The following is a 57,671-nucleotide window of genomic DNA, read 5'->3' on the forward strand; positions in this document are numbered from 1 at the left end:
CGCCTCTGGGCCTACCTTATGTGGCACAACTACTTAAAGCCCTACCGTATCCGCTGGCCGAAAGGCCGAAGACCCGCTACCCATGCCGAGGCGAGCGGCATCGATGCAACTGCGCTCGAGAATGTATATAGAAGCTTTTTCGAAGAACGGGCGTTTCTGACACGAAGCCCTTTGAGCCCGACCATGGCGAGAAGCTGGAAGAAGGAATGGCGGACACCGGGGAAGGAGAAGGCGGAGTATATTCCTAGGCTGGCGCTCGGTTGAACAGCGTGTGCTTGATTGCCGAGGTGCGTTCTTCTCTGTGCCCTCGTTTACACAAGGTTGAGAGCACTAATAATTCCTTCTATAAGCTCAAAATCCTCAAATATCGGCATTGCTATACATGTGTGTAGCTAAAAATACGCATTTTTCGTTTTCTGTCTATTCTTTTTTCTCAAGTTTCGTTGACAGCATGAAATTACGTCATAAAATGATAAGTGAGTGGGAAATAGTGGGAAATTGTAGGAAATAGTGGAAATGAAACTGCTGACTGGCGAGTTCAAGAACATGCTCGACGAGAAGGGACGGCTTTCCCTGCCTGCCCGCTTGCGCTCGGATCTGCCTTCGAGCCTGGTGCTCACGCAAGGAGTCGATACTTGTCTGTGGCTCTTTGCACCGGAAGAATGGGAAGAGCTTTCGCAGCGCATTCTCGCTTCCACCAGCTTATTCCAAGCGCGGTCGCGCCTTATCCAAAGAAGAATTATTGCACCGGCACAAGAAGTCGAGGTCGACAAGCTTGGCCGCATTTCGATTCCCCAGAGCCTGCGCGATTGGGCAGGGCTTTCCAAGGAATGCATCATACTTGGAATTTCGCGGTATGTGGAAATTTGGGACAGCCAGCGGTATCAAGCATATCTTGCGGAGAATCAATCAGAATTCCTGTCAGCGGCCGAAGAACTCGGCGGGCTGACATTGTCGTAAGGGGGACACATGCCTGAACAGATAGAGGGCAAGGCTGCAGAATTATTCCTCCACGTGCCGGTGATGCTCGAGGAAGTGCAGGGGCTTGCTGCAAAGATACAACCTCTGTCCCTGTATATCGATTGCACGCTGGGCGCGGGAGGCCATGCAGAGGCCCTTCTGTCCATGTATCCTGATCTGCGATGCGTCGGAATCGATGCAGATCCTGATGCGTGCGAGCGGGCATTTGGGCGGCTTTCCCGCTTTGCGGAGCGGCTTTCTATTATCAATGCATATTACGATGATGCGCTCGCGGATTTGTGTGTCTGTAGCTCTGCTGGCAAGGTTTTGGGCGCGAATCTTTCCGATCTTTGCAATAGCAGTCATGCTCCGCGTGCTTCATTCATTCTTTTCGACCTCGGACTATCTAGCTATCAACTGGGCGCTTCAGGCAGAGGTTTTTCATATTCAGCGGATGAACCGCTCGACATGCGCTTTTCGCCCGATGCCCCTGCTTCTGCAGAAGAGCTGATTCACCAGCTCTCGGAAGCAAAACTTGCAGATCTTATCTATGCCTATGGAGAAGAGCGTTATTCACGCCGTATTGCACATGCCATCGTCGCTGCGCGCAAAAAGGAAAGCATCCATAGTGCCGCACGCCTTGCGTCGATTATTGCAGATGCGGTTCCTGCACAATATCGCCATGGACGGATCCATCCAGCCACGCGTACTTTCCAGGCGCTACGCATTGCGGTGAATGATGAACTGGGCCGCATAGAGCGGGCGCTTGTAAGCGCGCTGGAATTACTGGCTCCTGGCGGAATATGCGCGGTGATCAGTTTTCACTCTCTTGAGGATCGCATCGTAAAGCACTTTTTTGCTGAAAAGGCAAAAACTGGCCGGTTTTCGCTTGAATGGAAAAAGCCAAGAGGACCTTCCCTTGAAGAGATAAAGGCAAACCCGCCTTCGCGCTCGGCAAAATTCCGCGCTATACGGGCTGTTGCCATGCGCTCGGAGCAAGCGCAAGGAGCATCAGCATGAATGCGAGGCGTTTCTGGATATTGGCAATTATCACCTGTTTATTCATCGGTTTGCTGGTATTTCAGACTAGTCGCTATGCTGCGCTGAAATCGAACGTAATTTCGCTCCAGCGGATGGAGATGGACTTGATAAAGACCGGCAAGGAGCTCGATGCGAATATTGCAAAACTTGTGAGCCTGGAGCGCATCGAAAAAGCGGCGCTGAAAAACGGCATGCAAATCGCTGCTCCCGAACAGCGAATAATTGTCACGGACATTCAGGCAGGAAACAAGCAGGAGGCAAGCACAAATGGCAAACCCTGACCTGCCGACCGCTGAACTTCCTGTACTGTTCCGCGCAGGAGAACTTGCCGGCCTTATTGGCGGTGCATGTAAAGGTTTTCTCGATGCTCCCATCCGATCGGTTGTTGCGGATTCGCGCGCGGCGAAACTTGACAGCATGTTCGTGGCGCTCAAAGGCGAACGCACCGACGGACATCTCTATATAAAACAAGCAATTGAAAATGGCGCGCGCGTTGTTATGGCTGAATTTTCCCGCCGCGACATGGCGCTCGATGCCATACACGCTTCAAATATGGGCGAAAAAATTTGCCTCATTCTGGTTGATTCGACGATGAAGGGTATTCAGCAGGCTGCGTGCGAATATCGGCGCAGAAACAGCCTTCTCAGAATCGGGGTCACTGGTTCGAGCGGGAAAACAACAACTAAGGAATGTATTGCTGCCATTCTCTCTGCATGCTATCCGCCCGAAAGCGTCGCCATGAGCCCGGGCAACTTGAATTCGGACATCGGACTTGCGCTCGCGCTCTTCGATCTGCGCCCGCAGCATACAATTGGCGTATTCGAAATGGGCATTAACCGCAAAGGCGAAATGGACGAGCTTGCCAGCATGTACGAGCCGGATATTGCAGTTATTACTAATATCGGCACCGCGCACATTGGCATGTTTGGCTCGCGCGATGAGATCGCCAAAGAAAAAGGCAAGATATTTTCGCATTTTGATGGCCACCAGAAAGCTCTTTTGTGGGAAGACGACCAGTATCGGCAGTTCCTGGCTTCCCTGGTGCGCGGAACAGTCCACTACTATGGGCTGAAAAGCACCGAAGGGATCGAAAAGATCGAAAATCTTGGCCTGAAAGGGTGGCGTATCGGATGGAAGCAGCAAACCATCGAATTTGGGTTTCCCGGACAGCACAATCTGCTCAATGCATGTGCAGCGTTGTCGATTGCGAATATGCTCGAGCTCGATCCTGCACAGGCGAGCCGTGGCCTTTCCTCAGTAAAGCCACTTTTTGGAAGATCTGAAATTCGGGAAGGCAGAATCACTGTTTTGCAGGATTGCTATAACGCCAATCCGGACAGCATTGCGGCTGCTATCGAGTTCTTTTCGGCGCTTCCTTCGGATAACAGAAAGATTCTCGTGCTTGGTTCGATGCTGGAGCTGGGCGAAGAAAGCGAACGAGCCCACGAAAATGTCGGCCTCATGGCCGGCAATTCAGGAGCAGAAGCGATTTTTCTGTTTGGCCAGGAAATGGCAGCGGCAGAGGCGGCGCTCAAGGGGCGCTCGTTCAAAGGCATGCTTATGCTCACTGACAGCATGAATGAACTTATCGAAGCGGTTTCAGGCTTTGTGCAGCCAGGAGATCTTCTTCTTGTCAAAGGCTCGCGAGGCATGGCGCTCGAGAGGCTGACAAAGGCATTGGAGGAAAAAGGATTTCTGTCTCCGTCTGGCAAGGCTTCAGGAGGTTCACATGCTTCGTGAGATTTTTCTTCCTCTTGTAAAATACTTTACTCCTTTCAATATATTCCGCTATCTCACCTTCCGTTCGGCGTATGCGGCAGTCACTGCATTGGTGATCTGCTATCTGATCGGACCCTGGATGATCGAAAAGCTGCGCGTGCTCAAATTTGGCCAATCGATACGGACCGACGGGCCGCAGACGCACCTCGCCAAGACCGGCACGCCTACGATGGGCGGAATTCTCATCATTCTGGCTGTTGTAGTTTCAGTGGTGCTCTGGATCGATGTAAAGAGCGGATATAGCTGGATAGCGCTTCTGTCGCTTGTGGGCTTTGGGCTGATAGGTGCTGCGGATGATTTGCTCAAGATCAAAAAGCATACATCTGACGGGCTGTCGCCAATCCAGAAGCTGGCTTTGCAGTTCGTAGTGTCCGGGGCGGCTGCATATGCGATTTACCGGATTACGGGTCCTACTGCCACAAAGCTCTATGTCCCCTTCTTCAAGGTGCATGTTATCGATCTCGGTGCATTCTGGCTGCCCATTGCGATGATCTACGTGACGGCCTGGTCCAATGCAGTGAATATCACGGATGGGTTGGACGGGCTGGCATCGGGACTCGTCATTTTTGCGATTCTGGCGTTTTCAATCCTGACATATATCACGGGTCGTGCTGACTGGTCGCAGTACCTGGGTATTCCCTACATCAAGCAGGCGAGCGAACTGACCGTGTTCAATTTTGCGCTGTTGGGAGCTTGCGTCGGTTTTCTGTGGTTCAATGCGCATCCAGCTGAGGTGTTCATGGGGGATGCGGGCTCTCTGTCCCTTGGAGGTGTGCTCGGTGTTCTTTCGCTGATGGTCAAGAAAGAGCTGCTGCTTCTGGTGATTGGCGGCGTATTCGTCATGGAGCTAGGGTCAGTGATGCTGCAGGTGCTCTATTTCAAGATGACAAAAGGAAAAAGATTGTTCCGGATGGCGCCCCTGCATCATCATTTTGAACTTTTGGGCCTGAAAGAAACCAAAGTTGTGGTCCGATTCTGGATTCTGGGCGGCATTTTTGCCTTGATTGCATTGTCTACATTGAAGATTCAATAGGGGTTCGGCGTTATGCAAAAAGAGAGCAGGACAGACAGACAAGATCTCCAGCAGCGACAGACAGACTGGCAAATGATCGCTGCCATTATTGTGCTGTCTATGATTGGCCTTTTTGCTCTCTGGTCGGGCTCTATCGGATTTGCGATACGCAATGGTGGCCCGAATTCCATCATAGGCAAGCAAGCGATATTGTATGCTGTTTCTCTCGTGTTCATGGCTTTGGTGGCAGTGCTCCCTGTAAGGTTTTTGCGGGGCGTTCTGCCTTTTGTTGTGGCGATAGGCATTGTAGGGCTTGCGCTCCCTGTGTTCAGTCCTCTAGGAGTGATGATCAACAATGCAAGGCGATGGATTCGCATCGGTTCATTTACCCTGCAGCCCTCGGAACTGTGGAAGCCTGTTCTTGTGCTGTATCTTGCATCGTTCCTCGAAAAACGAAAAGAACACATCGTCGAATCGGGAATGGCGACGTTCCCTGCACTCGTTCTCGTCGGCTTATCTGCTTTTTTGATCTATCTGCAGCAGGATTTTTCGACCTCTATTCTGGTTGTAGCCATTGCGCTTGCGATGCTCTACCTTGCCGGAACGCCGCTCGTATTTATAGCGAGCCTGGGGTTTTTCTCTCTTCTGTACGGTGGGCTTATGATTTTTTCTTCTCAGTATCGCATCGAGAGGCTGGTCGGATTTTTAATGCCGGATCATCATGCGCACACCGTGAATTACCAGATGTACAGCGCGCTTCGGGCAATCCGTGCCGGTGGCCTCTGGGGAAAGGGCATCGGACTTGGAAGTTTGAAAATCAGTTCTATTCCTGAGGTCCAATCGGATTTCATTTTTGCTGCATTTGTCGAGGAAGCTGGTTTTATCGGCGTGACCGTGGTTCTGGCGCTATGGGCTTTTATCATGGTGAGAGCCGGAAAGGGCCTTGCCAGAACAGATTATTTTTCGAAGCTTGCCGGTTTTGGTCTTATTACGCTTTTATCGTCGCAAATGCTCTTGAATCTGGCTGTTGTGACAGGAATTGTACCGACAACTGGGCTTGCCCTGCCATTTTTTTCATCAGGTGGATCGGCAGCCCTGATGACCTCTATCACCTGCGGCGTGCTTATCAATTTGTCGGGCAGCCACGAAAGAATTGCACATTCTGAAATGTCCTTTGTGATGAAGGGAGCAGCACATGACTGAGATCGAGATGCGGGAGAGGCAGCTTGCCGAAAAGCAAACAACGCAAACTGAGCGGACGCCGACACGGCAGCCGCAGGCTAAGCAGCCGCAGGCTAAGCAGCCGCAGGCCAGCCAATCGCAGAATGAGCGATCCCTTCTTTCTGTCTCGGACACCTATTCAGTCAATATCCTGCATTCAACGACGCGAAGGGAAACCTCGATGCCAGGAACAGCGGCATCGAAAGGTATTGCAAACAAGCTGGCTGCTGAACCAGCGAGAGGCGCATCAGGGCGCGCCGCTTTTCCCGCAGGGCGCGTAGCCCCCGAACCAGGCCCGGTTGCCCCCGCATCGGGACGCATTTCCTTCCCCTCGGGGCGCGTAGCCCCCGCATCGGTCAAATTGACCGAATCGGCAGACAGGTTGAGTGCAGCCTTAACGCGCGCCAAGAAAGCCAAAAAGCCTTCAGGCCTTCGCATTCTTGCAGCTTTAGCGCTTTTCTGTGTCCTAGCCGCCGTGGCCTCAGTCGCTTTGCCTCGCCTTACAAAAATAGAAAGCATCCGGATCAGCGGCCTGGAAACGCTCACCGAAAATGCAATTGTATCTGCGATCGGCGCGATTGGCGACGAAAGCCTTTTAACCTTGAATTTGAAGGAGATCAAAGCTCGCATCGAGCAAAATCCGAGAGTTGCGCAGGCACGTGTGTTTCGCATGCTGCCTTCTGCCCTCGGCGTGGATGTGCGTGAACGGTCCGCAGTTGCAGTGATCATGATCAGTTCTGATCAGGGATCAAAACTCGCGCTGATAGACGGAGAAGGTACTGCGTTTGCGCTCGTCGAAGCTGAAGATTCGAAAAGCCCGGATCTTCCGGTGATCTCCGGAGTCCATTTCGAGCAGTTCCAGCCAGGCCAGCGTTTGCCGGACATGCTGGGGCCCCTTTTTGCCGACCTTCAGAAAATTCGAAACGAATCACCTGAGCTGCTTTTAGCATTTTCAGAGATACGGATAGTACGGATCTCGGAATACAGCGCTGAATTGCTCATGTATCCCGTGCATATGAAAACAGCAGTGCGCATGCCGCTGAGACTCAGTGCCGATGCGCTCCGTAATTCTTTGGTTGTGCTGGACATTCTGCGTTCGAGAGGCTATGGAAACCAACCCAGCGAAATTGATTTTCAATCAGGCACTGTGGTGTATCAAACAAAGGAGGCCGTCTCTGGCTGATACAAGCATTGTCGCCCTCGATATCGGGACCTCCGTCACGAAGGCAATCGTAGGAGCTTTCGATGAGAATGGCGAATTTGAAATTATCGGTATTGGCACAGCACTATCGAATGGTTTGCGCCGTGGGGTAGTGCTCAATATCGAAGGAACTCTGAACAGCATCACTTCCGCGCTCGATGCGGCCGAACTCATGTCAGGGGCCGATATTCGTGCCGTATCGCTTGCTCTATCCGGCGCAAATGTGGAGAGCTTCAATACGAACGGCCAAGTCGCAATAACCGGGCGCGGAAGAGAGATAACCCAGGAAGATATTGTTCGCGTACATGAAGCGGCTCGCGCTGTGTCGATATCTATGGACAGGGAAATACTCCATGTGATTCCCCGTTCCTATACTGTCGATGAACAGAAAGGTGTCAGAAATCCGCTTCACATGACAGGCGTTCGGTTGGAATGCGGGGTGCACATCATCACGGGCTCTGTTTCGACTGTGCAAAACATGTTCAAGTGTGTCACGAGAGCCGGATACCGCGTGGAACAGAGCTACCTCGGTATCCTTGGCTCAGCCCGCTGTGTGCTCACTGACGATGAGCGCGATTTGGGATGTCTTCTTATCGATATTGGCGGTGGAACAACAGATTTTATGGTATTCGCGGATAGCGAGCCTGTGTTTACCTCAGCAATTCCTGCAGGGGGCAGCCAGATTACCGGCGATATTTCGATTATGCTCAGTATCCCGGTCGATGCGGCAGAACGGCTTAAAAAGGAATCGGGAGCTTCCTGGGCGGATGCGATAGATCCTGAGGAAACTGTGATTGTACCTGGCTTCGGCGCGCGGGAACCAGTTGAACTTGAGCGCAGAAAGCTTGTATCGATCGTGCAGCCGCGCGTGGAAGAAATCTTCGAGATGGTGAATGAACGCCTTGTGAAAAATGGGCTCAAAGAATACATAAAAGCGGGCGTTGTCCTGACGGGGGGCTCAGCGCTGCTGCCGCATATCGACGATTGCGCAAGAGCGGTGTTTGGAGTTCCTGTCAGGATTGGCACGCCACTTGCTATTCAGGGGCTCGATGCAGAATATCGTTCTCCGGCATTTTCAGCAGTTGTAGGAGTTGCCCTTCTTGAGGCGGAGAGGACAGGAGCGGTCTCCGAGTCTTCCGGTCGGAAAAAAGTGCGAAAAGGCAAGCAAGGCAGTTTCTCGCTGTTCAAATGGATTAAAGACAGGTTTTTTTGAATATAGCCAAGGAGGAATACGATGGCAATCGAACTAGTCGATGACAATGGAATAGGCAGCCCCACAGTGATCAAAGTAATCGGTACCGGAGGCGGCGGATCGAATGCGATAAATCGCATGATTATGGCCGGGCTCAAGAATGTGCAGTTTATTGCGGTGAATACTGACTTGCAGGATCTTGGTCGGTCAAAGGCAGAAATCCGCCTTGGCATCGGGTCGAAGATTACGAAAGGTCTTGGTGCGGGCGGTAAGCCGGAAATCGGCGAAAAAGCGGCCGTCGAAGATCGCGATAAAATCGAGCAGGCTCTTCGTGGTGCCGATATGGTTTTCGTCACTGCAGGATTGGGTGGCGGCACAGGTACCGGTTCTGCTCCTATCATCGCGCAGACTGCGAGAGATCTGGGCGCGCTTACGGTTGCTGTTGTGACGAAACCATTCACCTTCGAGGGCAGGATTGTAAACCGCATCGCCGAAGAAGGCTTTTCCAAACTCAAACAAGCAGCTGATACCGTCATCGTGATACCGAACCAGAACCTTCTCAAGATTGTGGACAAGAAAACGCCGCTGAAGGAAGCCTTCCGCATCGCCGACGAAGTGCTCAGGCAAGGAGTGCAGGGCATTTCCGACCTTATCACCCTGGCAGGGGATATCAACATCGACTTTGCTGATGTTCGTACGGTGATGGAAGGGCAGGGGGATGCAATTATGGGCATCGGCGTCGGAAATGGCGAAAACCGCGCCCAGGATGCGGCCGAAAAAGCGGTCAACAATCCGCTCCTCGACGATGCGCGCATCGAAGGCGCCCGGAACATCCTTGTCAATGTAACGTGCGGCGAAGACTTCTCGCTCACCGAGTATCAGGATGTCATAGACCTCATCACGTCCAAGGCAGCTGAAGATGCCCATATCATCGCAGGCGTCGTCAGCGATTCTTCGCTGAAGGATGAAGTCAGAGTGACGGTCATTGCGACCGGCTTCGGCGCGGCGCGACAAAAATTCAGCGACAAGACACCTTCGAAAAGCGGAATCAGTATGCCCCTCGGGTCAGCACGGCCCAGCGAGTTTTTAGGCCCCAACGAGTGGCCTCTCCGCGAAGACAGGCCGGGCCAGGACCGCGACAGACCAGCCGCGGACAGAGACCGGCCAGCACCCAAGGAAAACTTTGGCAAAATCAGTTTTGACCCGGAAAGCGACAATGACGAGTTGGACATTCCGACAGCACTTCGCAACAAGCGACTTATGTCAGAGGATTTTGGAGGCAGACGGTGAGCATTCTCGTGCGGCGTTTCCAAGCATACCTCCTCTCGACCCGCAGGCGTTCAATACTGACTGCCGACGTCTACATTCGGGAAATAGAGATGCTTGAAACCTTTCTCTTGAAGTACGGAAAAACGCCGCTCGATGCAAGCGGAGAAGATCTGCTTACGTACCTTGTCTATCGCTCGCAGTCAGGCTTACAACGGACGACTATGGCGCGTATAGTTGCGAGCATTCACTCGTTCTATCGATTCTGCCTTAACGAGAAGTTCAGGACCGACGATCCGTCGATCCAAATCCGGACTCCCCGGCAGGACAGAAATCTCCCCGATGTCCTCGCGCCGGAATCTGTCGAATATGTGCTCGACTCGATCGATATCAGCACGCCTAACGGCCTCAGGGACAGAGCATTGTTCGAACTCATCTACTCATGCGGGCTAAGGATTTCGGAAGCGGCAGGACTCACCTTTCAGCAGTTGTATCTTGAGGAAAAACTGCTGCGGGTGCTCGGCAAACGGCACAAAGAACGGCTTGTTCCCTTCGGGGATGAAGCGCTTTACTGGCTCAAGAAATATCTCGCGGAAGCCAGGCCGCTTCTCGAGAAGAACGGCAAATCCGATTTTGTTTTTCTGAACCAGGAAGGAAGGGGCATATCCCGCAAAGGAATTTGGAAACGTTTCAGCCAGATACGTGCCAAATCAGGAATAAAAGCAAAAGTCCATACATTCAGACACAGTTTTGCGACACATCTGCTCGCAGGCGGTGCAGATCTCAGAACGGTGCAGGAGCTTCTCGGACATACGGATATCGCGACAACGCAGATATATACCCATATCGATGAGGCATCGCTCGGGATGTATCACAAAGAATACTTCCCGAGGAAATAAGGCAAAAGGAAGCGGAAAAATGAAAGCGGCATGCGCAGAACTGCGCGTCAATCTTCACGGAGGAATCTCGAAAATGGCACACCGAAAGCCACGTGTCGAAATGCGCTCTTCTCTTGTCCATGCCGAGCTCGAACGAATTGCTGAAAACATTCCCTTGCTCGATGCGGTGGAACTGCCGCTCAAACTGGCTTTGCATAGATTGCATTTCCTGAGCTGGCAGGAGCGGCTTCTGATTCTGGAAAATATTCACTGTAAAGAAGATTTTCTTTCGTTAGGCCTTGCCGAAATCGAAAGCTTTTTGTACCGTTCAATACGTGCCCGAGAGCCGGACATGGCGCGCATATGGGAGCAGGCGGAAAGAGATGCTGAGCAACTTGTGCGCATGGGCGCGAAGTTTGTCTGTGTCACAGACAAAGAGTACCCTCCGCTGCTAAGGGAAATCCACAGAGCACCGTTTGGCCTGTTTGTGCGTGGCGACAGCCGATGCCTTGGACTGCAAGCGGTGACAATGGTCGGAACTCGAATGCCGACCTGGGCAGGGGTGCGCGCCGCGGTGCACTTGGCGAGAGAAGCAGCAGATGCGGGGCTTTGTGTGGTGTCGGGCTTGGCGCGAGGGATTGATGCGGCGGCACACCGCGGCGCGCTGCAAAGCGCAGGCAAAGCGACCATTGCCGTGCTTCCCTGCGGTCTCGACAGAGTCTATCCACCTTCGAACCGGCCTCTCGCTGCAGGGATTATCGCTGCCGGCGGCTGTTTGGTTACGGAATATCCTCCAGGCGTAAGCCTTGACCGATATCGTTTCCCGGAACGGAATCGCATCCTTGCAGGATTTTCGCGTCTCACCTTAGTGATTGAAGCCCCTGAGCATTCAGGCGCGCTGATAACCGCTGAGTTCGCTCTCAATGAAGGGCGAGATGTCGCGGTTGCTGCGGAATGCAGTGGGTCTTCACGGAATGCGGGAGCAGATGCGCTTTCGAAAGAGGGCGCATGCCAAGTTCGAAGCGGCGCTGAGATTATGGCAATAATGTCCGGAAGCGGTGCCTGGGATTGGGCAAATGGAAGAAGCGGTATCATCGGCCGCGATTGAAGGAGCATATAGATATGGCTGCAAGCAAAAAGGAAATGGCTGGTGTTTCAGCAAAGCCTGCAAAACAGAAAACCCTTGTAATTGTCGAATCGCCGGCCAAAGCGCGCACTATCGAGAAATATCTCGGCACGCATTACCGCGTCTTGGCATCGAACGGCCAGGTCATCGATTTGCCGAAATCGCGCATGGCTGTCGATGTCGAGCATGATTTTGAGCCAGAGTACATTACTGTCCGCGGGAAGGCAGCCAAGCTCAAAGAACTCACCGACGAAGCAAAGCGTTCCACCGCAATTATCCTTGCGTCAGACCCCGATCGCGAAGGAGAAGCGATTGCGTATCAAATAGGGAAATATCTCAAGGAAAAGACCAAAGATACACCGATACGTCGAGTCACTTTCAACGAGATCACAAGGCCTGCTGTGCAGGAAGCCATGGCGCAGCCCCGGGATATTCATATGAGTCTTGTCGAAGCGCAGAAAGCGCGGCGCGTGATCGATCGTCTTGTAGGCTATACGCTTTCGCCGCTTTTGTGGAAAAAGGTAAAATCCGGACTTTCAGCAGGACGAGTGCAATCCGTCGCCCTCAAGCTCATTTGCGACCGCGAACAAGAGGTCGAATCGTTCATTCCGGAAGAATACTGGACGATCGATGCACATCTGCGCGCGCATCAGCATCTGGTTCGGGCCGAGCTAGCACTGTTTGACGGGGAAAAGCCATCGATCCGAAATGAATCACAAGCGAACAGTATTATCGCCGCGCTTTCCGGAAAGCCAGCGGTTGTGACTGATATTCAGTATACTGACCGTTCTATCAAACCCAAGCCCCCCTTTACTACTTCAAAACTGCAACAAACCGCTGCAAACAGACTTGGCTTTACCAGCACAAAAACAATGAAAGTCGCCCAGCAGCTCTATGAAGGTATCGACATGGGTCATCAGCGTCTTGGTCTTATAACCTACATGCGCACCGATTCGACGCGTATTTCTGAGTCGGCACTGCGAGAGACACATGAGTGGCTTGCCCAATATTTCCCCGCACAGACGCCCGATTCGCCAATTCGCTACTCAGTCAGCAATGCCGCCCAGGATGCCCATGAGGCTATCCGTCCGACGCGAGTCGATATCACGCCCGATGAGGCTGCCCGTTACATCAAGGGAGATCATCTCAAGCTCTATACACTTATCTGGGAACGATTTGTCGCTTCACAGATGAAGCCGGCAATCATCCGCACCTATACAGCTGATATTCAGGTAGGCGAAGGCCTGTTCCGCGCTTCAGCATCCTCATTCCTGGAAGAAGGCTTCTACAAGGTGATCCGGCTTGGAGCCTCCAAAGAAGAACGCACAAGCCATCAGCTGCCGCTCGAAAAAGGCCAGACCCTAGTTGCAGAAAAAATTCAGGGATTGCAGCACTTTACGCAGGGACCTTCGCGGTACACGGATGCAACAATTGTGCGCGCCTTGGAAGAGCTCGGGATAGGTCGGCCATCCACCTATGCACCTACGATTGAAACACTCATCGAGCGGTACTATGTCCAGCGGGACAAACGTCAGCTCGTACCAACCGCTCTGGGCAAGATCATCAATGAAATCCTTTCGAAGAATTTCCCGGAAGTGATCAACACCAGCTTCACAGCAAGAATGGAATCCATGCTGGACAAGGTCGAGGAACAGAAAGTTGACTGGGTCAGCGAGCTCAAGAAGTTCTATTTTCCGCTGAAAGATAAGGTAGCCGATGTGATGCATGCGCTCGAGGACATGCATGGTACTCTCGACGAGGCAACCAATGAAACGTGCCCGAAGTGTGGAAAGCCCCTCGTCAAGAAACTCGGCAGATATGGGTATTTCCTTTCCTGTTCAGGATTTCCTGAATGTACATTTACAAAGTCCGTGCCGCTCGCAAAATGCCCGAAATGCGGCGGCGACATTGTTCCGCGGGTCTCGACCAAAGGCCGACGCAAGAAATTCTACGGCTGCTCGAATTATCCTGAGTGCGATTTCATGACTCTTTACAAGCCCACGAATGCGACATGTCCCAAGTGCGGCTGGTTCCTTGTCGAGAAATACGACAAGAAAAAAGGCATGCACAAGGCCTGCATCAATCCCGACTGCGACTATTTGCATTCGAGCGATGACGGAAAGGAAGGAGCCTGAATTATGGATGCGCGGCTAGTGGATTACCTTGAATACCTCGAAGCGGTACGCGGGCTTTCTCCCAAGACCGTAGAGGTGTACAGGCGTGATCTCGCGCAATACGAAGTCTTTCTGGACGGAAAGAATGTAGACGCAGCGGATGCCACAGATATTCGCGCCTTTGCCGGATCTCTTGTCATGGACAAACGGGCGCCTGCATCGGTGAACCGCGCCTTGTCTGCTGTCCGCGGCTTTTACAAATATCGCGTCAGATTTCATCAGAATGAGGCGGATCCCGCGAGAGAGGTTGAAAATGTGCCTGCTGGAAGGCCTTTGCCTTCTTTCCTTTTTGAAGAAGAGACAAAAACCCTGCTAGACAGCCTCGATGGCAATGCGTTCCGCGATGTCCGCGACCGGGCGCTTCTGGAAGTGCTGTATTCGACGGGCAGCCGGGTTTCGGAAGTCTGTGGAATGGAACTGCCTCGCCTCAACCTAAGCGCTGGCTCCGTCAGAGTAAAAGGGAAGGGCTCAAAAGAACGACTTGTGTTCCTCTGCGAAACCGCCAGAGCAGCGCTGAAGCGTTACCTGCCATACCGCGCGGCCCTCATGATGCGTCGCGGCATAGAGGAGCATGATCGGCTGTTTGTGAATGCCAAAGGCCTTCCTCTCGGCCCTCGCGGTGCCGAGAAAATTGTCGAGCGGCGGCGTGTGCAGGCAGGGATCAAGAAGCATCTGACGCCCCATACCTTCCGGCACAGTTTTGCGACCCACCTTGTGGCCGCTGGGGCAGATATGCGTGTCGTGCAGGAAATGCTCGGGCACTCAAGCATATCGACGACCCAGGTGTATGCCCATGTCGATATGGAGCGGCTGCGGCGCGTGTACGAGCAGGCTCATCCGCACGGCTCGAAAGGGAAATGAAAGGAAAGTGAGGGAAACTATGGAAATACATGCAACAACGGTACTTGCCGTACGAAAAGACGGCCATGTTGCGATGGCTGGCGACGGCCAGGTCACGATGAATAACACCGTGCTCAAGAGCAATGCGCGGAAAATCCGGACAATCTATAACGGTAAGGTTCTCTGCGGCTTTGCGGGCGCTACTGCGGATGCCTTTACGCTGTTCGAGCATTTCGAAGCCAAAGTGCAGGAGTACGGAGGCGATTTGACGCGGGCTTCTGTCGAACTGGCAAAGGATTGGCGCACCGACCGCATTCTCCGCAAGCTCGAGGCAATGCTCCTGGTCGCGGATCAGACAAAAATGTTCCTGCTGTCAGGCACGGGCGATGTCGTGGAGCCAAGCGAAGATGCAATTGCAATCGGCTCTGGCGGCACCTATGCCTATGCTGCGGCAATTGCATATCTCGATGCATCCCGAAGGGTCGAAGAGGCGGCCGGCGCGCAGGGAGTTTCTGACCTTACCAGCATACCCGGCTATTTTTCAGCGCGCGAAATTGCGCAGAAAAGCCTCGAAATTGCTTCAAGCATCTGCATTTTTACAAATGACCGAATCGTAGTGGAGGAAATATAATGGCAGAAACCGATACGCTGACGCCGCACAGGATTGTGGAAGAGCTGGACCGCTATATCGTCGGCCAGAAAAAAGCCAAAAAGGCGGTAGCCATTGCGCTGCGCAACCGGATTCGCCGCCAGCGTCTTCCGGAAGAAATTCGCGAGGAAATCGCTCCTAAAAATATTCTCATGATCGGGCCTACCGGAGTAGGGAAAACTGAAATTGCCCGTCGGCTGGCAAAGCTGAGTGGCGCTCCTTTTATCAAAGTCGAAGCGACAAAATTCACCGAAGTAGGATATGTAGGCCGGGATGTCGAATCCATGGTGCGTGACCTCATGGCTTCAGCCGTTTCAATGGTGAAAGAAGAGATGGAAACTCAGGTTGCGGAAGAAGCGAAGCGCAGGGCGGAAGATAGATTGCTGGAGATTTTGCTTCCTGGCATTGCAAGCTCGGATGAGCCAGTTGGCGAATCGCAGGCGACAGTAATCGTACCGAGTTCAGGCACCGAAACGCGTGAAAAATTCCGGACTTTGCTGAGAGAAGGCAAGCTCGACTCGCGCGAAATCGAAATAACGGTTCCTGCCCAGGGGCCGCAAATCGAGCTTTTTGCAGGCACGCAATTCGAAGAGATGAACATCGCGCTCGGGGGACTTCAGAACCTCTTCGGCGGCAAAAAGAAAAAAAAGACGACGACAGTCGCGGAAGCGCTCCCCCTGCTCGAGGCAGAGGAACGAGAGCGCCTTGTCGATCAGGAAAAAATTGTCCAGGAAGCGCGTCGCCGTACGCAAGAATCCGGAATCATCTTTGTAGATGAAATGGACAAAATTGCGAACCGCGAGGGCAAAGGGGCTTCCGGCATTGATGTTTCGCGGGAAGGCGTCCAGAGGGACCTTTTGCCGATTGTCGAAGGCACGACTGTGAACACGAAATGGGGACCCGTCGATACAACCCATATCCTGTTCATTGGCGCCGGTGCTTTCAATGTCGCAAAGCCGCAAGATCTTATTCCCGAGCTTCAGGGGCGTTTTCCTATCCGTGTCGAACTTGACGCCCTGACTGGCGAGGATTTTGTGCGCATTCTCACGGAACCGAAAAATGCGCTTGTCACTCAGTATACCCAGCTCCTTGGCACCGAAGATGTGACGCTCGAATTCACCGAAGATGCAATTGCGAGAATCGCCGAAATAGCCGCTGCCGCCAATAGGCAGAGTGAGAATATCGGTGCGCGGCGATTGCAGACCGTAATGGAAAGGCTTCTCGAGGACGTGTCGTTCGAGGCCGACAAATACGCAGGCACGAAAGTCACTATCGACAAAGCATATGTGGATGAGCATTTCAAGGATTATGTCCAGCAGCAGGACTTGAGCAAATACATCCTTTAGCAAGGGAAAAAAAGGACGGAATATGGACTATGCATCATTAGAAGAAAATCGATTGTGGGAACTCTACCGCCGCACTGCAGACATCCATATCCGTGATGAACTCGTCCTGCGGTACTGTCCGCTCGTAAAATATGTAGCCGGGAAAGTCTCGGTCACTCTGCCATCGATGGTCGAATATCGCGACCTTGTTGGCTACGGGAATTTCGGGTTGCTCGACGCGATCGAAAAATTCGACCCGAAAAAGCACGTCAAATTCAAGACCTATGCGGTGACGCGCATCCGCGGAGCGATTTACGATCATTTGCGCGAGCTGGATTGGGTGCCTCGCTCAGTGCGCCGGAAAACAAAGCAAATCGAGCGCGCAATCGCAAAGCTCGAAAGCCACCTCGGCCGCCCCGCAACCGATGAGGAAATCGCGGCGGAAATGGGCATTGAACGAAAGGAGCTCATGAAAATAATGGCCAAAGTGGCTTCCTCTTCGATACTTTCGCTGCAGGAAATTTGGCCGATGGGCGCAGAGTCCGAAGGCGGAACGATTGGAGACACGCTTGAGTCGCTGCACAGCGCCAATCCGGATGTCACGCTTGAACGCGAGGAAATCCGGCGTGTCATCGTTGAAGCCATCCAGGAATTGCCCGACAAAGAAAAGAAAGTGCTTGTCCTGTATTATTATGAAAATCTCACGCTGAGAGAAATAGGCAGGATCCTCGAAGTGACTGAATCCCGAGTAAGCCAGCTGCATACCAAAGCGATTTTGCGGCTTCGCGCGAAACTGTCGAATCGCCGCAAGGGCATTCTATAGCAGGGGCGCCGCAGCCTCATTCGCGCCGATTCACTCTCATTCTCCGGATGCCGAGGATGCAGGCGCTTCCTGACTCCCTATTCCATATTGCTCAATTTTCTGATAAAGCGTCTTTCTTCCGATTTTGAGAATTTCCGCGGCTTTGGATTTGTTGCCCCCGACGAGCGCCAGGGTTTCGGCGATGAGAATGCGCTCTGCATCTTCCATCGATGAAAGCGCCGGAATGCATATGTTGCGCGTCTGACCGCTGGAGCGGGGGCCTGGTGGCAGATCATCGATTGTAATCAATTTGCCGGAGGCCATGACGACCGCGCTCTCCACACAATTGCGCAGTTCACGCACATTCCCTGGCCAATCATAGGTGTAAAGGGCCTGGCGCGCTTTCGGGTCGAACCCTTCGATCTGCTTGCCGTTTTCTTCAGAAAATTCCTTTAAGAAAGCCATCGCCAGCAAGGGAATGTCTTCGCGGCGTTCCCGAAGCGGCGGCACATGGATATTCACAACATTCAACCGGTAATACAGATCCTCGCGGAATCGCCCCTCCGCAATCTCCTTTTTGAGGTCGCGATTGGTTGCTGCGATGAGGCGCACGTCGACTTCGATGGTCTCTTCGCCGCCAACGCGCTCGAATTTGCGCTCCTGCAGGACGCGAAGTATCTTTATTTGCACATTTTGGTTGATTTCACCGATTTCATCGAGGAAAAGCGTTCCTCCATCCGCCATCTCGAAGCGCCCCCGCTTGCGCGCCGCGGCGCCCGTAAAGGCGCCCTTTTCGTGCCCGAAAAGCTCGCTCTCGAGCAAGCTCTCGGCGAGCGCGGCGCAGTGCACCTTGATAAACGGCTTGTCCTTGCGGGGCGACAGATTATGAATGGCATCAGCCACCAGCTCCTTGCCAACCCCCGATTCGCCCGTGATAAGCACACTGGCTTTTGTCGGCGCCACTTTCCGGATAAGGTCGAAAATTCGCTTTATGGATGGTGCCTGGCCGATAATATAGCTGCGCGCCCGCTGGCTTTCGACCTCAGCCTTGAGTTCTATATTGGTGCGGTACAGTTCCCGCGTTTCGAGTGCTCGGCGGACAAGGTTTACCAGGTGGTCAGTATTAGGCGGCTTGGCTACAAAATCGAATGCGCCCTGCCGCATTGCCTCCACTGCCTTGTCGACGCTTCCGTGGGCAGTGAGAATGATGACCGGTATGCCGGGGTGCGTCGAAACCACATATTGCAGAAGATCAAGGCCGCTCATCCTGCCCATTTTGTAGTCGGTTATGATGATATCGATATCTTCCCTGTCGACGATGGTCTTGGCTTCGAGCCCATCCTTGGCAGTCCTGACATCGTAGCCTTCCATGGAAAAAAGCTGGGCAAGGCCTTCTCGTATATTTGTTTCATCGTCAACAACCAGTAATGTCGCGCGCATTCAATCCTCCGTATGCGATCCATCGATTTTTACGCCATCTTCCCAGGGTGGAAGGGATTTCTGTTCCGGCTGTGGAATGGGAAGATGGATTGTGAAGGTTGAGCCGATGCCAGGCGATGATTCGACCGTGATTTCGCCATTGTGCTCTTTTATGATTTTGAATGTGATAGTGAGTCCGAGCCCTGTGCCGCTTTCCTTTGTCGTAAAATAGGGCTCGAAAATCTTTGCAAGCAATTCTTCGGGAATGCCGATGCCCGTATCGGATACCGCAATCAGAAGCTCATCATTCCGGACAGAAACCGAAATAGTCAGCGTACCGCCTTCAGGCATGGCTGCTATGGCATTTTTAACGATATTGAGCAGTGCTTGTTTCAGATACTTGCGGTCGATCATCACATTGGGCAAGTCTGCATCGAATTTGGTGATGACACGGATGTTCTGGCTTTCCGCTTCCTTGCTCATGAGCTCAGCTACTTCGCGCACGACCTCATCGGCGCGATCATGGATAAGGGTGATATCCATCGGGCGCACTGCAAAGAGAAAATCGACGACAATTGCGTTGAGCCTGTCTATTTCCTGTTCCACCAGAGAAATATTATGAAAAATCGATTCAGTTTTTTTATTGCAGTTTTTTTCGAGGATGCGGCGGATAATGCCAAGCTGAATGCGGATAGACGCAAGGGGGTTCTTGATTTCATGCGCAACGCCTGCTGCGAGGGTAGTAAGCGCAGCAAGGCTCTCGGCCCGGCGCAGCTGCGCTTCACGGCGCCTTTTTTCGGTGATGTCCTCCATATGAACAAGATTTCCGGATATTCTGCCGTTCGAAAGGAGCGCGGAAATGCTGATAGAAAGAACGCGTGTACCGCCAGGCCTGTTCAGGGAAATCTCGCGGTTGAGGATATTCTCGTCCGCAAGAAGAGTTTTGCGGAAAAAACCGACAATTTCATCATCTTTCAATTGTTCCCATATCGGGAATTCCCCTGTCCAGGAAGGCAGTTTCAAGATTTTTTCCGCAGTGCGGTTGATGAAAAGCGGCTTGTGTTCAAGATCGCAGACGATGATTGCGTCGAGGGTTGAATTCAATGCTGCTTCATAGATGGAATTCTCTGCCGAGAGGTTGTTGATTATCTGCTTGAGTCCTTCGGGAGGAATACGATCGATGCGTCTCAGCGCGTTCTCATACACTGCTTTCATGGGAAACTCCAAATATGTTCGCAAATGCTTCGAGCAAGAGTTCGGGCGAGCGATTATACGTGCGATTTTGAACCGCCACATCACGCAATTTGGACGACAGACGATCGACCAGCATCACAAGAGCTGCGCTCGATGAAGCATCGGAAGAAATGCGGGCAAGCTGCCGGGCAACAGCTCGCAGGAATACAGAAGGAGCATCTGCAAATTTGGCATTTTTCAGGCCGAAACCTCCTGTTTCTTCAGAAACCGAACGCAATACATCGAGCACTGAAACACGGGATTCCCTGGCCTTGCTCACAAGCGCTGAAGCAAGTTCGCCTGAAATAGCCTCATCACCCCGCATTGCATCAGCGAGCAAAGCCCCTACAAACAATGCAGCTGCGCTTTCAGCGCGGTCGGGAGGGAAAGGGCTTTTCTTTCTGAAAAATTCACTGACATCCTCGACTTTTTCTTGCGTGCGAAAAAGACGGGACACTATCTGCTGCGCCTGTTCGCTGGTTCGCGCATCGAAGGAGATGAGGCGCGATCTTGATAGAATTGTCGCAATGACAGTAGCACGCCGCGATGCAGTAAGGACAAACCGCACTGATTCGGGCGGTTCTTCGAGTATCTTGAGCATCGCGTTGCGCGCGCTTTCGTTGGCGGTATCGGCGTTTTGCAGAATGATTGTCTTTCTTTTTCCTGCGGGCGTGAGCGAAGCCCATGCGGCCATATTTCGTACCATAAATACAGGAATGCCGTCGGGAACGAGGGGTTCAAGGCTAAGCGCGGTTTCGACAATGCGATTTGCGGTATCGCCCAGCTTTTGGGTGTGGCCTGAAGCGAGCATGCTACTAATGTCCTGAAGCTGTTCTTCGATTGCTTCGATTGATGAGGCGGCTTTCGAGAGACGCGCTTCCTCGCCCGACCACAGGGCAGGGTCGAATCGCTTGAGCAATTTGCGCACGGCGCGCACAAAAGTATAGTAGGAAGTCGCATTAGGGGTGCGCAAAAAATAGTCAGCTGCCGCCGATGGCTCTTGCGGAAAACTACGCGGCCCAAAGAGAAGCAAATCCGGATGGGTCAGGCTTCTATGGTGAGCGCATTGCGCACATTCGCAATTCCAGAGAGCCTCTTTTTCACAAGAAAGCACTCGCGCAAACTCAAGCGCAGCCGTGAGCTTGCCTGAACCTTCAGCGCCGGCAAACAGAAGCGCAGGAGGCACTGTGCCGCTTGCAATCATCGCAAGCAGCTGTTCTTTGGCCTTATCCTGGAAAAGCAGATTTTCAAACACGATTACTTGCCTTTCAGATTCTGGATCACGCCGGGCAGATCGCCATTCTTCAGCAGAGGAGTGATGGATCCTCCCAGCGCCGGCTCGATTATCGGACCGAGAAGTTTTGCATACAGCGACCCGGCCAGAAGCGCTTTGGTATCGAAGAAAGGCTGTATCTGCAGAATGACAATGAACAGCCCCACGATAATAAACCCTTCGATAATGCCGAGCGCGAGCCCGAGTACGCGATCGAAAATATCAAGGCTGCTCGCTTCCAGTCCTTCACGGATCATGCGCTCGATGATTTTCATAATGATAAATCCTGCAATGAAACAGAGCACAAAAGCGATTATGTACTGCGCTTGATAGGGCAGCGAGTTTGCTCCCACTTTCGGAAGAACTTGGACAATCACTGTATTGGAAAGAAGAAGACCCGCAAGAAACCCGACAGCGACAGAGGCGACAGACAGCACTTCATGCACGAAGCCCCGCACAAAGCATCGCGCAGCGAGAATCACAACAACAGCGCTGAATACCCAGTCCATTGTGCTCATTGTGTTTCCTTTGCCCGCCAGCCGATCCTTGCAAGAATTAAGCGGGCGATGAATTCGGTTGCATATTGAGAACCTGCGTTATTGATAGAATTGGCGACATCGAGACTTTGCAGATTTGGATCCGCAAAGTCGTGCGGCACTTGTGCTAATTTGCGGCATGCGTTTAGTGCGGCGCTATAGGCTTCGGGATTGAGAAACGATTGTACTGCGGCAACAAATGCTTCTGGTGTTGCTTTATCGCCCTCAAGCACGATAGCTGCGCCTGCCTTGGAGGCAAGGGCTGCGTTTTCAACCTGGTCGCCTCGTGTGCCTGTTCCCGAGAGAGGGATGAGAATCATTGGTTTGCCGAGCGAAGCCGCTTCCCAGACTGTGCCTGCACCCGCTCTTCCCGCGACAATATCCGATGCAGCATAGATGTCGGCAATTTCCTTGCCTATATACGCCAGGGGGCGATAGGCTGCGCGGATCGCTGGATCATCCGGTATAGCATGCAAAACATCTTCATAGTGTGCCTGACCTGTTTGGTGGACAATCTGCACTGTAGGGCAAAGCCTTGAAAGAGAGGAGAGCACGAGTCGGTTCACTTCTTTTGCGCCCTGGCTTCCGCCGAGTACAAACAGGATGGGCCGATCATCGCTGAATCCCAGAAGCTTCAAACCTCGCGCCTTGTCCCCCTCGAAAAGATCGGGTCGCGTCGGATTCCCTGTACGGATTATCCTGGAGCGAAGCGACTGTGGGAAACAGCGCGCGGTGTCTTCCCAGCTTGTGAGAATGCGCTCAGCATGCGCACTGTTGAGGCGCGTGGCCAAGCCCGGCGAGGCATCTGATTCATGAGTAAAAACAGGTATGCCCAGCGCCGTTGCGGCTCTGCAAGGCGGCACGCTCACATACCCGCCTTTCGAGAAGAGAAGCGCAGGACGCAGCATTTTAAGCACGGATTTTGCTCTGAAATAGCCAGCAACGATCCTCCCAAGATCAGTCAGGTTTTGAAATGAGATCTCTCGGCGGAACTTGCCTGAAGGAATGGCAAAATACTCGATGCCATGGCTGGCCACAATCGAGCGGTCGAGCTCCTTTTCGGAGCCAATCCACGCGATTCTGCCAGTAAAGCCGAGGCGGCGCAGCTCATCGATTACCGCAAGCCCCGGGTAGATGTGGCCGCCTGTTCCACCACCGGTGAAGACAATGCAAGGCTGGGCGTTTGCCCCGGCTTGTGTTGCTGCATGCTGCGTTTCGCCGGGCTGTGCGGCAATTTCTGCGCTCATCATTCCTTTCCTGCAGTATCAGGCTGCATCTGCGCCTTGAGCGATGTGTGGAGCGCAGCAGAAATCAGCGCATCGAGGCGCGCATCAAAAGTCGATTCGCCCTTGCTGATTGCTCCAAGTGCTTTCTTTGCAAGGACTTTGCCAAGCTGGACCCCTTCCTGGTCAAAACTGTTGACATTCCATGCAAAACCTTGAAACATCACCTTGTTTTCGAAGTGTGAGAACAGCGCGCCAAGCTGCCGCGGACCGAGTTCGTCGCCAATGATGAGCGTGGAAGGGCGATTGCCTGGGAACATCTTGTTCGGGTCGCTGTCGGATTTTCCGATCGCAAAGGCGAGCATTTGAGCAACCAGGTTTGCAAGCAATTTCTGGCGGGAAGTCGAGCCTTCGGAGTGCATGTCGGGAGAAATCTGGTTTTGCAGAAAGCCGATGAACTGGAGCGGCACAATGTCGGTGCCTTGATGCAAAAGTTGATAGAAGGAGTGCTGGCCATTGGTGCCGGGTTCGCCGAACACGACAGGGCCGGTGGAGTAGGAGAGAGGCTCGCCGGTGCGGCTGACGGATTTGCCATTGGATTCCATGTCGAGCTGCTGAAGGTGAGCAGGAAAGCGCGAAAGCGGCTCAGCATAGGGAAGGATTGCGGTGCATGGCCAGCCAAGCACATTGCGCTCGTACACGCCAATCATGGCATCCATGAGCACAGGGTTATGCCTCAAGGATGGCTCGAACGCGAGCTTGTCTGCCTCATGTGCTCCCTGAAGGAATTCCTCGAAGGTCTCAGGACCATACGCGAGCGAGATGATAACTCCACCAACCGCGCTCGATGTCGAATAACGCCCGCCGATAAAGTCATCGATATAAAAGCTGTCCAAATAATGAGGATTTCCTGCAAGTGGGCTTGTCTTGCTTGTCACGGCGACCATATGCAAGTCGGGATTGAGGCCGCTAGCCCGCAGGCGCTCGCGAACAAGAGTTTCGTTGGCAAGTGTCTCCTGCGTTGTGCCGCTTTTCGATACCAGCACGAAAAGGCTTTCTGAAAGGTCGATATGCGAGAGCACGGAATCTGCATCGTCAGGATCGACGTTGGAAATGAACCAGGGAGCAAGCCGCGCTCGCTTGTGCGAGACAGCCCATCGAGACAGGGCGATGCACGCGGCGCGCGGGCCAAGATCCGACCCTCCGATTCCTATCTGCACAACTTGCGCAAACGGCGTGCCCACCGAACTACGGATACTGCCGTCCCGTACCTTTCTCGCAAATTCGTAGAACCGCTGCTTTTCCTGGCTGTAGAAGGCTTCCATATCCTGCCCCTCCCACCGGACAGTCTTTCCAAGACGCCCGCGCGCCATATGATGCAGCACCATTCGTTTTTCGCCTGTATTCATGATTTCGCCTTCGACGAGAAGACGATATTTTTCGACAAGCTCTTGTTCGTCCGTCAATGCCTGGAGCTTCTCGATAATCTGATCATCCACAGGGGCGAACGCGTAGCAGTACGACATTGCCGCCGCATGGCGTATCCAAAAAGAAGCGATGCGCTGGGCACTGAGTTTTTCTGAAAGCTTGATTGCTTGAATTTTCTTCAGAGAGTCGAATGAACTGCATCTATCCAGATTTTTATAGGTCACCATATACAGCCTCACCTTCCAAGTGTTTCTTTATTATACATGATATGGTTAAAAGCGCTACACTTCAAGCTCCGCGCGCCAGGAATGATGTGCGCTTCTTGCTGCAAATCGCTTGAATACTGAAAGGAACTCACGCCCTTCTTTGCTCAGACAAATGCTTCCCTTCCATATTCCGCGACGTGGAATTTCGATTATGCTCAGCGCGAGGAGCGAGGAAACCATTTCTTCGCGCTCCGTTCTGCTCCAGCCGTAAAGCCCTCCTGTATAATTGCCGCGTCCAATTCCATGCGGGCCAAGCATGCGGATGCATTCAGACATTGTCCACCGCCTCTGATTGGCAGCAACGAGAAGCAGCGTTTCAAGAAACCCTTCTGCCTGCAGTAAAAGGCGCCAATGCGGCGGCATGCATCGCGGCATGCCGCGCTGATGAATCGACATGTCGCGCCACCTAGGCGGGCTTCCATCGCTGCTGAAGCTGCGCGCCATTTTCATCTCAAGCTCGCAATTGTCGCACGCACCGCACACAGGCGTCTCTGTCTCTCCAAGAAGATGGAGCAAGAATTCCCTGCGACAAGTTTCGATCAAAGGATAGGGAGCGAACCGGGCTTTTCTCTGTTCTTGGAGCGGCAGATCAGAACCCACAGGGCCAGCTCGTTCTGCTATATTGTGGATGAGCACAGCAAAGGAATCTTTTCCGTCGCGACCCCCGCGTCCTGCCTCCTGGATGTATGCTTCCGCGCTGTCGGGAAGGCCTGTATGGATGACAGTGCGTATATTCTTTTTATCGACACCCATGCCATATGCATTGGTGCTGACCAATACCGCATCTTCCGCTTTTTGAAACCAGGACTCTATTTCGTTCCGTTCTGCGCGCGACAGCCCCGCATGATAGAATCGTGTAGCAGCGAATCCGACAGATCGCAGAAATTCAGCCTTCATTCTCGTTCCGGGGCGAGACCGCTCAAAAATAATGGCTGGTTTCTGGCATGAGGAAAGCAGGCGGCGCAACGTGCGAGTCGGCGAGAGCGTTTGTACCACTGCGTAATGGATATTGGGCCTGTCCGCCTCCGAAGTGACAAGCCGATATGCATTTCCTCGAAAAAGACGTTTTTCTATCGAAGAGACAATATCAGGGCCTGCTGTTGCCGTAAATGCGCTCATGACGTGCGGCGCAAGCTTCTCTGCGCTTTCTCCCAGCGTAAGGTAGGTCGGCCGGAAGGTTTCGCCCCATTCGCTTATGCAGTGCGCTTCATCGATCACAAAATGCGCAATGCGGCACCGGCTCAAAAACTGGCGTAGCCTCGATGTTGCAAGAATTTCCGGATTTGCGATTACAATTCGGGCTTTTTTTGAAGATACTGCTGTCTCCTGTGCACGCCATTCTTCATCAGCAAGCCCTCCGCGAAAGAGCGCGCATGGGATTCCTGCTTCGTCGAGGCGCCGCTTCTGATCATTCATAAGAGCGAGAAGGGGGTACACAACGACGGTAAGCCCTTCAAGTACAAGCGAAGGCAGCTGGAAGCAGACTGACTTTCCGAAACCTGTAGGAAACAAGACCAATTGCCTATAGGGCAGCAGGTTTTCGGTGTCCGCATCGAGAATATTGGCGATGACGAATCGCTGCAAAGGCGCCAAGTGATCGATTTTGAAGCGTTCGCGGGCAAGTTTGGCTACTGGGTCAGGAGGAATCTCCTGGATTTCTTCGCTGCTCTCAGGATATTCGCTTTCCATGGCATGATGTCCTCATTTTGATATACGCTGCAGCCGGATAATTGCGATTCAACTTTGCAGCGTCATTCAGCATCGCAATTCTTGAGAGAGGTAATGCCGATTTTGGGGCAGATATCCTCGAGGGGACAGGGGGCGCCATTCTGCGTGCATGCGGGCTTGCGTGCTGTACATGTGAATTTGCCATGCCGGTTCACGCTGTATGAAAAGTGGGTATGTTTTTCCGGGGCAAGATGCGCGCGGACAATGGATTCTGCCAGGCTTGGGTCTTTTTTGGGACTTATCCCCAGCCGACAGAGGACTCGCAGCACATGCGTATCGACGATAATGCCAGGCACTTCATGGCAGGCAGAGGCAACAAGATTCGCAGTTTTTCTCCCGACACCCGGCAGTTCAAGCAACTGGTCAAAGCTAGGCGGAAGCTTGCCATCAAAGCGCGCTTCGATCATCTGCGCTGCTTCAATGATATGTCGCGCTTTGACATGGAAAAATCCGACAGGGTGAATGATGCGCTCAACTTCGGATATTTCGGCATGCGCCAGGCTATGGGCATCCGGATAACGGTTGAACAGCTCGTCAGTGACAGAATTTACCTGCTCATCGGTTGTCTGTGCGCTCAGAATGACTGCAACCAGCAGCTCGAAGCAACTTCGATAATGAAGAAGCGGATGTGCATCGGGCCAGATTGGCACGAGCCGCCCGTACACTTCGTCGAGCAGTGCAGGGACTGAATAGGACGCGAGTATTTTGGAAGGTCTGCTGTTCTGGGTGCTGTCCATCAAATTATCCACTATTGCCATATTGCAGCAGGCAAGAGCGCACAATCAAGACCTCAATCGACCTATATTCGCAAACTTGACCTTCCTGCATCGGCTGTATAGTATAAGAAAGTCGACTTCAATAGCCGAGACAAGGAGGATCCATGAACCCGTCCGCACTGAAAGGCAGATCCCTGCTGACCTGGATTGATTTTAATCCGGAAGAAATCCGCTATTTCCTAGAGCTTTCCAAAAAAGTAAAAGAAGAAGCCAAAAAAGGCGTGCGCAAGCAGCGCTTCAAAGGCAAAACAATCGCGCTGCTCTTCGAGAAGCGCTCAACCCGTACCAGGGCAGCGTTCGAAACTGCGTTCGGCGAAGAAGGCGGGCACCCTGTATTTCTTTCGAACCAGGATATTCAGCTTGGCTCAAAGGAATCTATCGAAGATACTGCGCGCGTGCTGGGCCGCATGTTCAATGCCATCGAATTCCGCGGCTTCAAGCAGGAATATGTCGAAATCCTTGCGAAATACTCCGGCGTTCCTGTATATAATGGTCTGACCGACCTGTACCATCCGACACAGGCACTTGCCGATGTGCTGACTATCGAAGAAAGTTTTGGTAGCTGCAAAGGCAAGCAGCTTTGCTTCGTCGGCGACGGGCGCAACAATGTCGCTCGTTCGCTCATGGTCATCAGCGCAAAGCTTGGAATGCACTTCACAATCGTTTCTCCCAAAGAATTATGGCCCGATAACGAACTTAAGAATCTATGCGAAACGTATGCGAAAGATTCAGGCTCGAAGCTCAAAATTACCGATGATATCGAGGAGGGCGTAAAGGGAGCCGATGCCATCTATACCGATGTATGGGTTTCCATGGGAGAAGAGGCGCTCAAAGCCGAACGCATAAAGCTTTTGAGCTCCTATCAGGTCAATGCAGAACTGATGGCCAAGACAGGCAATCCGAACTGTATCTTCCTGCACTGTCTTCCTGCAGTAAAGGGCGAGGAAGTCACATTCGATGTTATCGAAGGTCCCCAGTCCAGGGTGTTCGATCAGGCGGAAAACCGCAAGCACACCATCAAAGCGATTATGCTCGCGACGATCTGACGGTATGGCCCGGCCAGCGAGCCGGGGCTGCCGTTTATATAAGGAAAAATGATGAAACCGGCGCCGAAATCCCTCCTCGAGTTCATAGAAGGGCACGATTGTTTCTATATTCTTGGGCATCGCGAGCCTGATGGCGATTGTATCGGCTCCCAGCTTGCGCTTGCATCGATGCTCCAGAGCATGGGAAAGCGGGCCCATGTGCTTTCGTCGGGGCCTTTCAATAGGATCGAGATTCTGCCCTTTGAAGCCCGTTTCAAGAGTGAAGTTCCCGCCGAGCGCGATTTTGAACGCACTGCAGCACTTGTTCTCGATTGTTCTTCGATGTCCAGGATCGGAAATATTGCCGAGCGGATGCCCGACATCCCTGCCGCTTTTATCGATCACCATGCGACCGCGGGCGCTGTAGGCCCCTACGATTGGCTCGATGAGAGCGCGCCCGCAGTATCCGCAATGATCCTGCTTCTGATGGAAGCAATGAACCATGCACCAACGAAGGAAGAGGCAGAACTTTTGTTTTTCGGTTTGAGTACCGATACTGGCTTTTTCCGCCACCTGGATGAGCACAGCTCCGAGACATTCAGGATTGCAGCGCGGCTCGTCGATGCCGGCGTATCTCCGAAGCGGGTTTTTATGGCAATAAATGGAGGGCGGACGCTGGCTTCCAGGCGAATGCTCGGTGAGCTTCTGCTGCGCATCCAGCCATATTATGAAGGTCGTCTTCTGGTATCATGGGTCACCATCGATGATCAGCAGAAGTATGGCATGTCGAGCCGCGATTCTGATCTTCTCTATCAGCTGATGATGGGAATCGTCGACTGCGAGGTCTGTTTTGTTGTCAAACAGGAAACAGATGACATGTGCACAGTCGGTCTCAGGTCTCGGGATTCCGTAAATGTCGCCAAAATTGCTGAAAAATATGGCGGCGGTGGGCACCGGCTTGCAGCAGGGCTTTCTATGAACGGGAAAGTCAATCAGGTAGTTCATACACTGGTGGATGCGTTTTCTTCTGTGTTCAGCGAAGATACGGAAGGCAAATAAAAATATGGCGCGCTTTTCGCCTGCCCGTCCTCTGCGATTGCAAGAAATGAGCAAGTTTTTCTTTGTGTGACAGAGTAGAGCAAAAAAGCTTCTGCGTTGTCCTTTCTGATCCTGTGCAGGCGCTTTCTGTTGCCGAGGATAGCCGCATCTGTCCGCCGAATATCATGCCTTTTCCTTTTATCGCCAAGCTCGAGCCGTATTATTGCAGGGTGCGGGCCGAAATTTCTCTTTTCCGTCCCTGATTTGTCGGCTTTTTCTCTTCCCTTACAATCTTGCGATGAAAAATCATTCGTTGCTAATTATTAACGCTATAAAAACATATATCAGACACCCATAATTTTTCTTCGATCCGGTCCTCGGTGGCATGCATCTTGCGGTATTGACAGCAGGAGGCCCAGAATGGATTCAAAAAACTATATCGAGCTTGTTCGTCGAATGTATGCTCATCCAAGACTCTATGGTTTCTTCAGCGAAGACGAGATTTCAGAGGCGCTTAGCCGCTATCGGAGCCGTATTGAAACAATTCTTGATCGCGCTGAAAAAGAGAGCATAACTAGGGAAGCATACCTTCTCAGCAGCATGCGCTTTGTCGCCAAAAGCGTGCATCGGCACTACTATAGCTCGAATCTCAGCGAGAACGCGTATGTCTATTCACATTTTTCTGAAGACGCGGTGCTCGAGGTTCCTGCTGACGCATTTTTTGACAGGAATCGACGAAGGATTCAGGATGCCGATACAAGTGGAATTGGTTTTTCTCCTCAAGTTTTTATCGGAAAATTGGCACCGGAACGACGGCGCCTGCTCTATCTGGTAATCAAATGCGCCTGGGATATAGATGAAGAGCTTCTGGGAAAATGCAGCTACGCCCTCGGCATGCCAGAACAATATCTTTTCAATCTTATAGAGCTGGTAAAGCGGCGAACAGAAGCTTCGCGATCCCAGATTCATCAGCTGAACGAAAAACTGAATATACTATGGATTCGCATGCGTGTGCTCGAGCTAAGACTGGATACGGCAATTGCTAAATCTGATCGGGAAGAGGTCAGGAGCTGCCTGGAGCGATGCCGAAAGCGCTATCGCCAGCTTCTTGAAAAAAGAAGCCACCGGAAATCCTCAATTTCAAATGAATTCATTTCTGATTTGCTCAATGTTCCGAAAGGGAGCGTCGATTCCGGGCTCTATTACCTCCGAAAAAACGCGCAATCCAGAAAGCCTCTTGCGGAATATCAGGAATTAGGCTAGACAATCTGATATGGAACTTATTATTGCAACAAACAATCATTATAAAGCGCATGAATTAAAACCCCTCTTTCCCCGCCACGCGCTATTGCTGCCCGCTGACCTGGGAATAGCCGATTTCAACCCGGAAGAGAATGGCACAAGCTTTTTCGAAAATGCGAGGATAAAAGCCGAAGCTTTGTACGCTCTTGTTCACAAGCCCGTTCTTGCGGATGATTCCGGGCTGTGTGTCGATGCGCTCGACGGGAAGCCGGGCATAGAATCCGCGCGCTATGGATCAGTAAATGGGCATTTGCTTTCTGCAGATGAAAAAAACAGCCTTCTACTTTCGCAGCTTGCAGGCATCAGAAATCGCCAGTGCGCATTTGTATGCTGTCTTGTCCTGTACCTGGGCAAGCAGCGATTCATCGCGGTTGAAGAAACGCTGGAGGGGCAGATCGGCGATGCGCCGCAAGGAAGCCATGGTTTCGGCTATGATCCGATTGTGTTTTTGCCCAGCTATGGCAAGACCGTCGCGGAGCTGAGCGCACAAGAAAAGAATCGCATATCGCACAGAGGAAAAGCAGCGCAACGCATGGCCGCAATTCTGGATGCTCTTGAAGGCAATCTGCTCGATTAGAGAAGAGGCTGGAAGACGCGCCAAGGCTCGCGCTGTATCAGCCCAAGTTTCAAGCCCACATATAAAAATCGAAGGCCGCCCTGTCCAGGGCGGCCTTGTGTTTCTCAACCGAAAGAGATTTACTTGTTTTCGCTTGACTTGATCCCGTACTTCTTGTTAAAGCGCTCGATGCGCCCAGCAGTATCGACGAGCTTCTGCTTTCCGGTAAAGAAAGGATGGCAGGCGGAACAAATTTCAACCTGAATGTTCTTTACCGTCGAACGGGTCTCGAAGACATTGCCACACGCGCAGGTAATCGTGGTGAGTTCGTATTTCGGATGAATGCCCTGTTTCATAATTTCCTCCGGATGCGTCAATGGACCTCTATGTCTGAAAACCGGCCAGAATGACGGCTCTTAACCATATATGAAGCGGCCCTCTTCAGTCAATACCCTCGATCAATCCATGCCCTGATAGGGCGTATTCATCGATTTGAGGAAGGCATCGTTGTTCTTTGTCTTCATCATGCGGTCGATAAGCAGTTCGATGATTTCAATGTCGTCCATGGGGTTGATAACCTTGCGGAGAACCCATATCTTCTGCAGTTCTTCTTCGGTAAGGAGAAGCTCTTCTTTTCGGGTGCCGGATTTCTTTATGTTGATGGCGGGGAAGAGGCGGCGGTCGGAAAGGCGCCTGTCGAGGTTGATTTCCATGTTGCCGGTGCCTTTGAACTCCTCGAAAATGACTTCATCCATGCGCGAGCCGGTGTCGATGAGGGCTGTTGCAATAATGGTGAGCGAGCCGCCCTGTTCGATATTGCGCGCGGCTCCGAAGAAGCGCTTTGGTTTGTGCAGCGCATTGGAATCGACACCGCCGGAGAGGATTTTGCCTGAAGTCGGCACGGTCTGGTTATAGGCTCTGGCGAGCCGTGTAATCGAATCGAGAAGTATGACCACGTCGCGCTTGTGCTCAACAAGGCGCTTGGCTTTTTCCAGCACCATTTCGGCGACCTGCACATGGCGTGTTGCCTGTTCGTCGAACGTTGAAGAAATGACTTCTGCCTGGACAGTGCGTTCCATATCGGTCACTTCTTCCGGGCGCTCGTCGATCAGAAGGACGATAAGATACACTTCGGGGTGGTTCGCTGTGATGGCATTTGCTATTTTCTGCAAAAGGATTGTTTTGCCGGTGCGCGGCGGCGATACGATCAACGCGCGCTGGCCTTTGCCAATTGGACAGAAGAGATTGATGATGCGCGTTGAAATCTCTTCTGTCGCAGTTTCGAGGTTGAGCTTTTGGGTAGGGTAGAGCGGCGTGAGGTTCTCGAACGGAATCCGGTTTTGGGCAACCGATGGCTCGTTGAAATTTATCTGCTCGATACGCAGCATGGCAAAGAAACGCTCGCCTTCCTTGGGGCTCCGAATCTGGCCATACACGGTGTCGCCGGTTTTCAAATTGAAAAGTCGTATCTGAGAAGGAGAAATATAGATATCGTCAGTGCCGGGTAGGTATGAATTTTGGGGAGAGCGCAAAAAGCCATAGCCATCAGGGAGAATTTCGAGCGAGCCGTATGCATAGATAATGCCGCCATGCTCTGTATGCGCCTTGAGAATGTTGAAAATGAGTTCCTGCTTTTTGAGCGTGATGAGCAAATCATGATTGATACCATTCTTCGCACCGAGCTCACGGAGCTCCACAATGCCCATTTTGGAAAGATCATTGATGGAAAGGCGTGCTCGTGTTTCATTTCTTTGATCTGCGCGGCTTTCGAGCTCGAGACGGGACGCTTCGGCAAATTTCTGGTGCTGATGGTCATCAGATGGCAGAGAAGCAACGACGAAGCCGTTTGTAGAAGAAATTTCTGCGGACTCGGGTTCAGTTTCTTCGACGATTTGGCTCTCTTCTTGCTCAATATGGGTATTCGATGGTTTTTTCTTCAGGCGGATTTTGGCGACAGGCCGGCGGGCTTTTTGTGTCTGGTTTCTGGTGCTATCGGTGGAATGAACATCGGTGTGGTTTTGGTCTTTATCTTCGGGAGGCTGTACCGTATGTTCGTCGAAAAGCGTGCCATTATTTGCGCTGAATTGCTCTTCGACCTGGCTTTCATTCATTATTCTATCCTCTTTAGTAAGACTTGAATCGTAGTTAGTAGTATCAGGCGATTCTGGCTGGGCAGGTGCTGATTTTTTTCTGCGGTAGATTGCCATCAAGAAACTCCGTCTATCTATGCAGTTGAAACGGCCATGCGAAAAACGCAGACCGTGATAGCTTCTTTCGGGATTGTCAGGCGGCGCATCGGAACGAATTGTTTTGGCTCTTCATGCTTAAGCGGCAATGTGCCGCATCTATAAAGTATCTATATTCACTATAGTAAGGCTATAGAACGATGTCAATGGCTTGTGCCTGTAACATCGTCAGTTGCAGAAAAGCCGGGCATTTCGATGCCGCCCTCGAATGTTGCCCCTTCGATGATCTGCAGCCTTGCAGTGTATATATCGGCAGATATATGAGAACTTGGCAAAAAGACCAAAGAATCGACAGCTTTTATCCGCCCTGTGAAGCAGCCGGCAATGACCGCATTCTGAACTGTGCATGAATTGGCTTCAATATGTGCGCTTCGTTCGATTCTTACAAATGTTCCTTCGATCGAGCCGCGCAATGTACAACGGAGACTTAAGGGGAGGTTCGAGCGGAGTTTTCCGTTCAATATAACCGATTGCCCTATCTGCGTTGCAAACGGCTCAGGTGGTTCAAAGGATAAAACTTTCATATTTGATTCTGAAGGCTGCTCTCATGAACAGCCTTCAATTTGTCTAAAGAAAGAACGCGATTCAATCTCTTTTTCTAAACGATTTCGGAATGCGATCAGTATTCATTTCCCAGGAAGCTTTCTTGAGTTCTCGTCCTGGTCTGAATGTTGCAACACCGTGATCCGATACGGAAACAATTTCGCCCGTTTTTGGGTTTCTTGCTTTCGATCTGCCTTTTCTGAGCTTTACTTCAAAAGTGCCGAAACCTCTCAGCTCGACAATTTTGCCTTCGAGAATTGCGCTTTTTATTTCAGAAAAAAGGCCGTCGATCAGCTCGTGGATTTCCTTGCGGGTTGTCCGGCTTGACGGCGACAGTGACTCGTACAGCGCATCTATGAGCTCGGCTTTTGTAAGTTTGTCGGCCATACTATTCTCTGCTCCTTCCTGGGATGCCGGACGGTAATTCCGGCGGCTATTATCCTAACCTATTTACGAGTTTCTGCATACGGGATTTTTTGCGCGCAGCAGTATTTTTCTTTACAATGCCTTTGTGAGCTGCCGAATCGATCAGCTTGATCATTTGAAGCAGGGCTTCTTTTGCAGCTGTGGTGTCTTTTTTCTCGGTTGCAGCGACAACAACTTTCTTTGCTGCACTTCGGATTGCGGTTTTTGCGCTTTTATTTCTGAGCCTGCGCTTCTCATTCTGTCTCTGTCGCTTTTCAGCTGACAAATTCCTTGCGCTCAATGGAATTCCTCCGGATTTAATATACTGAATGCTAACCTTGTTACGGTCAAAAAGCTATTGGAAAGCTAACAGATACTGCACATCCATGTCAATACTTACTGATGGTAATTGCATTCTGATATGAAATAAGATAATGATATATGTCGATGCTTATCAACTCTGCCATTGTCATAGGCGCCCTTCTGACGCTTTTTGCTCTTGAATTCTCTCTGGTGCTTGAATATATCTTTGCGCCCAGATCCCGAAAAAACGCTCTCTGTTCCAGGTATGAACAATACGGAGCGAAATTGCTGTTCGGTCTATTCAGGATATTCCGAGGCTTCAACGTCGATATCAGAAATCCCAGGAAGCTGCATATTCCGAAGCACTGTCTGGTCATTGCGAACCATCAGAGCCTTTTGGATATAATCGTCCTTATTTATATGCTTGGATTTGAGCGAATGCCGCGGTTTGTAGCGAAAAAAGAGCTGCAGTTCGGCATTCCTCTTGTCAGCTTTACCTTGCGCAAAGGAGGGCATTGCCTTATCAAAAGGCGTGGCGCGCCCATCGATACGATGCGGTCTATTTCCAAAATGGCCAGGTCCTGCAAGCTGGAACAGGCTTCCCCTGTCATTTTTCCGGAAGGCACACGTTCGCGGGATGGCAGACTTGGAGTGTTCTATGCAGCAGGCGTCAGAAAAATACTTGAAATAGAAGCTATCCCTGTAGCCGCAATTGCGATCGATGGAGGATGGCGGGTCGCAACAATCAGGGATTTTTTAAGACGCTTCGGGAAAGAGCCATATGTGGTGGAAATAGTTGAAATCTACGAAGCGCCAAGGGGCAAGCACGAAATAGCAAGAGTTCTGGATGATGCACACAAAAAAATCGGGATGAGTCTTGAAACTATGCGCTCTTTGATTTGACAGCCAGGGGGATTGTGATCGAAGAAAGCCCCTGGAGAAGGCCTCCGGGGGCTTTTGGCTCATTTAAAATCGCTTGGACGGCGCTCGACTCTTTTGCATTTTTCGCATTCGGCAACATTCTTTACTTTGCCATTCTCGAAAATTGTCTTCATTTTGATCTCACCACCGCAAGGGCAATAAAAGTGATGGGTAGAACTAGTAGTACGAGCGTTTTTCGAAATCTGTGCCATGACAACTCCTTTTGTTCCAGCAAACAGCCGCAGCAAGAATATAGAAATTGGTCTTAAAAGTCAATTCATCGCATGATATTCAAAAAAATGCCGCCGGATAAGGAGGGGTACCCGGCGGCCGATACAATGGAGGCTGCATGAAGAAGCTGCGCTCACTTGCTCTCTTTACCTATTATAATAGAAATTCTAGCGCAAAGTTACGATTTTTCAAAGAAATTTTTAACTTTTTTTGCAAAATTCAAAATCAAAGCCTTTAGCATGCCCGCTGGCTTTTTGCGGGCGGATCTGGCCTGGCTCTTGAAGCTTTCTGCAGCTTCTTCAATTTCAACATAGCGGCCGTATTTTCGCTTCAGATCGTCCCAATGGGCGACGAGAAAGATATATAGATCCGAGACGGTGCGGCCCGGGAAGAGCGATAGCAGATTTTCCGCTTCGATGGCTTGTCCAAGGGGCTGATAGACATTCTCATGCCAGGAATAGAGCGCTTGGTGGAAAGGGATTTCTTCTGTCATATGCTGGTTGAGATAGTACTTATGGACATAGACATGCTCTCTAATTGTGTCGAATCTTCCTGGCTCGCTGAAATCCAGGTCATCAGTGCCTACAATATGCGGATAATTTGTTTCCTGATAAAAGCGTTTTTTTTCATATTCGATGACTGCGTGTTTGATGTCATCGATCGACATGTCGGCATTGAGGCGTATCTCTGACTGGAGCGAGATGACTTCTGCATCGATATATTCCTGCCCAAGTGAACGGGCGACCGAAACGCGATGATTGCCATCGCGGACAAAATAGACGCCACCCATCTCGTAAAGGATAATGGGCGGCAGAACAATGTCTTTGTAATGCAGGGTATCGATACCCGTCCAGCGGGCTTTCAGATGTTCCTTTTTAGGAAAGAAAAAGCGCGTGAAGTCCCGATATCGCCCTTCGCTGCCGATAATTTTATCGAGGGGAACAGTGGTGATTCCACGATATGTTTCAGACTGGGGCTTCAAAAGCTGCTTGGCTTCTTCGAATGGCATAAGATCTGTTACAGAGGGCTTCAGCATGCCGATAATGCGCGCAGTGAGCGCTTTTGTCTTCGCTCTGTAAAAATCCATCTCGGCTTGGGTATGAAAATCATCCGGCATCGCGATCCTCCTTCAGCAAAGTGATCACGCTATGGCCGTACACATTTACAACAGCAGTATCGCCCACATTCAATTCTCGCAGCGACTGCAGATCATAAAGGTGAACGTGCCCATGAATGAAGTAATATGGTTTTGCAACCCGTATGAGCCAGCGGTAGGCCGAAAAACCTGTATGCGCAGGGTCTCCTCCATCGTGAATGCCTCTTGGCGGTGAATGCGCAAGGATGATGTCGACTGACCGGCCGAAAAGAAGACGGCGGATGAGCAGGCGGGGGAGCATGCATATAATTTTGCATGTCATCCATGCATCGCTGTATTGGTTTTGTCCATTGTTGTACCGGATGGAACCTGGCAATCCAAGAATACTGATTCCGCTTTCCTTTTTTATTGAAAAACGGATCCGACCCAAGCCCGGCCTCTGCTGATCGGAAATGTAGCGCAGACTCTCTCTGTCGCGCGGGGAATCGCTGCGATCGTGGTTGCCGGCTACTGATACAAGAGGCCTGTTCAGCATGCTCGCTATAAATTCGAGATATTCATCCGGCAGATCGCCAGCCGAGAGGACAAGATCGATATCTGCAAAGCGCTCGTTTATCTGGGAGCTGTAAACAAGAAGGTCTACCTCATCCGCCACGCATAGGATGCGAAGTTTTTTTTTCATGCAAGCGTTCTCCCGAACATCGCGTCGAGCTTTTCTCTCGGGAATGCTATCAGGACTGGGCGGCCATGCGGACAGCGCGGCTCTTTCAGCGCTAATGCCTCGGCAATAAGGCGTTCGGCAGCGGCTTGATCCAGTATATCTCCGTCCTTTACTGCTGCCTTGCATGCAAGAGCGGCGGCAATTGAATCGAGCGGCGTCGATTCCACAGAAGGCTGATGCAGCCACTCGACAAGTGCTTCAAGAGCTTGAGAAGCAGCGATTGCCGGGACCGCTTCTACTGCCCATGCTGATTCTTCCTTTGAAATTCTATACCCGATGAATTCGAGAGCTTGCGCAGCTTCTTCAAGAAAATGCTCATTATCTTCGGGATCGATGAGGTAGGGAACCAAAAGACTCTGGCTTATCCCTTCTTTTGCTTTCAAACGGTCATACAGAATACGCTCGTGCGCTGCATGCTGATCCATGATGAAGAGAATTCCGTCCAGCTCGAAAAGCAGGAATGGACCTGGCCCTCTGCCGATATATCGTGGGCCATTTTCATTGTTTGCTCGTATCTTCTGCCAGAAATCAGCTGGGAGCGAATTGCTGGCAGCACGCTTCTGGTTTTGGGCCTCGGAAAAGGATGGCCACCTGGCGCCCCATTCCTGCCGCCTCGTCTCTGCAAATGCCGAAGCAGCAAAATTAAGCTGCGGTTGTGAGCGATCGGCAGCAAAGAACTCGGGCTCCTGCATGTCCGAAAAGCGTGCAGACAAATCCTGTGTGCTTCCGCTATACCGTGCCTTGAGTTCCGAAGATAAAAGCGCATGGATAGCAGCATGCACTTCCTGCGCGTTTTTTAATCGAACTTCCTTTTTTGCAGGATGTATGTTAAAGTCTGCAAGCCCTGGATCAATTTCCAGAAACAGAAAGGCGCATGCGTGAGCTCCGCCGGGCAGATATTTGGCAAATTCGTATTCGACAAGGCTGAGCACACCCCATTCAGGAACTTTTCTTCTGTTGACAAAGACCTGGATGTATTTGCGATCTCTGCGATACACGGATATGTCTGCGTACACGATATGAATATGGAGGCCTTGTGCCTCGGAGACGGCGTCGAACAGAGGGGCATGCGCCAAATCGGGATAGCAGCGAGCAATTCGCTCTGCGTGTGTTCCAGGCAAAAACACTTCTGCATCATTTGCGGATTGCCATCGGAAGGTGAGATGCGGATGCGAGAGAGCTCTTTCGATAAAAGTGGTACGACAGAGCAGAGCTTCGCTCTGCGGCCTTTTAAGAAATTGCTTGCGCGCAGGGTATGACTCGAAAAGCCCACGTACCGTGACCCGCGTGCCTTCCTTGCAGGGGAAGGCATCAATTGCAGGAGGCTGAAGCGGCACGCTGCGAAGCAGCCAACCTTCGTTCGAGCCGCGCGGCCGGCTTGCGATTTCAAGGCGGGACACTGCAGCAATCGAGGCAAGGGCTTCGCCGCGGAATCCGAGGGTTCGAGCTTTCAGGATATCGTCCGGCTCATAAATTTTCGAGGTGGCATGTTCCAGAACGGAAAGTTCGAGGTCTTCTTTTGTCATCCCGAAACCATTATCGGTGACAGTTATTTCCTCGATGCCGCCCTGTGCAATTGAGATTGCAATGTCCCGCGCGTCTGCATCGATTGCATTGTCAAGGAGTTCTCGCAGAGCTGATGCTGGTCTGTCGATTACCTCTCCTGCTGCGATGCGGCGCGAAGTCTCCTGCGGAAGAATCCGAATAACACCCATCATGGCAATGATAGCGATGTTTTGCCAAAAAACAAAGACCGCAGCCCGGAAGCTGCAGTCTTTAACCTGAATTTGTTGTGCCGCACAGCATCATGGGCGAACGGCCGCGATCCTGAAACCATGGCCGATTCCCTCAAGAATTCCAAAACTAGTTATAGCTGGAAGCCAATCGAAAGGCCCGAGCTCACATCGAAATCGTTTTTGGTCGGATTCCACGAGTAGATATAGTCCAGCGATACGACTGCCGCACCAGCCCAATAACTGACGGTCATGCCGATGGAAGCATCGGTCGGGTCAATAAGGTCCGAGAAAATATTGCCGCTCTTTTTGCCGAGGAAATATTTTTCGTAGCGCGCAGCGACACTGAAATTGGGAATAAGACCTTTATTGAGTGTGAGCCTTCCAAGCAGGTGCGGATAATCTGCAGGATTGCTGGTTGCAGGAGAAGGCAATGCTTTGAACGGAGCGTCGACTGTTGCCCGCACATTGATAAGCGATTTGAAAATGTCAACTCCGGCCGATGCAAGCCAACTTGGTGTATACGCTGTTCCGGCAGGGTTGTCTCTGATGAACGCGAAGCGCTCGGCTCTGTACAGGTCGTAGTTAGTATCGAAATAAGCGGGAATGAAATTGTCCTGCAAATACCGCAGCTGCAAGCCATATGAAATGAAGCCGAGAAGGCGACCGCGCACACCTGTCATGGCGCCCATGGCTTTGTTCACTTCCATAGCGCCCTCGGCGAAAGTCGTGAGAGAGAAAAGTGGATTTTGCAAAATAGGGAGTGTAACATCCACGCCTATTACATATGTCGGGCTCGATGTTCCGAAAGAAGTGCCATACGCAGTATCATCGGCATACATAAGAGGATCCCTGTCATATACCCCGATAGCTCCGACCTGCAGCCTGCCAAAGAGCGATTTGTTCATGAAAGCTAAGGGCCGAATATATACACGCCCGCCAATGACATCGAATTTTGCAAGATTCCCGCTGAGCGCTTCGATTCCAACATACGGGAAGCCGAAAAGATTTCCATCTACGCCAACCTGCATGCCGAATATACGCCTTTGAGGCAGGAAGAGCATATTCGAATAATTATCCATAATGAGGCCATTACCGAGATTGAAATCGGAAATCGAGCCTGCCTTGAAATAGAATGGATCAATGCCCTGGAATCCATAGCGGACATAGAGCAACTTTGGCAAATAGACATCGAGTATTGTCGTCTTTCCGGGCTGTGGAATCCAGTCTGGTTCATAGATCTCGAACGACGTAGTGCTGCCTGATGCAAACTTGAATCTGAAGGTTAGATCAAGACCGACAGCCAATTTCCCGAATGCGACCTCGGGACGGAATCCTACTTTTGTCCAGCTGTCCATCGCGGGCGGAATGGTAGTGTCCTTCGGATCCGGAAGCAAATCGGTGCCCAGCACAATGCCAAGGTCGAATCCTTTGCTTTGATTATCCTGTGCAAAAACTGGAGTTAAAATTGTCAGCAAAACCAGAAACAGCGCTATTCTCCTCACGGCAAAGCCTCCTTTCTAACTTTATTCATTACTATTATAATACATTTTTAGATTGAGTACACCTGAAATTCGCAAATTGATCTGCATGGAGAGGGAAAATGGATTTTTTTGAGCGTCTTGAGAGCATTATTGAAACGAGAGATTCTGTTCTCTGTATCGGGCTTGACCCTGCCTTTTCTGCCGAGGAGATAGCTGCCAAGGGTAAGCATGCCTGTGCTGATCAGGCTCTGGAACGCAATGTGCGCATCATAGAAGCAACTGCAGATTGTGTCGCTGCGTATAAGCCCAATATTGCCTTTTATGAAGCACTTGGTGATGCCGGCATGGCCGCGCTCAGAAAGACGCTCGATAGCATACCAAAAGAAATCCCTATTATCATCGACGCAAAGAGAGGAGACATTTCAAGCACCGCAGCGGCCTATGCGCACGCGCTCTTTGGCGAGTTGCATGCTGATGCCGTCACCCTGAATCCGTATCTGGGGCTTGATACTCTGGATCCATTTCTGGAATGGAAGGGCAAAGGCATATTTGTGCTGTGCCGTACCAGCAATCCGGGAGCAGGGTTTCTGCAGGATATTATTATCGAAGGCAAGCCGCTCTATATCGAAGTGGCCAAACGCTGCGCAGCGCTGCAAAAAAAGGTTGGGCTTGTGGTTGCCGGGAATGATCTCGAAGCATTGCGCAAGGTACGAGCGGTTGCTCCTTCTCAGTGGTTTTTGAGTCCGGGGATTGGAGCCCAGGGAGGGCAGGCTGATCTGGCCTTCGCTGCAGGTGCGCGAGACGATGGCAAGGGCATTCTGGTTGTCGCTGCTCGCTCAATTGCTGACGCTTCCGATCCTGCCAAAGCTGCAGTCGCGCTGAGAGACGCGATGCGCACAGCGCGAGATACTATGCTCAAACAAAACAAGACTGAAAATATCCAGGTTGCAGCGCCTGCAGCAAAAGCCGCCCAAAAAGCAATTGCTGACCTCAAGAAAGCATTTGTTGATGCTCTTCTTTCCACTGGCTGCTTCCGTCTGGGGGAATTCACATTGAAGAGCGGCAAAAAAAGTCCCTTCTATATCGATTTGCGGAAACTTGTCTCGGATCCGCGCGCGATGAAAATTGCTGCCCAGGCATATGCCTCGCTTGCATCCGAATGTGAGTACGATCGGATTGCGGGCATACCAGCTGCTGGATTGCCCCTTGCTACCGCTGCATCCATCGAGATCGGCAAGCCCATGATTTGGCCCCGGATGCCGGTCAAGGAACATGGCACAGGAAATCGCGTCGAAGGAGAATTCCGCGCAGGCGAGCACATACTCCTTTTGGATGATCTCATAACAACAGGAGCGAGCAAAATCGAGGCTATCGATATTCTCAGGTCTGAAGGGCTAATTGTCCAGGATTTGGTAGTCTTGATTGAGCGCGGTGCGCAGGGCAGGCAGGATATGGGCAGTGCAGGCGTGAATCTTCGGGCATTCATTCATGTGAAGGAATTATTTGATGTTCTCTTGCAGAATGGCACTATCGATAGCAGGAAATACGAGCAGCTGATGGAGTATGTCGCCCAGGAATGATCTGAAGCTTGCCTGCTCTCCAAAATCAGTGGATTCGGACGTTAGATGCCGCCTGCCGTCATCAAATCCGACAAGTGTTTTGAACGAGCATACTCAATAATGAGTATTTCCATTTTAGACCAGAATTTGCCAGCATCGCACGACGAGAATTGCTCGCATGCTCTGCGCCGGCTTCTTTCTGGAGCGCATGGAACTATTTCCAGAGTTTCTCCTGCCGCAAGAAGAATTTCGTAAACAGAAATCTCTTCGGGCTTTTTGCTCAAGTAAAAGCCGCCGCCTGGCCCGCGAGTAGCTTGTATGATCCCTGCCTTTCTCATCCGGTAAAAAATTTGCTGCAGGAATTCAGGCGAAAGCCCTTCGAACGAAGCGATCTGATGCAGTGAAACTGGAGTCTGTCCATCAGAAGTCTTTGCCAGCGTCAGAATTGCCTTCAGGGCATATAGCCCTCGCGTTGTTGCACGCATTTTTGGAACCTCTTTTTCAATCATTCGTAAGAATGCAGAAAATTGCGAATATAAAGATTCTAGCATCAGGAACTAAACCGTGCAACCTTAAATTACGCCAGTCCAATATATGACAGGGCGGCATTTTGCGCTGCTCGCCTCGATTTTTTGTCAATTTCAATAATTAAAACATCGTACTGCGGGATGTTCTCATTCAATTGCGCAAGGAGCGCATTTTGAAGGCTTGAACGGACAGTCAGCACCAGCACATCACAGCGACGATTATCAAGAACCATTTTCAGAAAATCAGCATGGCCCAGATGGCGCTCTAGTTCGAGCGGCCCAATTTCATCGATTATGCATATCTCTTTTTCATGAGATTGCCCGAACCGTTCCGGGGCGGAGGTTTGAATCGATGCCGATGTTCTATGCAAGAATTCCTCATGACTTGCTTGTATGTGTGCGAACGCTTCTGTATGAAACTGGAATGGCACATCTGTTCTGTCTCGTGGGCGCTCGGCTGCAAGGTATGTCTGGCCGCTTGCAAGATCTGCAAGGCCGATCTGATACGGCACCCCATTTTTGCCACGCAGCGAGGTTTCGATGCATCCATAGCACGCAATGGAGCGTGCTTTTGCATATTCTGCAATATAGCGACAAAGCGAAGACTTGCCTGCGCCGCGCTGGCCGGAAATGACGAGGATGCGCATGGGCGTTTCCGCTGAAAAGCTGTCAGGAGAGATGTTCGGATCTTGTTCGCATCATTACGGACAGAATCGCATAGCCTGACGAGAGATCTTCTCTCTGAACCAACACATCATCCGGCACTTTGAGCTTTACATTCGTAAAATTCCAGATAGCGCGGATTCCCGCGGCGACAAGCGCATCGCAGCTGGATTGGGCATAGGGCGAAGGCACTGTGAGGATTGCCAAAGTGACATTCATCGCTTCGACGATTTCTTTCAATTGATCCATTTTGTATATCTGAATCTGATGGACAGATTTGCCAACTTTCGCCGGATCGCTGTCGAACGCGGCCACAATGTGAAGGCCATGATTTCTGAATTCCTGATATCCTGTCAACGCCGAGCCAAGGTTTCCCGCCCCTACGATGATTGCCTTTTGCTCTACATCCCATGCCAGATAGTGCTCGATTGCAGAGATCAGCTGTTCGACCGGGTAGCCTTTTTTGGGCTTTCCGACAATGCCGGTTATTGCAAGATCTTTCCTCACCTGGATAGGCTCGAGGTTGAGCTCGTTTGCAATCCATGTGCCAGAGATGTATGGCTCTCCAGTTCTTTGAAACGTGCGGATGATATGAAGGTACGAAGGCAGACGGCGAATTGAAGGAGCATAGCTCAGTTTCATTTTCATACGACAAATATTCTCCTTATATGATAAAAATTGGATATTTCAAAGAATAGAGTACACAGACATATCGATAAAAGTCAAGCTATAAATTGATATAAAGGAATGAAAAAAGAAAGGCGCTGGGGAAAAGGAGGTAAACCCCAACGCCGCTACTGATAGGAAAAACAGCACATCGGCATTCCTGCAAACACCGATTTTATGATGTAATATATCACAGAATTGAATAATATGCAAATTTTTCTTCTTGATTTTGTGAATTTATGCAAATGGACAAATTCTAGGTCTCGCTCGAGCGTTATTTCCATATCTTGCCGATGGGCAAATCCTGAGGCGCGCCAGGTCGTTATTCCCACCATATTTTCCCGAAAAAATCGGGTTGTATCGAGGAGCCTGCATGCCGGATTGAACACGCGGTTTTTGATTGCCGGAAAAGAGGCGAAAGCCGCTTCAGGAAAGACTCTAAAGTTCTGCCACCTGCCACATCTTCGTCGTAAAGAATGACTTCTTTATCGCGGAAATCGAAAAGCCATGCCTGATCTGAAAGACTGACGATCGGTTCTTCGTCGTGGCGCTTGAACATTGAAAATCTGACAAAATAGAGAGGCACTTGCAGCAGTTCCGCCAAGACAAGGGCAGGCATAATCGAGCCATGAGCTGCCGCCACCACGAGATGAGGCGTATATGATGTACGGATTTTGTCCGCGAGTGCGAGAAGAAGAGAGGGCTGCGAACCAATCCAGGTATACGTATCCTGCACTGCAGTGTAGATGAATGATTTGACAGAAAAAGGAAGTTCGGATGCAAAATTCGCCAAGTCCTGACACGCTCGCTGATCCAGGCGACAGCATGCGCGCGCGACATCTATCGATTTCCAGAACAGTTCATTCGCTCTCTGAATTTCTCCTAATGAATGGCTGATGCGGTACTTCCGCGCTTCTTTGAGTTCGTAATATACGGTAGGATGGAGAGGAAGACCATGCTCGACGCAGATCTTATAATTTAAAAGCACATTGACGATAGATGGGGCAAGAATATAAAGACGGATTGCAGAATCGAGAAGGTCTTTTGCCTGGTCCGGAGATATGGTATCCATTCGTTCGGGCGCAGCATCGAGCACAGGCAGAAGCTGGGCAATAGTCTGCAGAATCTCTCCGAAGGGCATTGCGCAATTCATCTGCTCCGGGGGAGAATCCCAGTCAGCCCACTTTAGTATCTGCATGAAGGTCGATAGCGAAGGCATGCCATTACTGTATGGCAGACCGACAGACAGGACAAGACCACATGGAAGGAAAAGAAAAGCTTGCATTTTCAGCAGTCATTCTGAATGGTGGACAGGGCGTTAGGTTTGGCGGCATCGATAAGCAGCTCCTTGAGATCGATGGTGTGCCCATCGGTTTTGCGCTGGCAAAAACGCTCGTGCAGTCATGCGAAGAGGTGCTGATAGTCGGCAAGAAAAATGCAATATACAAGCCTTTAGAGGTTCAGCAGATAGAAGATGCGGTTCCTGGTTTGGGGCCCGCAGGCGGGCTTCTTGCGGGAATGATGAAGGCGCGAGCGGATTGGATATATCTTTGTGCGGTCGATATGCCTTTTTTCTCTTATTCTCTTTCAAAATACATGTACGGAAGGGCGCTTTCCAAGGAAGCAGATATAATTGTCTGCCAATATAAAGGCGAATTACAGCCATTTTTTGCCTTTTACCGGAAGAGCCTGGCCGGAGCGCTTGCGTCGTTTGTCACATCAGGTGTAAAACCCTCGCTGAGGCGCTTTATTTCTTCCCGATCATACGACCTTGTTTCGCTGAAAGAACTGCAGGATATTGGCGAGCAAGAAGCAATTTTTTGCAATATAAATAATTCAGGCTCCCTCGATGCAGCGCGCCAGATCGCTCTTGAGCATGGACTATTTATTGATACTCGGTTATAGTTGTTAGGCGTTTTTTTAGGAGGAGCATATGTTTGGAAGAATTGGTCCAATGGAACTGATACTCATACTTGTCATTGCGCTTGTAATTTTCGGCCCCAAGAAATTGCCCGAAATCGGCAAGGCGATTGGCGATGCCTTCAAGGCATTTAAAAAAACGCAGGAAGATGTCACCAAAGAGGTGGATAAGATAACTTCGGATTCGCCGGCGAAGTCTTCCGATGCGAAAGAATCAGTGCAGAAGGATGCGGACAAGAACGAAACCGCAAAAAGCTGATCTCATTATCCTGCAATGACGTATATCGAGCATTTGGCAGAACTCAGAAAGCGTCTTATCGTTGTTATTGTATTCTTCCTGGGCTTCTCTATTCTTTGCTTTGGCTGGTCTAAACAGCTGGCCACGTTTCTCGTTTCGCCTGCACAGCCTGTAGATTTTGTGTTCTTGTCTCCGCCAGATCTGTTCATGACATATCTCTCGCTCTCTCTCTATGCGGGCTTTATTCTGAGCTTGCCCATAATTCTTTATGAGGTCGGAATGTTTATCTGGCCAGGCCTGGAAAAGCGGGAGCGCAGGGCCATTTTTCTCTCTTTGCTGCTCGGTGCATTGCTTTTTATTGGTGGTGCGGCATTCGGCTTTTTTGTCATGCTTCCCTACATGTTGCGGTTTTTCCTGGGGTTTGGTACCGAAGGAATCAAACCCATGATATCGATTCGGGATTACCTTGGTTTTGTAGGGCAGATCGTTCTTTCGTTCGGATTGGCTTTCGAGCTGCCGGTTGTAACCACGGCTCTCGCGGGGCTCGGTATCATCACCTCTGCGCAATTAAAATCTGCACGCAAGATTGCAGTACTTTTAATATTCATTGTAGCGGCAATACTTACTCCTCCTGATGTCATATCGCAACTCTTGCTCGCGTTGCCTATGCTCGTTCTCTTTGAAGGTTCCATCGTCCTGGCGTCTCTCGTAGAGAAAAAATCGAAATCAAAAGTCCAGGAAGCAGCATAATATTTTCTGCCCATATAAAAATGCGAATGGAGGTTTGTATGGGGAAGCCTTTGGTTGAGTGTGTGCCGAATTTTTCTGAAGGCAATGACAGGGCCAAAATTGAAGCAATCGCTAATGTGATACGATCAGTCCCGGGCGTTTCATTGCTCGATGTCGACCCTGGAGCCGATACCAATCGCACAGTCTATACCTTTGTTGGTTCGCCGGATGCGGTAAAGAATGCTGCACTGGAAGCTGCAAGGGCTGCACGGGAGCTTATCGATATGCGTATGCACAAGGGAGCTCATCCGCGTATCGGCGCGCTTGATGTCTGTCCCTTTGTTCCGGTTTCGGGCATTTCGATGGAGGAATGTGTTGCGCTGGCCAGAGACTTCGGCCAGAAGCTTGCAGAAGAATTCGATGTGCCTGTGTATTTGTATGAAAAAGCTGCAACTCGGCCTGAACGTCAGAGCCTTGCCGATATTCGGGCGGGGGAATACGAAGGGCTTTCTGCAAAGCTTTCCGATCCTGCCTGGCAGCCAGATTTTGGTCCTGCTCGTTTCGATCCGCGATGGGGCGCAACAGTGACAGGTGCGAGAGAATTTCTCGTTGCCTATAATATCAATTTGAATACCAAAGACAAGAAAATTGCCAACGATATCGCGCTGGCTATCCGCGAAGCTGGCCGAACAACAAAAGACCCCAACGGCAATACTATCAAAGTGCCGGGAAGGCTTGCCGCGGTTCGAGCGATCGGCTGGTATATCGATACGTACCAATGCACGCAGGTTTCGATCAATCTTCTGGATTTCCGCAAAACACCTTTGCATCTCGTTTTCGATACGGTCAGAGAGGAAGCCGAAGCCCGCGGGGTATATGTGACCGGTTCCGAACTTGTGGGGCTCATTCCCCTCGAAGCGATCCGTGCATGCGGGCAATACTATCGAAAGAAAATGGGCAAAAGCCCTGGCCTTGCAGATCACGAGCTTGTCGAAATCGCTGTGCAGACGCTGGGTCTTCGATCTGTCCAGCCATTCGAGCCTGAAAAAAAGATTATCGAATGGGCGATGAGTGAGATAAGTCCGCTTGTGACGATGAAAGTTGCGTCATTTGTGGACACTGTTTCTTCAGATTCACCTGCGCCAGGCGGAGGCTCTGTGGCTGCTCTGGCTGGTGCTCTGGGGGCGGCGCTGGCTGCAATGGATGCCAATCTTACCGTGGGTAAAAAAGGATACGAGAACGTCTTTGAGCAGCTCTCCGCGCTTGCAGTGCGCGCCCAGGAATTGAAAAGCGCTCTTCTCGAAATAGTTGATGAAGATACAAAGGCTTTCAATGCAGTAATGGATGCGATGCGGCTTCCGAAATCCAGTGATTCACAAAAAAAGATGCGCGATGTTGCGATCGAAGCAGCGGGAAAGCAGGCAGCGTTGGTGCCCTTACATACTGCGCGCCTCTGCCTTGATACAATGAAACTCAGCCTGGAAGCAGCCAGATCAGGTAACGCAAATTCTGCGACTGATGCGGCCACAGGCTGCAATATGGCCCATGCCGGGCTGCAGAGCGCGATAATGAATGTGCGTGTCAACATAAAGACCCTGGCAGATGAAAAGTTCAAATCGCAACTGGCACAGGAATGTGTGGCGCTCGAAGAGCAGGCAGAAGCAGAAAAAGCTGAACTTGACAGGTTTATGACCTCGGTGCTTGCTGGCTGATATTTTGCATGTGCGCAATAGCCGATCTTCGGCAGAATACGCGCAGCTGAGCGCAAAAAAACATGTTATATTTATGCAGAATCAGTATTGACCAAGGGGCGAAGGCGTACTATACCTTGCGTTGATTTATTACTATCCAAGGAGCCTCGGGGATGAAAGGCGCTGATGTTGACATCGTGGGTGTTTCCAAGTTTTTCGGCTCTTTTCAGGCGCTGAAAAATGTCAGCCTTTCCATTTCGAAAGGGGAATTTTTCTCCTTGCTTGGGCCGTCTGGCTGCGGCAAGACAACAGTGCTGCGCTTGATCGGAGGCTTCGAGGAACCTGACAGTGGAACGATAGCCATAGAAGGCAAGAATGTTATCGGCCTGCCGCCCGACAAGCGGCATTGCAACACAGTATTCCAGAGTTATGCGCTTTTTCCCCACCTCAGCGTCTTCGAAAATGTCGCCTTTCCTCTGCGCATCCGGAAAATTCCTCAGCAGCTCGTGCGCGAAAAGGTCATGCGCTACCTCTCGCTGGTTCAGCTCGAAATGCACGCGGCGAAAAAGCCATCGCAGCTTTCGGGAGGGCAGCGGCAGCGTGTGGCGATAGCGAGAGCCCTCATCAATGAACCTTCGATTCTGCTTCTTGACGAGCCATTGTCAGCGCTGGATGCAAAGCTCAGGCAGCACATGCTTATGGAACTCGACGCAATCCATGATAAGGTTGGCATTACTTTTATCTATGTCACGCACGACCAGCAGGAAGCACTTTCTGTGTCGGATCGCATTGCGGTGATGAATATGGGCGAAGTACTGCAGATAGGCACGCCGAGGCAAATCTATGAAAACCCAGCAACCGAATTTGTCGCCCGCTTCATCGGCGAGACCAATGTTTTCAGCCTGAAGATACTATCAATCGATGGCACTAAGATTTATGGCGAAGTGGATGGTCTTGGCCCGATGTTTGTCGACGATGAAACCGACGCTAAACCCGGTGAGACCGTGCTGGCCACCATCAGGCCTGAAAAAATCCGAATTTCTGCCGATCTGCCCAATACGAATGGCGGGCGCATCAATGTGCTGCATGGCATCGTTGCAGAACCGATCTACTCAGGCTTTCAGACAAAGTATGTTGTCCAGCTCGATACCGGCATGATGGTAACGGTGTACAGACAGCATGCCAACTGGTCAGAAGGCATCCCCGACATAGAATGGAAAGATGAGGTATACCTTTCCTTCAGTGCCTCGGACATGGTGATTGTGGAGATGCACGAACAATGAAAAAGCAAGTTGGGCTGTACTATTCACTGCCGCAGATTATGTGGCTGCTTGTCTTTTTTGCAGCGCCCCTTGGCATCATTATTGCATATTCGTTCCTGAAAAAGGGCCTGTATGGAGGCGTTGAGCCACAATTCAGCCTCGAAGCCTACACTGCGATGGCCAACCCGAATATACTCATCGTCACATGGCGAACGCTGAAAATGTCAGTTATCGCAACAATCCTGACCCTGCTTATCGCGCTGCCATGCGGTTACAGTATCGCGCGATCGCAGAACCAGGCAATGCGTCTTTTTCTTGTCATTGTGCCATTTTGGACCAATTTTCTGGTGCGCATCTACGCATGGATCGCAATTTTAGGAAACGAAGGGTTTTTAAACGATATCATTCGTGCTCTGCATCTTCGCAGTGAAAGCGTGCAATTTCTGTACAATCAGACAGCTGTGATACTTGTGCTTGTCTACATGTATCTTCCCTATGCGATCCTGCCTCTCTTTTCGACGATCGACAAATTCGATTTTACTTTGCTCGATGCTGCGCGAGACCTCGGCGCGTCGCGTTTCCAATCCTATGTGCGCATCCTGCTGCCCAACATCAAGAGCGGGCTGGTCACTGCGGGGCTTTTTACATTCGTTCCGATTTTTGGAGCATACGCGGTTCCCCTTCTCATCGGTGGCAAAGATTCCTATATGCTGGGCAATATCATTGCAGACCAACTGACGAAGACACGCAACTGGCCGCTCGCTTCCTCCATTTCAATGACGGTTACGATTCTCACAACGGGCCTTGTTTTTCTTATTGCGATGCGTAAACCACGCGAACAGAAGCAGGTGTTCGATGCCGACCCAGGGCTTATAACCCCTGTTGCTTCGGGCGGGAGATAAGCCATTATGCATGCTCTCAAGAAGCCTAAAGCTATACGGATTGCAATTCTCTGGAGAACGAGAAGGATGTTGCGCAAGGGAGGCGCCGCAGCAAGAAAATTCATGCCGGCCCGTTCCTCCCTCTCGAACGTGATCTACTGGGTTGTTATCGGCTTTCTTTTTCTTCCTTTGTTCGTGCTCGTGCTGTATTCGTTCAACTCCGGGCGGCAGGCAACATGGCAGGGTTTTTCTTTCGAGTGGTACCAGAAGCTTGTGATGGCATCGCCCGAGCTGTGGAGGGCGTTTTTAAATTCTGTCATCATCGCATTTGGCTCTGCCATGATGTCAACGATAATAGGAACGCTCGCAGCAGTGGGAACAGCCCGCTATTCCTTCAAATTGAAAAGCTTTGTCTCGACGATGAGTTTTGTGCCGATGATTCTGCCCGAAATTGTCGTCGGGGTGTCATTGCTCATTTTCTTTGCAGGCGTTGGCCTCAAACTGGGCCTTGCAACAGTGTGGATCGCGCATACGACATTCAATCTGCCCTTTGTGTATCTGCTTGTTTCAGCCAGACTGGAAGAATCGGATCCAAGCATTGTCGAAGCTGCAAGAGACCTTGGCGCGAATGAAATGCAGATTCTCTTCAGAATTATTCTTCCCATGGCCCTGCCGGGCATTCTTAGCGCATTTTTAACAGCGGTGACGCTTTCGCTCGAGGATTTTGTCATAACATTTTTCGTGACAGGCCCGGGCGGTACAACGCTGCCGCTCTATATCTACTCAATGATTCGCTTTGGTGTTTCGCCAGTTATCAATGCGCTCTCCGCGGTTATGGTCGCGGGGACAGTGCTTCTTATCTATCCTATGAGGAATTTTCTCAAGGTTTTTGCCGCACGATAATATGCGATAATATTTGAAGGAGGTTGAATATGGAAAGGTTGCGAAAAGGTTTGCTGGATTTCCTTGGTTTTGCGCTTGTTTCGATACTGCTCGTCCTGAGCGGATGCGGAGGTGGCAGCAAGTCTAAAACTTTATACATCTTCAACTGGACGTATTACACGCCGGACTCCGTTATTCAAAAATTTGAAAAAGAATACGGAGTCAAAGTTGTCTATGATACCTTTGCATCTAACGAGGAGATGTTTGCAAAGCTCAAAGCGGGCGGCTCCAATTATGACATTACCTTTCCCTCCGGCGATTACGTATCGATTATGATCAAGGAAGGCATGCTCGAGAAGATCGACAAGTCCAAGCTCAAAAATTACGGCAATATCGATCCTGCTGTTCTTGCTCTTTGCGATTTTGATCCGGGCAATCAGTATTCCATCCCCTATTACATGGGGGCAGCCGGTGTTGCGGTCAACAAAACCAAGGTCCAGAACTATGACAAGTCGTGGTCGATATTCGCGCGCAAGGACCTTGCCAATCGCATGATCATGCTCGATGACATGCGCGAAGTTATGGGAGATGCGCTCAAGTATCTGGGATATTCGGTGAATACTGTTGACCAGAAACAGATCGATGAAGCGCGCGACCTCATCAACAATGTATGGAAACCGAACCTCCTCAAGTTTGATGCAGAAGCCTTTGCAAAGAGCTTTGCCGCGGGCGAAGTCTGGGTTGCGCAAGGGTATGCAGAGTCGATTTTTGCCGAAGTCGACAAGGCGAACTGGAAAGATGTAGACTTTTTTATACCAAAAGAGGGCGGCCCCAGCTACCTCGATTCCATGGTCATTCTCAAGGGTTCGAAAAACAAGGACCTGGCTCTGAAATTCATCGATTTTATCCATCGGCCCGAGATATATGCCGAGTTCTGCGATTATTTTGGTTTTCCATCCACCGCAAACGTTCCGGCTCGCGCGCTCAAGAAGGGGGAATCCTGGTACCGGCCTGAAGACCTGCTCAATTGCGAGCTCAAGAAGGATGTAGGCGCGGATCTCGAGAAATACAATGCAGCATGGCAGGCCATCCGCGTCGGCAAATAAAGAACAAAAAAAGCTGCCTTCGGGGCGCCGAGGGCAGCTTGTCAGTCAGCAATATGATTCGATGCCAGCCAGTATGCGTGCATCTATGGACAAAGGACCGCGATACCGGTTCCCTCAATAATTTGGCATGTCGTACAGGCCGCCTGCATTGATCACCTTTGCAAAGCCGAGGGATTTCAAAATCCGCGCAGCATATGCAGAACGCGCTCCTGATGCGCAATAGAGCACTACGGGTTTGTCCTTTGGGCCGATCTCGTTCGCGCGCTGCATGATCTCATTTACCGGAATGCATTTTGCATTTGGGTAGTGTTCTTCTTCGAACTCCTCTTCGGTTCGCACATCAACGACGATGGCTCCATTTTTGATAAGCTCTTCAACTGGATTGAGTGCCATGTTTCATTCTCCCTCTTCAATTATATTCTGAGCTTCTTTCAGAAGCCTCAAACTCATGTAACCGCCTGTGATGTAGCGGATGGCATTTCTCCCATGCTGGGAAAGCTGCCGGTACGCAAGATGGCCTTCGAAGCCGGCTTTGGAAACAATGAGAAGGTTCTCGTCAGGTATCTCTTCGATCCGGTCGCGAAGCTCGTCGAGCGGAATGTGCATGCTGTCTTTGATGTGGCCATTGAGGTATTCGACATAGGTTCGGACATCCAGTACTTTTGCTGAGCCCTGCTTGATGAGAGCTATGGCTTCCTGGGCTGAGACAAATTTCGAAAATCCTTGCATGTCGTTGAGCGCGGCAAATGAAGCCATCTGCATGGGGTCGTTTGCGCTGGAATAGGGCGGTGCATAGGACAAATCGAGCTCAGCGACATTTTGCAGGGTCAAGCCCGCATACACAGCGACCGCGAGCACATCGATACGCTTTTCAACGCCTTCTTTTCCGAAGGCCTGAGCGCCGAGAACTTTGCCATCTTCTCTTCTGTAGACAATCTTGAGGCTGAGGTCTTCATAGCCGGGATAGTAGGTGGCATGGTGCGCTTTGTGAATGGTGACTGCGCGCGCATCGATCTTCGCGGCGGCAGCTGCTTTTTCGGAAAGCCCTGTCATGGAGAATGTGTAATCCATCACCTTGACGACTGAAGTGCCAAGCGCTCCCGAGTAAGTCATGGACCCGCCAAGAGCGTTGGTCGCAGCAATTCGGCCTTGCCTGTTAGCAGGGCCTGCAAGCGGAATGCGGACTTTTGCTCCATCTGGCTTGCGGATGACTTCGATCATGTCGCCAGCGGCATAGATTTCTGGATCGCTGGTGCGAAGGAATTCATCCACGACGAGCCCGCCGCTTGAGCCAATTTCGAGACCAGCTTGCTTGGCAAGCTCGAGATTCGGACGCACCCCAACAGCGAGCAGAATAATATCTGCTGGAAGAGTGCTGCCATCGTTCAGGGTAGCGGTGCGGGCATTCCAGTCGATACGTACGACCGATTTGCCAGTTATGGAATCGACCCCATGCTCCGCAAGTGCTTCCGCAATCTGGGCGCCGAATTCAGGATCGGCGGGCGGCATGAGCTGGTTCATAAGCTCGACGATAGTTGTCGAAATTCCGCGTTTCTGGAATGCTTCGGCTGCTTCGAGGCCGATAAAGCCACCGCCTACGACAATTGCATGCTTGGGCGCATGTTCTTTTATAAATGCTTCGATTTTGTCGGTATCGGGAATGGTCCAGAGATTGAACACATTTGGGCTGTCCAGACCTTCGATCTGCGGGCGGATAGGGCTTCCTCCCTGCGCAAGGATAAGTTTGTCGTACGGAACTTCGGATTCGCCATCTTTGGTTCTGACGCGCACGTTTTTATTCTGCCTGTCAATTCCGATTGCTTCGGTATTCAGCATGACATTGACTCGATAACGAGCAAAGAACCCCTCTGCAGTCTGAAGGATCAGGTGGCCGCGCTTCTGGATATCGCCTGAAATGCGATAGGGCAGCCCACAGTTCGCGAACGAAACATAAGGGCCCTTTTCGAGAATGGTGATTTCAGCATTTTCATCCAAACGGCGCGCGCGTGCAGCCGCGGTCGCGCCTGCGGCTACGCCGCCGATTATGACAAGTCTCATTGCAACCTCCAATATATAGAAAGATATATATAAAAATGTTAATATTGTCAAGTCTGCGTCGTTGAAAAAAATAATAATTTATCTTTTAGTGCATGATCGCCGAGCAATAGATTGCCACATTTTTGCGCCTGGGATACAACAATACAATGCGTAGTTTATTTTCAACCCGATCAGATATGGGCGAAACCGAACCAAACGAGCTCGCAAAGATTCGTGCACAATATCTTGGCAATCATGAAACTATAAAAGAATTATCGCAGAGCAACCCCACAAAGGTCGGACTTAAGCGCAGCAGCGAATTCTATCGGCTCGATGCAGAAGGAAATTGCATATATAATCCTGAACCTCAGGGGCTTACTGCTGCTCGCGAGGCGCTTTCAATGCATTTCGCCGAAAAAGGGCGGGGTATTTCTCCGGACAATCTGTTTTTTTGCGCTTCGACATCAGAAGGGTACGCATGGCTTTTCAAGCTTTTATGCGATCCTGGTGATGTCGTGCTTATTCCCAAACCTGGATATCCGCTTTTTGAGCACCTCGCGATGTTGGAGTTCGTTCGGACAAGTGCGTATCCTCTTGAATACTCGCATCCATCAGGCTGGCATATCGATATTGCTGCGATCGCCAGGTATCTCGAAACACAACAGGGCAGGCGCGCCAAAGCAATTATTGTCATCAATCCGAACAATCCGACAGGGTCGTACATCCGCGCCTCGGAACGTGCAGCAATTCTGGAGCTGTGTGAGCGTTATGAGCTGGCGCTTATCGCGGATGAAGTATTTTTCGATTTCCCGCTATCCGACTCAATAGAGTGCGCCAGTTTCATCGGGGAAGAGCGAGTCCTGACCTTTGTGCTTGATGGGCTTTCCAAGCGTCTGGGCATGCCGCAGATGAAGCTGGGGTGGATTTGCGTGTCTGGCCCCTCCATGCTCGAAAGCCGCGCGAAAAAGCGGCTTGAGCTTATTGCGGATACATTTCTTTCTGCCGGTACGCCCATTATGAATGCGCTGCCGCGGCTGTTGTCATCTGAAGATTCATTTCTGGAAGAAATGCGCAGGCGGATAAGAGAAAATTATGCAATATATCGTTCAATTTTGGAATTCAATGAAAGTCCTCATCGCGTGCTTGCCTGTCAGGGAGGATGGACTGCGCTCGTCGAGAGCCCTTCATATATGGATGAAGAAAAAACAGCAGCTCTTTTGCTATTACAGAAAGGAATTGCCGCACAGCCTGGATATTTTTTCGATATGGAAAAGGGGATCCATTTTGCCTTCAGTCTGATTCTGCCTCAAGATTCTGCCGCAGCGTGGAGCGAAGATTATCGCGATTTCTTTGAAAACCTTGAAGCGCGATGACGAAGAAGAATAAATATGGTATCTTCTTGCATGGAGGAAATATGTCAGCAGTTCTGATCGATGGGAAAAAGATTGCGGAAGAAATTCGAAGCGAACTTGCAGGCAAGGTTTCGGCGCTGCGAACCGCGGGCGTTGTTCCCGGCTTGGCGGTAATCCTTGTCGGCGAAAATCCTGCATCAGTATCGTATGTGACCGCGAAGGAGAAAGCGTGCGAGGAGATTGGCATCCAGAGCTTCGAGACGCGATTTCCTGAAAATGTCGCCGAATCTGTGCTCCTGGAAAAGATTGCAGCATGCAACCGCGACCCTAAGGTTCATGGCATACTGGTTCAGCTTCCTCTGCCGCGCCATATCGACGAGCGCCGCGTGATCGGAGCTATTGACCCTTCGAAGGATGTGGATGGCTTTACGCCAATAAATTTGGGGAGGATGCTGCTTGAAGAGCCATGCTATATTCCATGCACGCCCCTCGGAATTATCGAGCTGCTAAAGCGCAGTGGCGTGCCGACCAATGGTGCGCGGGCTGTCGTTGTCGGCCGCTCGAATATTGTCGGCAAGCCCCTTGCCAATCTTCTCATTCGCAAATCAGTGAACGCTACAGTTACTGTCTGTCACACTGGAACCCGTGACCTTGCCGCACATGTAAAAGAAGCGGATATTGTGATAGCATGCGCAGGCAAGCCGGGGCTGGTTTCGATTGATATGATAAAGCCGGGCGCTTGCATTATCGATGTAGGCGTCAATCGCGTCCCCGACCCGACGAAAAAGAAAGGTTATCGCCTTTGTGGTGATGTCGATTTTGAAGAGGCTTCGAAAGTCGCTGGCTGGATTACACCGGTACCAGGCGGGGTAGGGCCTATGACGATAACAATGCTCCTTTCGAATACAATCGATGCGGCAGCGCGGATTTCGGATATTGCCCTGCAATAGTGGCAATTGCACAACCGTGCCAATTCAAGCAATGGCAGAATCAGGATAAAGGCAGAGATCATGGTCGATGTACAGTCATTTCAGGATGATAGGCATATTGCAATTCAAAAAGTAGGCGTCAAGGGGCTGCGTTATCCGATTACGCTGCTGGATAAAACAGAGAAATACCAGCATACGACAGCTGTAGTGAATTTGTATGCTAATCTCCCGCGCGAGCTGAAGGGAACGCATATGAGCAGATTCATCGAAGTTTTCG

General features: G+C 51.1%; 55 protein-coding genes and 2 pseudogenes (1 of these 57 running past the window's edge). 34 read left to right on the forward strand and 23 right to left on the reverse strand.

Annotation, left to right across the window (positions count from 1 at the left end; genetic code table 11):
* From GAP13_RS03655 to whiG, 17 genes and pseudogenes are all read left to right on the forward strand, one after another.
* On the forward strand, positions 1-264 hold a 264-nt coding region (locus GAP13_RS03655), incomplete at its 5' end, for a hypothetical protein (protein ID WP_503473368.1).
* A 252-nt stretch (positions 265-516) separates the two neighbouring features.
* Positions 517-960 carry a division/cell wall cluster transcriptional repressor MraZ gene (gene mraZ / locus GAP13_RS03660; protein WP_186338818.1) on the forward strand — a complete coding sequence of 148 codons (444 nt, stop codon included), beginning with the start codon at positions 517-519 and terminating at the stop codon, positions 958-960.
* Between the two features lie 9 nt (positions 961-969).
* On the forward strand, positions 970-1,980 hold the full coding sequence (gene rsmH / locus GAP13_RS03665; protein ID WP_158906301.1) for a 16S rRNA (cytosine(1402)-N(4))-methyltransferase RsmH: 1,011 nt from the start codon (positions 970-972) through the stop codon (positions 1,978-1,980).
* Complete coding sequence (locus tag GAP13_RS03670) at positions 1,977-2,282, forward strand: hypothetical protein (RefSeq protein ID WP_158906303.1); 306 nt, start codon at positions 1,977-1,979, stop codon at positions 2,280-2,282. Before rsmH ends, GAP13_RS03670 begins: the two co-directional genes overlap by 4 nt.
* Positions 2,269-3,741, forward strand: coding sequence for a UDP-N-acetylmuramoyl-tripeptide--D-alanyl-D-alanine ligase (locus tag GAP13_RS03675; protein ID WP_158906305.1), 1,473 nt, complete (start codon positions 2,269-2,271; stop codon positions 3,739-3,741). Before GAP13_RS03670 ends, GAP13_RS03675 begins: the two co-directional genes overlap by 14 nt.
* On the forward strand, positions 3,731-4,813 hold the full coding sequence (gene mraY / locus GAP13_RS03680; protein WP_158906307.1) for a phospho-N-acetylmuramoyl-pentapeptide-transferase: 1,083 nt from the start codon (positions 3,731-3,733) through the stop codon (positions 4,811-4,813). Before GAP13_RS03675 ends, mraY begins: the two co-directional genes overlap by 11 nt.
* A 12-nt stretch (positions 4,814-4,825) precedes the next feature.
* Positions 4,826-5,995, forward strand: coding sequence for an FtsW/RodA/SpoVE family cell cycle protein (locus GAP13_RS03685; RefSeq protein WP_158906308.1), 1,170 nt, complete (start codon positions 4,826-4,828; stop codon positions 5,993-5,995).
* Positions 5,988-7,196 carry a cell division protein FtsQ/DivIB gene (locus tag GAP13_RS03690; RefSeq protein ID WP_158906310.1) on the forward strand — a complete coding sequence of 403 codons (1,209 nt, stop codon included), beginning with the start codon at positions 5,988-5,990 and terminating at the stop codon, positions 7,194-7,196. Before GAP13_RS03685 ends, GAP13_RS03690 begins: the two co-directional genes overlap by 8 nt.
* Positions 7,120-8,427, forward strand: a complete 1,308-nt coding sequence (ftsA, locus tag GAP13_RS03695; RefSeq protein ID WP_158906312.1) for a cell division protein FtsA — start codon at positions 7,120-7,122, stop codon at positions 8,425-8,427. Before GAP13_RS03690 ends, ftsA begins: the two co-directional genes overlap by 77 nt.
* A 21-nt stretch (positions 8,428-8,448) precedes the next feature.
* Complete coding sequence (ftsZ, locus tag GAP13_RS03700) at positions 8,449-9,696, forward strand: cell division protein FtsZ (RefSeq protein WP_158906314.1); 1,248 nt, start codon at positions 8,449-8,451, stop codon at positions 9,694-9,696.
* Complete coding sequence (locus GAP13_RS03705; protein WP_158906316.1) at positions 9,693-10,571, forward strand: site-specific tyrosine recombinase; 879 nt, start codon at positions 9,693-9,695, stop codon at positions 10,569-10,571. The genes ftsZ and GAP13_RS03705 overlap by 4 nt, the downstream gene beginning before the upstream one ends.
* A gap of 19 nt (positions 10,572-10,590) precedes the next feature.
* Complete coding sequence (gene dprA, locus GAP13_RS03710; protein WP_158906319.1) at positions 10,591-11,658, forward strand: DNA-processing protein DprA; 1,068 nt, start codon at positions 10,591-10,593, stop codon at positions 11,656-11,658.
* A 14-nt stretch (positions 11,659-11,672) separates the two neighbouring features.
* Positions 11,673-13,811: a type I DNA topoisomerase gene (gene topA / locus GAP13_RS03715; protein WP_241864281.1), complete on the forward strand. Its 2,139-nt coding sequence runs from the start codon at positions 11,673-11,675 to the stop codon at positions 13,809-13,811.
* A 3-nt stretch (positions 13,812-13,814) separates the two neighbouring features.
* Entirely contained in the window at positions 13,815-14,711 is an 897-nt protein-coding gene (locus GAP13_RS03720; protein WP_158906322.1) for a tyrosine recombinase, read from the forward strand.
* Between the two features lie 19 nt (positions 14,712-14,730).
* On the forward strand, positions 14,731-15,321 hold the full coding sequence (gene hslV, locus GAP13_RS03725; protein WP_158906324.1) for an ATP-dependent protease subunit HslV: 591 nt from the start codon (positions 14,731-14,733) through the stop codon (positions 15,319-15,321).
* Complete coding sequence (hslU, locus tag GAP13_RS03730) at positions 15,318-16,685, forward strand: ATP-dependent protease ATPase subunit HslU (RefSeq protein ID WP_371709514.1); 1,368 nt, start codon at positions 15,318-15,320, stop codon at positions 16,683-16,685. Before hslV ends, hslU begins: the two co-directional genes overlap by 4 nt.
* Positions 16,686-16,698: 13 nt before the next feature.
* A pseudogene (whiG, locus tag GAP13_RS03735) lies at positions 16,699-17,487 on the forward strand (RNA polymerase sigma factor WhiG); the annotation flags it as partial.
* Between the two features lie 36 nt (positions 17,488-17,523).
* Here the strand turns inward: whiG and GAP13_RS03740 are convergent.
* The 8 genes from GAP13_RS03740 to GAP13_RS03775 form a co-directional block, all read right to left on the reverse strand.
* Positions 17,524-18,906 (reverse strand): sigma-54-dependent transcriptional regulator, encoded by a 1,383-nt coding sequence (locus GAP13_RS03740; RefSeq protein WP_158906330.1) that lies wholly within the window; start codon positions 18,904-18,906, stop codon positions 17,524-17,526.
* Positions 18,907-20,100 (reverse strand): two-component system sensor histidine kinase NtrB, encoded by a 1,194-nt coding sequence (locus GAP13_RS03745; RefSeq protein WP_158906332.1) that lies wholly within the window; start codon positions 20,098-20,100, stop codon positions 18,907-18,909. It abuts the gene before it with no gap.
* Positions 20,084-21,373, reverse strand: coding sequence for a DNA polymerase III delta subunit-related protein (locus tag GAP13_RS03750; protein ID WP_158906334.1), 1,290 nt, complete (start codon positions 21,371-21,373; stop codon positions 20,084-20,086). Before GAP13_RS03750 ends, GAP13_RS03745 begins: the two co-directional genes overlap by 17 nt.
* Positions 21,374-21,375: 2 nt before the next feature.
* Complete coding sequence (locus GAP13_RS03755) at positions 21,376-21,909, reverse strand: CvpA family protein (RefSeq protein WP_158906336.1); 534 nt, start codon at positions 21,907-21,909, stop codon at positions 21,376-21,378.
* Positions 21,906-23,174 (reverse strand): undecaprenyldiphospho-muramoylpentapeptide beta-N-acetylglucosaminyltransferase, encoded by a 1,269-nt coding sequence (gene murG / locus GAP13_RS03760; protein WP_158906338.1) that lies wholly within the window; start codon positions 23,172-23,174, stop codon positions 21,906-21,908. The genes GAP13_RS03755 and murG overlap by 4 nt, the downstream gene beginning before the upstream one ends.
* Positions 23,174-24,805: a glucose-6-phosphate isomerase gene (locus GAP13_RS03765; protein ID WP_158906340.1), complete on the reverse strand. Its 1,632-nt coding sequence runs from the start codon at positions 24,803-24,805 to the stop codon at positions 23,174-23,176. Before GAP13_RS03765 ends, murG begins: the two co-directional genes overlap by 1 nt.
* Positions 24,806-24,859: 54 nt before the next feature.
* Positions 24,860-26,533, reverse strand: coding sequence for a RecQ family ATP-dependent DNA helicase (locus GAP13_RS03770; RefSeq protein WP_158906342.1), 1,674 nt, complete (start codon positions 26,531-26,533; stop codon positions 24,860-24,862).
* 62 nt (positions 26,534-26,595) lie between these two features.
* The gene (locus GAP13_RS03775; RefSeq protein ID WP_222126138.1) at positions 26,596-27,330 is read right to left on the reverse strand and encodes an endonuclease III domain-containing protein; all 735 of its coding nucleotides are present in this window, start codon (positions 27,328-27,330) and stop codon (positions 26,596-26,598) included.
* Between the two features lie 122 nt (positions 27,331-27,452).
* On the opposite strand from GAP13_RS03775, the gene argF reads away from it, so the two are divergent.
* The 4 genes from argF (at position 27,453) to rdgB (ending at position 31,290) form a co-directional block, all read left to right on the forward strand.
* On the forward strand, positions 27,453-28,394 hold the full coding sequence (gene argF / locus GAP13_RS03780; RefSeq protein ID WP_158906344.1) for an ornithine carbamoyltransferase: 942 nt from the start codon (positions 27,453-27,455) through the stop codon (positions 28,392-28,394).
* Between the two features lie 48 nt (positions 28,395-28,442).
* A complete protein-coding gene (locus GAP13_RS03785) occupies positions 28,443-29,432 on the forward strand; it encodes a DHH family phosphoesterase (RefSeq protein ID WP_158906346.1) in 990 nt (329 codons plus the stop codon).
* Between the two features lie 399 nt (positions 29,433-29,831).
* Positions 29,832-30,674 (forward strand): hypothetical protein, encoded by an 843-nt coding sequence (locus tag GAP13_RS03790; RefSeq protein WP_158906348.1) that lies wholly within the window; start codon positions 29,832-29,834, stop codon positions 30,672-30,674.
* A 10-nt stretch (positions 30,675-30,684) separates the two neighbouring features.
* The gene (rdgB, locus tag GAP13_RS03795) at positions 30,685-31,290 is read left to right on the forward strand and encodes an RdgB/HAM1 family non-canonical purine NTP pyrophosphatase (RefSeq protein ID WP_158906350.1); all 606 of its coding nucleotides are present in this window, start codon (positions 30,685-30,687) and stop codon (positions 31,288-31,290) included.
* Between the two features lie 119 nt (positions 31,291-31,409).
* On the opposite strand, the gene rpmE is transcribed toward rdgB, so the two are convergent.
* The 5 genes and pseudogenes from rpmE to rpsT all read right to left on the reverse strand — a co-directional run bounded on the left by rpmE (position 31,410) and on the right by rpsT (position 34,764).
* Entirely contained in the window at positions 31,410-31,625 is a 216-nt protein-coding gene (rpmE, locus tag GAP13_RS03800) for a 50S ribosomal protein L31 (RefSeq protein ID WP_158906352.1), read from the reverse strand.
* Between the two features lie 102 nt (positions 31,626-31,727).
* A pseudogene (gene rho / locus GAP13_RS03805) lies at positions 31,728-32,996 on the reverse strand (transcription termination factor Rho); the annotation flags it as partial.
* Positions 32,997-33,658: 662 nt separating this feature from the next.
* Positions 33,659-34,039, reverse strand: coding sequence for a bactofilin family protein (locus tag GAP13_RS03810; protein WP_158906357.1), 381 nt, complete (start codon positions 34,037-34,039; stop codon positions 33,659-33,661).
* 61 nt (positions 34,040-34,100) lie between these two features.
* Entirely contained in the window at positions 34,101-34,445 is a 345-nt protein-coding gene (locus tag GAP13_RS03815; protein WP_158906359.1) for an HU family DNA-binding protein, read from the reverse strand.
* 49 nt (positions 34,446-34,494) lie between these two features.
* Positions 34,495-34,764, reverse strand: a complete 270-nt coding sequence (gene rpsT / locus GAP13_RS03820) for a 30S ribosomal protein S20 (RefSeq protein ID WP_158906361.1) — start codon at positions 34,762-34,764, stop codon at positions 34,495-34,497.
* Between the two features lie 140 nt (positions 34,765-34,904).
* On the opposite strand from rpsT, the gene GAP13_RS03825 reads away from it, so the two are divergent.
* Positions 34,905-35,669, forward strand: coding sequence for a lysophospholipid acyltransferase family protein (locus GAP13_RS03825; RefSeq protein WP_158906363.1), 765 nt, complete (start codon positions 34,905-34,907; stop codon positions 35,667-35,669).
* 427 nt (positions 35,670-36,096) lie between these two features.
* Here the strand turns inward: GAP13_RS03825 and GAP13_RS03835 are convergent, their stop codons facing one another.
* From GAP13_RS03835 to GAP13_RS03850, 4 genes are all read right to left on the reverse strand, one after another.
* Positions 36,097-37,035, reverse strand: coding sequence for a ParB N-terminal domain-containing protein (locus GAP13_RS03835; protein ID WP_158906367.1), 939 nt, complete (start codon positions 37,033-37,035; stop codon positions 36,097-36,099).
* Positions 37,025-37,696 (reverse strand): metallophosphoesterase, encoded by a 672-nt coding sequence (locus GAP13_RS03840; RefSeq protein WP_158906369.1) that lies wholly within the window; start codon positions 37,694-37,696, stop codon positions 37,025-37,027. The genes GAP13_RS03835 and GAP13_RS03840 overlap by 11 nt, the downstream gene beginning before the upstream one ends.
* Positions 37,693-39,453 (reverse strand): DNA mismatch repair endonuclease MutL, encoded by a 1,761-nt coding sequence (mutL, locus tag GAP13_RS03845; RefSeq protein WP_158906371.1) that lies wholly within the window; start codon positions 39,451-39,453, stop codon positions 37,693-37,695. Before mutL ends, GAP13_RS03840 begins: the two co-directional genes overlap by 4 nt.
* A gap of 149 nt (positions 39,454-39,602) precedes the next feature.
* The gene (locus GAP13_RS03850) at positions 39,603-40,973 is read right to left on the reverse strand and encodes a hypothetical protein (RefSeq protein WP_158906373.1); all 1,371 of its coding nucleotides are present in this window, start codon (positions 40,971-40,973) and stop codon (positions 39,603-39,605) included.
* A 98-nt stretch (positions 40,974-41,071) separates the two neighbouring features.
* Here GAP13_RS03850 and pyrF point away from each other — a divergent pair, with 98 nt between their 5' ends.
* Positions 41,072-42,532: an orotidine-5'-phosphate decarboxylase gene (gene pyrF / locus GAP13_RS03855; protein ID WP_158906375.1), complete on the forward strand. Its 1,461-nt coding sequence runs from the start codon at positions 41,072-41,074 to the stop codon at positions 42,530-42,532.
* A 41-nt stretch (positions 42,533-42,573) separates the two neighbouring features.
* Here pyrF and GAP13_RS03860 read toward each other — a convergent pair whose 3' ends face one another.
* The 4 genes from GAP13_RS03860 to GAP13_RS03875 form a co-directional block, all read right to left on the reverse strand.
* Positions 42,574-43,020 carry an RrF2 family transcriptional regulator gene (locus GAP13_RS03860; RefSeq protein WP_158906377.1) on the reverse strand — a complete coding sequence of 149 codons (447 nt, stop codon included), beginning with the start codon at positions 43,018-43,020 and terminating at the stop codon, positions 42,574-42,576.
* A 68-nt stretch (positions 43,021-43,088) separates the two neighbouring features.
* Positions 43,089-43,685 carry a nucleoside-triphosphatase gene (locus tag GAP13_RS03865; RefSeq protein ID WP_158906379.1) on the reverse strand — a complete coding sequence of 199 codons (597 nt, stop codon included), beginning with the start codon at positions 43,683-43,685 and terminating at the stop codon, positions 43,089-43,091.
* A gap of 22 nt (positions 43,686-43,707) precedes the next feature.
* A complete protein-coding gene (locus tag GAP13_RS03870) occupies positions 43,708-44,349 on the reverse strand; it encodes a redox-sensing transcriptional repressor Rex (protein WP_158906381.1) in 642 nt (213 codons plus the stop codon).
* A 340-nt stretch (positions 44,350-44,689) separates the two neighbouring features.
* Positions 44,690-45,586 carry a phosphoribosyltransferase gene (locus tag GAP13_RS03875; protein WP_158906383.1) on the reverse strand — a complete coding sequence of 299 codons (897 nt, stop codon included), beginning with the start codon at positions 45,584-45,586 and terminating at the stop codon, positions 44,690-44,692.
* An 11-nt stretch (positions 45,587-45,597) separates the two neighbouring features.
* Between GAP13_RS03875 and mobA the strand changes: the two genes are divergently transcribed.
* From mobA to GAP13_RS03915, 8 genes are all read left to right on the forward strand, one after another.
* On the forward strand, positions 45,598-46,272 hold the full coding sequence (mobA, locus tag GAP13_RS03880) for a molybdenum cofactor guanylyltransferase (protein WP_158906385.1): 675 nt from the start codon (positions 45,598-45,600) through the stop codon (positions 46,270-46,272).
* Between the two features lie 28 nt (positions 46,273-46,300).
* The gene (locus GAP13_RS13365) at positions 46,301-46,546 is read left to right on the forward strand and encodes a Sec-independent protein translocase subunit TatA/TatB (RefSeq protein WP_158906387.1); all 246 of its coding nucleotides are present in this window, start codon (positions 46,301-46,303) and stop codon (positions 46,544-46,546) included.
* A gap of 15 nt (positions 46,547-46,561) precedes the next feature.
* Positions 46,562-47,275, forward strand: coding sequence for a twin-arginine translocase subunit TatC (tatC, locus tag GAP13_RS03890; RefSeq protein WP_158906389.1), 714 nt, complete (start codon positions 46,562-46,564; stop codon positions 47,273-47,275).
* 38 nt (positions 47,276-47,313) lie between these two features.
* Complete coding sequence (gene ftcD, locus GAP13_RS03895) at positions 47,314-48,966, forward strand: glutamate formimidoyltransferase (protein ID WP_158906391.1); 1,653 nt, start codon at positions 47,314-47,316, stop codon at positions 48,964-48,966.
* A gap of 152 nt (positions 48,967-49,118) precedes the next feature.
* Complete coding sequence (locus GAP13_RS03900; protein ID WP_158906393.1) at positions 49,119-50,228, forward strand: ABC transporter ATP-binding protein; 1,110 nt, start codon at positions 49,119-49,121, stop codon at positions 50,226-50,228.
* Positions 50,225-51,109 carry an ABC transporter permease gene (locus tag GAP13_RS03905; protein ID WP_158906395.1) on the forward strand — a complete coding sequence of 295 codons (885 nt, stop codon included), beginning with the start codon at positions 50,225-50,227 and terminating at the stop codon, positions 51,107-51,109. Before GAP13_RS03900 ends, GAP13_RS03905 begins: the two co-directional genes overlap by 4 nt.
* A 6-nt stretch (positions 51,110-51,115) precedes the next feature.
* Positions 51,116-51,991: an ABC transporter permease gene (locus GAP13_RS03910; protein WP_306769192.1), complete on the forward strand. Its 876-nt coding sequence runs from the start codon at positions 51,116-51,118 to the stop codon at positions 51,989-51,991.
* A gap of 29 nt (positions 51,992-52,020) precedes the next feature.
* Positions 52,021-53,076 carry an extracellular solute-binding protein gene (locus tag GAP13_RS03915; protein WP_158906397.1) on the forward strand — a complete coding sequence of 352 codons (1,056 nt, stop codon included), beginning with the start codon at positions 52,021-52,023 and terminating at the stop codon, positions 53,074-53,076.
* A gap of 114 nt (positions 53,077-53,190) precedes the next feature.
* Here the strand turns inward: GAP13_RS03915 and GAP13_RS03920 are convergent, their stop codons facing one another.
* Positions 53,191-53,469, reverse strand: coding sequence for a rhodanese-like domain-containing protein (locus tag GAP13_RS03920; protein ID WP_158906399.1), 279 nt, complete (start codon positions 53,467-53,469; stop codon positions 53,191-53,193).
* A gap of 3 nt (positions 53,470-53,472) precedes the next feature.
* Entirely contained in the window at positions 53,473-55,134 is a 1,662-nt protein-coding gene (locus GAP13_RS03925; RefSeq protein ID WP_241864283.1) for an FAD-dependent oxidoreductase, read from the reverse strand.
* Positions 55,135-55,310: 176 nt separating this feature from the next.
* Here GAP13_RS03925 and GAP13_RS03930 point away from each other — a divergent pair, with 176 nt between their 5' ends.
* The 3 genes in view from GAP13_RS03930 to folE2 are tightly spaced (at most 60 nt apart) and all read left to right on the forward strand, a layout consistent with a single transcriptional unit that may run on beyond the window.
* The gene (locus tag GAP13_RS03930) at positions 55,311-56,486 is read left to right on the forward strand and encodes a pyridoxal phosphate-dependent aminotransferase (RefSeq protein ID WP_158906401.1); all 1,176 of its coding nucleotides are present in this window, start codon (positions 55,311-55,313) and stop codon (positions 56,484-56,486) included.
* A 41-nt stretch (positions 56,487-56,527) separates the two neighbouring features.
* Complete coding sequence (gene folD, locus GAP13_RS03935; protein ID WP_158906403.1) at positions 56,528-57,415, forward strand: bifunctional methylenetetrahydrofolate dehydrogenase/methenyltetrahydrofolate cyclohydrolase FolD; 888 nt, start codon at positions 56,528-56,530, stop codon at positions 57,413-57,415.
* A gap of 60 nt (positions 57,416-57,475) precedes the next feature.
* Positions 57,476-57,671: the start of a GTP cyclohydrolase FolE2 gene (gene folE2 / locus GAP13_RS03940; protein WP_158906405.1), read on the forward strand. It continues 635 nt past the right edge of the window; only the first 196 of its 831 coding nucleotides appear in the window; it begins with the start codon at positions 57,476-57,478; its stop codon lies beyond the right edge, outside the window.

It is taken from the genome of Rectinema subterraneum, from assembly GCA_009768935.1.
Lineage (GTDB): Bacteria > Spirochaetota > Spirochaetia > Treponematales > Rectinemataceae > Rectinema > Rectinema subterraneum.

Bases quoted from the DNA above. Each gene is read 5' to 3' on its own strand.
- mraZ (WP_186338818.1), top strand. From the start codon at position 517: ATGAAACTGCTGACTGGCGAGTTCAAGAACATGCTCGACGAGAAGGGA.
- rsmH (WP_158906301.1), top strand. From the start codon at position 970: ATGCCTGAACAGATAGAGGGCAAGGCTGCAGAATTATTCCTCCACGTG.
- GAP13_RS03670 (WP_158906303.1), top strand. From the start codon at position 1,977: ATGAATGCGAGGCGTTTCTGGATATTGGCAATTATCACCTGTTTATTC.
- GAP13_RS03675 (WP_158906305.1), top strand. From the start codon at position 2,269: ATGGCAAACCCTGACCTGCCGACCGCTGAACTTCCTGTACTGTTCCGC.
- mraY (WP_158906307.1), top strand. From the start codon at position 3,731: ATGCTTCGTGAGATTTTTCTTCCTCTTGTAAAATACTTTACTCCTTTC.
- GAP13_RS03685 (WP_158906308.1), top strand. From the start codon at position 4,826: ATGCAAAAAGAGAGCAGGACAGACAGACAAGATCTCCAGCAGCGACAG.
- GAP13_RS03690 (WP_158906310.1), top strand. From the start codon at position 5,988: ATGACTGAGATCGAGATGCGGGAGAGGCAGCTTGCCGAAAAGCAAACA.
- ftsA (WP_158906312.1), top strand. From the start codon at position 7,120: ATGGAAACCAACCCAGCGAAATTGATTTTCAATCAGGCACTGTGGTGT.
- ftsZ (WP_158906314.1), top strand. From the start codon at position 8,449: ATGGCAATCGAACTAGTCGATGACAATGGAATAGGCAGCCCCACAGTG.
- dprA (WP_158906319.1), top strand. From the start codon at position 10,591: ATGAAAGCGGCATGCGCAGAACTGCGCGTCAATCTTCACGGAGGAATC.
- topA (WP_241864281.1), top strand. From the start codon at position 11,673: ATGGCTGCAAGCAAAAAGGAAATGGCTGGTGTTTCAGCAAAGCCTGCA.
- GAP13_RS03720 (WP_158906322.1), top strand. From the start codon at position 13,815: ATGGATGCGCGGCTAGTGGATTACCTTGAATACCTCGAAGCGGTACGC.
- hslV (WP_158906324.1), top strand. From the start codon at position 14,731: ATGGAAATACATGCAACAACGGTACTTGCCGTACGAAAAGACGGCCAT.
- GAP13_RS03740 (WP_158906330.1), bottom strand. From the start codon at position 18,906: ATGCGCGCGACATTACTGGTTGTTGACGATGAAACAAATATACGAGAA.
- GAP13_RS03745 (WP_158906332.1), bottom strand. From the start codon at position 20,100: ATGAAAGCAGTGTATGAGAACGCGCTGAGACGCATCGATCGTATTCCT.
- GAP13_RS03755 (WP_158906336.1), bottom strand. From the start codon at position 21,909: ATGAGCACAATGGACTGGGTATTCAGCGCTGTTGTTGTGATTCTCGCT.
- murG (WP_158906338.1), bottom strand. From the start codon at position 23,174: ATGAGCGCAGAAATTGCCGCACAGCCCGGCGAAACGCAGCATGCAGCA.
- GAP13_RS03765 (WP_158906340.1), bottom strand. From the start codon at position 24,805: ATGGTGACCTATAAAAATCTGGATAGATGCAGTTCATTCGACTCTCTG.
- GAP13_RS03770 (WP_158906342.1), bottom strand. From the start codon at position 26,533: ATGGAAAGCGAATATCCTGAGAGCAGCGAAGAAATCCAGGAGATTCCT.
- GAP13_RS03775 (WP_222126138.1), bottom strand. From the start codon at position 27,330: ATGGCAATAGTGGATAATTTGATGGACAGCACCCAGAACAGCAGACCT.
- argF (WP_158906344.1), top strand. From the start codon at position 27,453: ATGAACCCGTCCGCACTGAAAGGCAGATCCCTGCTGACCTGGATTGAT.
- GAP13_RS03785 (WP_158906346.1), top strand. From the start codon at position 28,443: ATGATGAAACCGGCGCCGAAATCCCTCCTCGAGTTCATAGAAGGGCAC.
- GAP13_RS03790 (WP_158906348.1), top strand. From the start codon at position 29,832: ATGGATTCAAAAAACTATATCGAGCTTGTTCGTCGAATGTATGCTCAT.
- rdgB (WP_158906350.1), top strand. From the start codon at position 30,685: ATGGAACTTATTATTGCAACAAACAATCATTATAAAGCGCATGAATTA.
- rpmE (WP_158906352.1), bottom strand. From the start codon at position 31,625: ATGAAACAGGGCATTCATCCGAAATACGAACTCACCACGATTACCTGC.
- GAP13_RS03810 (WP_158906357.1), bottom strand. From the start codon at position 34,039: ATGAAAGTTTTATCCTTTGAACCACCTGAGCCGTTTGCAACGCAGATA.
- GAP13_RS03815 (WP_158906359.1), bottom strand. From the start codon at position 34,445: ATGGCCGACAAACTTACAAAAGCCGAGCTCATAGATGCGCTGTACGAG.
- GAP13_RS03825 (WP_158906363.1), top strand. From the start codon at position 34,905: ATGTCGATGCTTATCAACTCTGCCATTGTCATAGGCGCCCTTCTGACG.
- GAP13_RS03835 (WP_158906367.1), bottom strand. From the start codon at position 37,035: ATGCCGGATGATTTTCATACCCAAGCCGAGATGGATTTTTACAGAGCG.
- GAP13_RS03840 (WP_158906369.1), bottom strand. From the start codon at position 37,696: ATGAAAAAAAAACTTCGCATCCTATGCGTGGCGGATGAGGTAGACCTT.
- mutL (WP_158906371.1), bottom strand. From the start codon at position 39,453: ATGATGGGTGTTATTCGGATTCTTCCGCAGGAGACTTCGCGCCGCATC.
- pyrF (WP_158906375.1), top strand. From the start codon at position 41,072: ATGGATTTTTTTGAGCGTCTTGAGAGCATTATTGAAACGAGAGATTCT.
- GAP13_RS03860 (WP_158906377.1), bottom strand. From the start codon at position 43,020: ATGATTGAAAAAGAGGTTCCAAAAATGCGTGCAACAACGCGAGGGCTA.
- GAP13_RS03865 (WP_158906379.1), bottom strand. From the start codon at position 43,685: ATGCGCATCCTCGTCATTTCCGGCCAGCGCGGCGCAGGCAAGTCTTCG.
- GAP13_RS03870 (WP_158906381.1), bottom strand. From the start codon at position 44,349: ATGAAAATGAAACTGAGCTATGCTCCTTCAATTCGCCGTCTGCCTTCG.
- GAP13_RS03875 (WP_158906383.1), bottom strand. From the start codon at position 45,586: ATGCCTTCGCTATCGACCTTCATGCAGATACTAAAGTGGGCTGACTGG.
- mobA (WP_158906385.1), top strand. From the start codon at position 45,598: ATGGCAGACCGACAGACAGGACAAGACCACATGGAAGGAAAAGAAAAG.
- GAP13_RS13365 (WP_158906387.1), top strand. From the start codon at position 46,301: ATGTTTGGAAGAATTGGTCCAATGGAACTGATACTCATACTTGTCATT.
- tatC (WP_158906389.1), top strand. From the start codon at position 46,562: ATGACGTATATCGAGCATTTGGCAGAACTCAGAAAGCGTCTTATCGTT.
- ftcD (WP_158906391.1), top strand. From the start codon at position 47,314: ATGGGGAAGCCTTTGGTTGAGTGTGTGCCGAATTTTTCTGAAGGCAAT.
- GAP13_RS03900 (WP_158906393.1), top strand. From the start codon at position 49,119: ATGAAAGGCGCTGATGTTGACATCGTGGGTGTTTCCAAGTTTTTCGGC.
- GAP13_RS03905 (WP_158906395.1), top strand. From the start codon at position 50,225: ATGAAAAAGCAAGTTGGGCTGTACTATTCACTGCCGCAGATTATGTGG.
- GAP13_RS03910 (WP_306769192.1), top strand. From the start codon at position 51,116: ATGCATGCTCTCAAGAAGCCTAAAGCTATACGGATTGCAATTCTCTGG.
- GAP13_RS03915 (WP_158906397.1), top strand. From the start codon at position 52,021: ATGGAAAGGTTGCGAAAAGGTTTGCTGGATTTCCTTGGTTTTGCGCTT.
- GAP13_RS03920 (WP_158906399.1), bottom strand. From the start codon at position 53,469: ATGGCACTCAATCCAGTTGAAGAGCTTATCAAAAATGGAGCCATCGTC.
- GAP13_RS03925 (WP_241864283.1), bottom strand. From the start codon at position 55,134: ATGAGACTTGTCATAATCGGCGGCGTAGCCGCAGGCGCGACCGCGGCT.
- GAP13_RS03930 (WP_158906401.1), top strand. From the start codon at position 55,311: ATGGGCGAAACCGAACCAAACGAGCTCGCAAAGATTCGTGCACAATAT.
- folD (WP_158906403.1), top strand. From the start codon at position 56,528: ATGTCAGCAGTTCTGATCGATGGGAAAAAGATTGCGGAAGAAATTCGA.